The 56,129-nt window shown below is 61.6% G+C and carries 51 protein-coding genes and 3 tRNA genes; 36 read left to right on the top strand and 18 right to left on the bottom strand.

The genetic code is table 11. The annotated features are described in order from the left end of the window. Window positions 1–71 precede the first annotated feature (71 nt). Window positions 72–1,076 (top strand): ornithine carbamoyltransferase, encoded by a 1,005-nt coding sequence (argF, locus tag ACM3N8_RS18070; protein ID WP_042870242.1) that lies wholly within the window; start codon window positions 72–74, stop codon window positions 1,074–1,076. A gap of 122 nt (window positions 1,077–1,198) precedes the next feature. Then, window positions 1,199–2,605, top strand: coding sequence for a YfcC family protein (locus ACM3N8_RS18065; protein WP_416016463.1), 1,407 nt, complete (start codon window positions 1,199–1,201; stop codon window positions 2,603–2,605). A 166-nt stretch (window positions 2,606–2,771) separates the two neighbouring features. On the opposite strand, the gene ACM3N8_RS18060 is transcribed toward ACM3N8_RS18065, so the two are convergent. From ACM3N8_RS18060 to ACM3N8_RS18045, 4 genes are all read right to left on the bottom strand, one after another. Further along, on the bottom strand, window positions 2,772–3,263 hold the full coding sequence (locus tag ACM3N8_RS18060; RefSeq protein ID WP_170946560.1) for an arginine repressor: 492 nt from the start codon (window positions 3,261–3,263) through the stop codon (window positions 2,772–2,774). A gap of 201 nt (window positions 3,264–3,464) precedes the next feature. After that, window positions 3,465–3,929: an aspartate carbamoyltransferase regulatory subunit gene (pyrI, locus tag ACM3N8_RS18055; protein WP_005318436.1), complete on the bottom strand. Its 465-nt coding sequence runs from the start codon at window positions 3,927–3,929 to the stop codon at window positions 3,465–3,467. Window positions 3,930–3,946: 17 nt separating this feature from the next. Continuing rightward, window positions 3,947–4,867, bottom strand: coding sequence for an aspartate carbamoyltransferase (gene pyrB / locus ACM3N8_RS18050; RefSeq protein WP_219593126.1), 921 nt, complete (start codon window positions 4,865–4,867; stop codon window positions 3,947–3,949). Window positions 4,868–5,141: 274 nt separating this feature from the next. Next, window positions 5,142–5,684: a hypothetical protein gene (locus tag ACM3N8_RS18045; protein ID WP_416016462.1), complete on the bottom strand. Its 543-nt coding sequence runs from the start codon at window positions 5,682–5,684 to the stop codon at window positions 5,142–5,144. A 201-nt stretch (window positions 5,685–5,885) separates the two neighbouring features. Between ACM3N8_RS18045 and ACM3N8_RS18040 the strand changes: the two genes are divergently transcribed. The 3 genes from ACM3N8_RS18040 (at window position 5,886) to ACM3N8_RS18030 (ending at window position 9,796) form a co-directional block, all read left to right on the top strand. Next, a tRNA-Trp gene (locus ACM3N8_RS18040) sits at window positions 5,886–5,962 on the top strand. Between the two features lie 318 nt (window positions 5,963–6,280). Next, complete coding sequence (locus ACM3N8_RS18035) at window positions 6,281–7,651, top strand: phosphatidylserine decarboxylase family protein (RefSeq protein WP_416016461.1); 1,371 nt, start codon at window positions 6,281–6,283, stop codon at window positions 7,649–7,651. A 255-nt stretch (window positions 7,652–7,906) separates the two neighbouring features. Next, window positions 7,907–9,796 (top strand): methyl-accepting chemotaxis protein, encoded by a 1,890-nt coding sequence (locus ACM3N8_RS18030; RefSeq protein ID WP_043554164.1) that lies wholly within the window; start codon window positions 7,907–7,909, stop codon window positions 9,794–9,796. A gap of 54 nt (window positions 9,797–9,850) precedes the next feature. Here ACM3N8_RS18030 and ACM3N8_RS18025 read toward each other — a convergent pair whose 3' ends face one another. Continuing rightward, a complete protein-coding gene (locus ACM3N8_RS18025; RefSeq protein ID WP_416016460.1) occupies window positions 9,851–10,363 on the bottom strand; it encodes a lipocalin family protein in 513 nt (170 codons plus the stop codon). Between the two features lie 20 nt (window positions 10,364–10,383). Then, window positions 10,384–11,286 (bottom strand): AraC family transcriptional regulator, encoded by a 903-nt coding sequence (locus ACM3N8_RS18020; protein WP_416016459.1) that lies wholly within the window; start codon window positions 11,284–11,286, stop codon window positions 10,384–10,386. A 145-nt stretch (window positions 11,287–11,431) separates the two neighbouring features. Here ACM3N8_RS18020 and yqhD point away from each other — a divergent pair, with 145 nt between their 5' ends. The 8 genes from yqhD (at window position 11,432) to ACM3N8_RS17980 (ending at window position 22,219) form a co-directional block, all read left to right on the top strand. Further along, the gene (gene yqhD / locus ACM3N8_RS18015; RefSeq protein ID WP_290066085.1) at window positions 11,432–12,595 is read left to right on the top strand and encodes an alcohol dehydrogenase; all 1,164 of its coding nucleotides are present in this window, start codon (window positions 11,432–11,434) and stop codon (window positions 12,593–12,595) included. 507 nt (window positions 12,596–13,102) lie between these two features. Continuing rightward, window positions 13,103–14,626, top strand: a complete 1,524-nt coding sequence (locus tag ACM3N8_RS18010) for a Re/Si-specific NAD(P)(+) transhydrogenase subunit alpha (protein WP_043142703.1) — start codon at window positions 13,103–13,105, stop codon at window positions 14,624–14,626. A gap of 11 nt (window positions 14,627–14,637) precedes the next feature. Then, window positions 14,638–16,122 carry a Re/Si-specific NAD(P)(+) transhydrogenase subunit beta gene (pntB, locus tag ACM3N8_RS18005; protein ID WP_416016458.1) on the top strand — a complete coding sequence of 495 codons (1,485 nt, stop codon included), beginning with the start codon at window positions 14,638–14,640 and terminating at the stop codon, window positions 16,120–16,122. A gap of 96 nt (window positions 16,123–16,218) precedes the next feature. Continuing rightward, the gene (locus tag ACM3N8_RS18000) at window positions 16,219–16,971 is read left to right on the top strand and encodes a substrate-binding periplasmic protein (RefSeq protein ID WP_005318459.1); all 753 of its coding nucleotides are present in this window, start codon (window positions 16,219–16,221) and stop codon (window positions 16,969–16,971) included. Between the two features lie 182 nt (window positions 16,972–17,153). Next, window positions 17,154–17,822 (top strand): helix-turn-helix transcriptional regulator, encoded by a 669-nt coding sequence (locus ACM3N8_RS17995; protein ID WP_290018659.1) that lies wholly within the window; start codon window positions 17,154–17,156, stop codon window positions 17,820–17,822. A gap of 24 nt (window positions 17,823–17,846) precedes the next feature. Continuing rightward, a complete protein-coding gene (locus ACM3N8_RS17990; RefSeq protein ID WP_290018658.1) occupies window positions 17,847–19,154 on the top strand; it encodes a serine dehydratase subunit alpha family protein in 1,308 nt (435 codons plus the stop codon). 248 nt (window positions 19,155–19,402) lie between these two features. Beyond that, complete coding sequence (locus ACM3N8_RS17985; protein ID WP_098981622.1) at window positions 19,403–20,803, top strand: L-cystine transporter; 1,401 nt, start codon at window positions 19,403–19,405, stop codon at window positions 20,801–20,803. 87 nt (window positions 20,804–20,890) lie between these two features. After that, entirely contained in the window at window positions 20,891–22,219 is a 1,329-nt protein-coding gene (locus ACM3N8_RS17980; RefSeq protein WP_416016457.1) for a CoA-disulfide reductase, read from the top strand. A gap of 126 nt (window positions 22,220–22,345) precedes the next feature. On the opposite strand, the gene ACM3N8_RS17975 is transcribed toward ACM3N8_RS17980, so the two are convergent. Then, window positions 22,346–23,101, bottom strand: a complete 756-nt coding sequence (locus ACM3N8_RS17975) for an outer membrane protein assembly factor BamD (protein ID WP_043119513.1) — start codon at window positions 23,099–23,101, stop codon at window positions 22,346–22,348. Window positions 23,102–23,218: 117 nt separating this feature from the next. On the opposite strand from ACM3N8_RS17975, the gene rluD reads away from it, so the two are divergent. From rluD to ACM3N8_RS17955, 4 genes are all read left to right on the top strand, one after another. After that, complete coding sequence (rluD, locus tag ACM3N8_RS17970; RefSeq protein WP_043142683.1) at window positions 23,219–24,199, top strand: 23S rRNA pseudouridine(1911/1915/1917) synthase RluD; 981 nt, start codon at window positions 23,219–23,221, stop codon at window positions 24,197–24,199. A gap of 124 nt (window positions 24,200–24,323) precedes the next feature. Further along, a complete protein-coding gene (pgeF, locus tag ACM3N8_RS17965; protein WP_416016456.1) occupies window positions 24,324–25,061 on the top strand; it encodes a peptidoglycan editing factor PgeF in 738 nt (245 codons plus the stop codon). 207 nt (window positions 25,062–25,268) lie between these two features. Then, window positions 25,269–27,842, top strand: coding sequence for an ATP-dependent chaperone ClpB (gene clpB / locus ACM3N8_RS17960; protein WP_043142678.1), 2,574 nt, complete (start codon window positions 25,269–25,271; stop codon window positions 27,840–27,842). A 60-nt stretch (window positions 27,843–27,902) separates the two neighbouring features. Then, a complete protein-coding gene (locus ACM3N8_RS17955; protein ID WP_416016455.1) occupies window positions 27,903–28,727 on the top strand; it encodes an MBL fold metallo-hydrolase in 825 nt (274 codons plus the stop codon). Between the two features lie 326 nt (window positions 28,728–29,053). Here ACM3N8_RS17955 and asnA read toward each other — a convergent pair whose 3' ends face one another. Continuing rightward, window positions 29,054–30,046 carry an aspartate--ammonia ligase gene (asnA, locus tag ACM3N8_RS17950; protein WP_172955252.1) on the bottom strand — a complete coding sequence of 331 codons (993 nt, stop codon included), beginning with the start codon at window positions 30,044–30,046 and terminating at the stop codon, window positions 29,054–29,056. 153 nt (window positions 30,047–30,199) lie between these two features. Between asnA and asnC the strand changes: the two genes are divergently transcribed. Then, entirely contained in the window at window positions 30,200–30,661 is a 462-nt protein-coding gene (gene asnC / locus ACM3N8_RS17945) for a transcriptional regulator AsnC (RefSeq protein ID WP_042870194.1), read from the top strand. 271 nt (window positions 30,662–30,932) lie between these two features. On the opposite strand, the gene ACM3N8_RS17940 is transcribed toward asnC, so the two are convergent. Continuing rightward, window positions 30,933–31,697, bottom strand: coding sequence for a substrate-binding periplasmic protein (locus ACM3N8_RS17940; protein WP_098981635.1), 765 nt, complete (start codon window positions 31,695–31,697; stop codon window positions 30,933–30,935). A gap of 85 nt (window positions 31,698–31,782) precedes the next feature. Between ACM3N8_RS17940 and ACM3N8_RS17935 the strand changes: the two genes are divergently transcribed. Beyond that, window positions 31,783–32,319, top strand: coding sequence for a DUF2301 domain-containing membrane protein (locus ACM3N8_RS17935; protein ID WP_103472265.1), 537 nt, complete (start codon window positions 31,783–31,785; stop codon window positions 32,317–32,319). A gap of 118 nt (window positions 32,320–32,437) precedes the next feature. Here ACM3N8_RS17935 and ACM3N8_RS17930 read toward each other — a convergent pair whose 3' ends face one another. Next, window positions 32,438–32,842 carry a CBS domain-containing protein gene (locus tag ACM3N8_RS17930; protein WP_416016454.1) on the bottom strand — a complete coding sequence of 135 codons (405 nt, stop codon included), beginning with the start codon at window positions 32,840–32,842 and terminating at the stop codon, window positions 32,438–32,440. Between the two features lie 134 nt (window positions 32,843–32,976). Here ACM3N8_RS17930 and ACM3N8_RS17925 point away from each other — a divergent pair, with 134 nt between their 5' ends. Further along, entirely contained in the window at window positions 32,977–33,681 is a 705-nt protein-coding gene (locus ACM3N8_RS17925; protein ID WP_103472263.1) for an SDR family oxidoreductase, read from the top strand. Between the two features lie 16 nt (window positions 33,682–33,697). Here ACM3N8_RS17925 and ACM3N8_RS17920 read toward each other — a convergent pair whose 3' ends face one another. After that, window positions 33,698–34,210, bottom strand: coding sequence for a 2-amino-4-hydroxy-6-hydroxymethyldihydropteridine diphosphokinase (locus ACM3N8_RS17920; protein ID WP_098985007.1), 513 nt, complete (start codon window positions 34,208–34,210; stop codon window positions 33,698–33,700). Window positions 34,211–34,337: 127 nt separating this feature from the next. Here ACM3N8_RS17920 and ACM3N8_RS17915 point away from each other — a divergent pair, with 127 nt between their 5' ends. The 4 genes from ACM3N8_RS17915 (at window position 34,338) to ACM3N8_RS17900 (ending at window position 37,737) form a co-directional block, all read left to right on the top strand. Further along, window positions 34,338–34,430 carry a YnhF family membrane protein gene (locus ACM3N8_RS17915; RefSeq protein ID WP_017409791.1) on the top strand — a complete coding sequence of 31 codons (93 nt, stop codon included), beginning with the start codon at window positions 34,338–34,340 and terminating at the stop codon, window positions 34,428–34,430. Between the two features lie 105 nt (window positions 34,431–34,535). Beyond that, window positions 34,536–35,936, top strand: a complete 1,401-nt coding sequence (locus tag ACM3N8_RS17910; RefSeq protein ID WP_103472262.1) for a sensor histidine kinase — start codon at window positions 34,536–34,538, stop codon at window positions 35,934–35,936. Window positions 35,937–35,944: 8 nt separating this feature from the next. Further along, on the top strand, window positions 35,945–36,460 hold the full coding sequence (locus ACM3N8_RS17905) for a hypothetical protein (protein WP_043142662.1): 516 nt from the start codon (window positions 35,945–35,947) through the stop codon (window positions 36,458–36,460). Further along, window positions 36,457–37,737, top strand: coding sequence for a sigma 54-interacting transcriptional regulator (locus ACM3N8_RS17900; RefSeq protein WP_043142661.1), 1,281 nt, complete (start codon window positions 36,457–36,459; stop codon window positions 37,735–37,737). Before ACM3N8_RS17905 ends, ACM3N8_RS17900 begins: the two co-directional genes overlap by 4 nt. Window positions 37,738–37,809: 72 nt before the next feature. Here the strand turns inward: ACM3N8_RS17900 and ACM3N8_RS17895 are convergent, their stop codons facing one another. Further along, window positions 37,810–38,292, bottom strand: coding sequence for a DUF1097 domain-containing protein (locus ACM3N8_RS17895; RefSeq protein WP_043554141.1), 483 nt, complete (start codon window positions 38,290–38,292; stop codon window positions 37,810–37,812). A 373-nt stretch (window positions 38,293–38,665) separates the two neighbouring features. Between ACM3N8_RS17895 and msrP the strand changes: the two genes are divergently transcribed. Continuing rightward, window positions 38,666–39,670, top strand: a complete 1,005-nt coding sequence (msrP, locus tag ACM3N8_RS17890; RefSeq protein WP_416016453.1) for a protein-methionine-sulfoxide reductase catalytic subunit MsrP — start codon at window positions 38,666–38,668, stop codon at window positions 39,668–39,670. A 73-nt stretch (window positions 39,671–39,743) separates the two neighbouring features. Then, window positions 39,744–40,376: a protein-methionine-sulfoxide reductase heme-binding subunit MsrQ gene (locus ACM3N8_RS17885; RefSeq protein ID WP_103472260.1), complete on the top strand. Its 633-nt coding sequence runs from the start codon at window positions 39,744–39,746 to the stop codon at window positions 40,374–40,376. A 48-nt stretch (window positions 40,377–40,424) separates the two neighbouring features. Here the strand turns inward: ACM3N8_RS17885 and ACM3N8_RS17880 are convergent, their stop codons facing one another. After that, window positions 40,425–40,673: a PepSY domain-containing protein gene (locus tag ACM3N8_RS17880; protein ID WP_098981652.1), complete on the bottom strand. Its 249-nt coding sequence runs from the start codon at window positions 40,671–40,673 to the stop codon at window positions 40,425–40,427. A gap of 63 nt (window positions 40,674–40,736) precedes the next feature. Here ACM3N8_RS17880 and ACM3N8_RS17875 point away from each other — a divergent pair, with 63 nt between their 5' ends. The 4 genes from ACM3N8_RS17875 (at window position 40,737) to ACM3N8_RS17860 (ending at window position 43,952) form a co-directional block, all read left to right on the top strand. Then, window positions 40,737–41,069, top strand: coding sequence for a PepSY domain-containing protein (locus ACM3N8_RS17875; protein WP_043142650.1), 333 nt, complete (start codon window positions 40,737–40,739; stop codon window positions 41,067–41,069). Window positions 41,070–41,153: 84 nt separating this feature from the next. After that, window positions 41,154–41,810, top strand: a complete 657-nt coding sequence (locus ACM3N8_RS17870; protein ID WP_005318517.1) for a response regulator transcription factor — start codon at window positions 41,154–41,156, stop codon at window positions 41,808–41,810. 37 nt (window positions 41,811–41,847) lie between these two features. Next, complete coding sequence (locus tag ACM3N8_RS17865) at window positions 41,848–43,197, top strand: sensor histidine kinase (RefSeq protein ID WP_043142649.1); 1,350 nt, start codon at window positions 41,848–41,850, stop codon at window positions 43,195–43,197. A gap of 293 nt (window positions 43,198–43,490) precedes the next feature. Next, window positions 43,491–43,952 (top strand): hypothetical protein, encoded by a 462-nt coding sequence (locus tag ACM3N8_RS17860; RefSeq protein ID WP_043142646.1) that lies wholly within the window; start codon window positions 43,491–43,493, stop codon window positions 43,950–43,952. A 225-nt stretch (window positions 43,953–44,177) separates the two neighbouring features. Here ACM3N8_RS17860 and torA read toward each other — a convergent pair whose 3' ends face one another. Beyond that, complete coding sequence (torA, locus tag ACM3N8_RS17855; protein WP_416016452.1) at window positions 44,178–46,658, bottom strand: trimethylamine-N-oxide reductase TorA; 2,481 nt, start codon at window positions 46,656–46,658, stop codon at window positions 44,178–44,180. A 22-nt stretch (window positions 46,659–46,680) separates the two neighbouring features. Beyond that, window positions 46,681–47,811: a NapC/NirT family cytochrome c gene (locus tag ACM3N8_RS17850; RefSeq protein WP_416016451.1), complete on the bottom strand. Its 1,131-nt coding sequence runs from the start codon at window positions 47,809–47,811 to the stop codon at window positions 46,681–46,683. Window positions 47,812–48,177: 366 nt separating this feature from the next. On the opposite strand from ACM3N8_RS17850, the gene ACM3N8_RS17845 reads away from it, so the two are divergent. Continuing rightward, window positions 48,178–50,148, top strand: a complete 1,971-nt coding sequence (locus tag ACM3N8_RS17845; protein ID WP_416016450.1) for a DNA topoisomerase III — start codon at window positions 48,178–48,180, stop codon at window positions 50,146–50,148. 75 nt (window positions 50,149–50,223) lie between these two features. Here ACM3N8_RS17845 and ACM3N8_RS17840 read toward each other — a convergent pair whose 3' ends face one another. Next, window positions 50,224–51,579 carry a TrkH family potassium uptake protein gene (locus tag ACM3N8_RS17840; RefSeq protein WP_416016449.1) on the bottom strand — a complete coding sequence of 452 codons (1,356 nt, stop codon included), beginning with the start codon at window positions 51,577–51,579 and terminating at the stop codon, window positions 50,224–50,226. Next, window positions 51,576–52,229 carry a potassium channel family protein gene (locus ACM3N8_RS17835; RefSeq protein WP_043554131.1) on the bottom strand — a complete coding sequence of 218 codons (654 nt, stop codon included), beginning with the start codon at window positions 52,227–52,229 and terminating at the stop codon, window positions 51,576–51,578. The genes ACM3N8_RS17840 and ACM3N8_RS17835 overlap by 4 nt, the downstream gene beginning before the upstream one ends. Before the next feature lie 127 nt (window positions 52,230–52,356). Here ACM3N8_RS17835 and murB point away from each other — a divergent pair, with 127 nt between their 5' ends. After that, window positions 52,357–53,394: a UDP-N-acetylmuramate dehydrogenase gene (murB, locus tag ACM3N8_RS17830; protein ID WP_416016448.1), complete on the top strand. Its 1,038-nt coding sequence runs from the start codon at window positions 52,357–52,359 to the stop codon at window positions 53,392–53,394. Continuing rightward, window positions 53,391–54,356, top strand: a complete 966-nt coding sequence (birA, locus tag ACM3N8_RS17825; protein WP_103472255.1) for a bifunctional biotin--[acetyl-CoA-carboxylase] ligase/biotin operon repressor BirA — start codon at window positions 53,391–53,393, stop codon at window positions 54,354–54,356. The genes murB and birA overlap by 4 nt, the downstream gene beginning before the upstream one ends. A 77-nt stretch (window positions 54,357–54,433) precedes the next feature. On the opposite strand, the gene coaA is transcribed toward birA, so the two are convergent. Next, a complete protein-coding gene (gene coaA / locus ACM3N8_RS17820) occupies window positions 54,434–55,372 on the bottom strand; it encodes a type I pantothenate kinase (RefSeq protein WP_042036009.1) in 939 nt (312 codons plus the stop codon). 261 nt (window positions 55,373–55,633) lie between these two features. On the opposite strand from coaA, the gene ACM3N8_RS17815 reads away from it, so the two are divergent. The 3 genes from ACM3N8_RS17815 to ACM3N8_RS17805 form a co-directional block, all read left to right on the top strand. Then, window positions 55,634–55,718 (top strand) — tRNA-Tyr (locus ACM3N8_RS17815). A gap of 38 nt (window positions 55,719–55,756) precedes the next feature. After that, a tRNA-Gly gene (locus ACM3N8_RS17810) sits at window positions 55,757–55,831 on the top strand. A 172-nt stretch (window positions 55,832–56,003) separates the two neighbouring features. After that, window positions 56,004–56,129, top strand: a 126-nt coding sequence (locus ACM3N8_RS17805; protein WP_234887766.1) for a GTP-binding protein, incomplete at its 3' end; no start/stop codon positions are given.

Here is a 56,129-nt window from a genome sequence, read left to right as displayed (position 1 = left end):
AGTTTGTACTGTGTATGCGTAGTCAATAACACTGCCCAAATTGGTCTGAACAAATATAGAGAGAACTCATCATGGCTTTTAATCTGCGTAACCGTAACTTCCTGAAACTGCTGGACTTCACCCCGCGCGAAATCCAATACATGATCGACCTGGCCATCGACCTGAAGAAAGCCAAGTACGGTGGCTATGAGCGCAAGCACCTGACCGGCAAAAACATCGCTCTGATCTTCGAGAAGACCTCCACCCGTACCCGTTGTGCGTTTGAAGTGGCGGCCTTCGACCAGGGCGCTCAAGTTTCCTACCTCGGCCCAAGCGGTTCCCAGATCGGTCACAAGGAGTCCATGAAGGACACAGCACGTGTACTGGGCCGCATGTATGACGGCATCGAATACCGTGGCTATGGCCAGGAAATCGTGGAAGAGCTGGGTGCCTATGCCGGTGTCCCTGTCTGGAACGGCCTGACCAACGAATTCCACCCGACCCAGATCCTGGCTGACTTCATGACCATGCTGGAGCACGGCAAGGGCAAACGTCTGGATCAAATCAAGTTCGCCTACCTGGGTGATGCCCGCAACAACATGGGCAACTCCCTGATGGTCGGCGCCGCCAAGATGGGCATGGACATTCGCCTGGTCGCACCGAAAGCCTTCTGGCCGGAAGAAGCGCTGGTTGCCAAGTGCCGCCTGATCGCCGAAGAGACAGGCGCTCGCATCACCCTGACCGAGGATGTGAAAGAGGGCGTGCTGGGTACCGACTTCCTCTACACAGACGTTTGGGTTTCCATGGGCGAAGCGAAAGAAGCCTGGGATCAACGGGTGAAACTGATGACCCCGTACCAGATCAACATGGATGTCATCAACGCCACCAAGAACCCGGATGTGAAGTTCATGCACTGCCTGCCGGCGTTCCACAACGATGAAACTACCATGGGCAAGGAAGTGGCTGACAAATATGGGATGAAAGGTCTGGAAGTGACCGAGGACGTGTTCGAATCCGAGCACAGCATCGTGTTTGACGAGGCCGAAAACCGGATGCACACCATCAAGGCAGTGATGGTTGCTACGCTGGGCGACTAAGGTCGCAGTAGTGGTGCCGGGGGGCGACCCCCGGCTTTTCGACCATGTGACGGCGGCATAATACCTCTAACCCTACGACCCGCAGCTTGCATGGATACCACACCACAGAAGGAAGCTGGACCATGACCAAATTCAAGTTCCCATCAGCCTACACCATACTGTTTGTGCTGATCGCCTTGGTGGCCGCCCTGAGCTGGGTAGTGCCAGCCGGCAAATACGACATGATCATGAACGACGCCCTCGGCAAGGAAGTGCCGGTGGCCGGAACCTACAAGCTGGTAGAGGGGAATCCCCAGGGGATAGTCGACGTGCTGCTGGCACCCATCGACGGTCTCTACAACCATGACACCTATCAGGCTGGCGCCATCGACGTCTCCCTGTTCATCCTGATCATCGGTGGTTTTCTTGGCATTGTGACCAAGACAGGTGCCATCGATGCCGGGATAGAGCGCGTTACCGACCGCCTGCGCGGCCGTGAAGAGTGGATGATCCCGATCCTGATGGCGCTGTTCGCCGCAGGCGGTACCATCTACGGCATGGCTGAAGAGTCGCTGCCTTTCTATACCCTGCTGGTCCCCGTGATGATGGCCGCCCGCTTCGACCCCGTGGTTGCCGCCGCGACAGTGTTGCTCGGTGCAGGTATCGGTACTCTGGGCTCCACCATCAACCCGTTTGCGACCGTGATTGCCGCCAACGCCGCCGGCATCTCCTTCACCGACGGTATCTGGCTGCGCGTCGCCATGCTGGTTGCCGGCTGGCTGCTGTGCGTGGCCTATGTCATGCGCTATGCCAAGATGGTGCGCAACGACCCCAGCAAGTCCCTGGTGGCTGACAAGTGGGAAGAGAACCGTGCCCACTTCCTCGGCAACAAGAGCGACCAGATGCTGGAGTTCACTCTGACTCGCAAGATAGTGCTGGGTATCTTCGTCGCCGCCTTCGCCGTGATGATCTACGGGGTGGCCGTGCTCGGCTGGTGGATGGCGCAGATCTCCGGCGTCTTCCTGGCCGCCGCCATCATAGTCGGCGTCATCTCCCGCATGAGCGAGGAGGAGCTGACCTCCAACTTCATCGACGGTGCCCGTGACCTGCTCGGTGTGGCCCTCATCATAGGTATCGCCCGCGGTATCGTAGTGGTGATGGACAACGGCATGATCACTCACACCATTTTGCACAGCGCAGAAGGAATAGTGACCGGTCTCTCCACAGTGGTGTTCATCAACGTCATGTTCGTGCTGGAAGTGGTGCTCTCCTTCCTGGTGCCATCCTCATCCGGTCTGGCCGTGCTGACCATGCCTATCATGGCGCCGCTGGCCGACTTCGCCAACGTGGGTCGCGAGCTGGTGGTGACCGCTTATCAGTCTGCCTCCGGTCTGGTGAACCTGGTGACCCCGACCTCCGCCGTCGTCATGGGCGGTCTGGCCATCGCCAAGGTGCCTTATGTGCGCTGGCTGAAGTGGGTGGCTCCGCTGCTCGGTATCCTGACAGTGCTGATCGTGGTCTGCCTCAGTCTGGGCGCCGTGCTCTCATGACACCGATGACATGCAATATGAAACGGGAGCCTGTGGCTCCCGTTTTTTATGGCCGAGAAACAGGACAGGGAATCCGGCACTCCTCTTACATGAGCCCGCAATCACAGGTGGGCAAGACAACAAAAAGGCGACCCCAGGGTCGCCTTGCTGCATTCAGGGGAGGAGCTCAGCGGGCCTGCTCCAGGGTGCGCACCACGGCGGCGTGGGCCTGACGGGTACGGCTGATATGGCGCGGGGCGACCAGCACAACATCGTTGCCGGCGACGGCGCCCATGATCTCGGGATTGGCGTTGCGATCCAGCAGACGGGCCACGACGGTGGCGGCGCCCGGTGTGGTGTGGATCAGCACCATCTGCTGGTTGTGTACCACTTCGCGCACCATGTCGTGAATGGAGCGGGTGCTGCCGGCGGGTTCCAGCTGATCGTCCACCAGGGTGTAGACCTTCTTGCCGTTGGCATTCTGGGCCTTGGCCACGCCGAGGCGACGCAACAGACGGGAGATGGTGGACTGGCTGATGTCGGCAAAGCCGCGCTCTGATAGCTCGCGGCGGATCTCTTCCTGGGTGCTGTAGCAGTGCTGGCCGATGATCTGGCGACAGGCATCCAGCTGGGCCAGATCGGGCTCTTGTTCAACGGGGCGACTGAGGGTTTTGACCACGGCGATTTCCTTTGACTGTGACCGGAGGCTATCGCTCGATATCTGCCATCAATGCTTTTTTATAGCTAAAAATTCTGATGGTAAGACCTGAGGCAGGGAATCAACGATGTTTAGCCTTTATAGGATGGCAAATTATAGCTAAACGGAGAATCTGTGATGTGACAGGGGTCAAAAATGGGCCCGTTGGGGCCCACTTGGATATCAGTAACGTTCGCTGACGATGTCCTGGGTGAAGGACTTCTCGCAGTATTTGCACTTCATGCGTACTACGCCCTTCACCTCGCGCACCCGGAAGTAGCTGTCGACCGGCTCGTTGTGGGAGATGCAGTTGGAGTTGGGGCAGTGGAACACACCGGTAATGAACTCAGGCAGTTCCAGCTGATGCTTCTTCACCACGGCGAAGTCTTCGATGATGTTGACGGTTGCCTTGGGGGCGAACAGGGCCAGCTGGTTGGCCTGCTCCGCGGTCAGGCGAGTGTTCTCTATCTTGATGAGATCCTTCTTGCCCAGCGCACCGGATTTGAGGTTGAAACCGACGGTGATCCGCTCCTGAGTCTCGATCAGCTGGAACAGCTTGAGGATCTTGATGCCCTGGCCGGCGGGGACGTGGTCGATGACGGAGCCGTGACGGATGGCTTCGACTTGCAGTTGATTCTTCTCGGACATGATGTTCCCCTTTTCCCTTAGACGGTTTCGTTCAGTACCAGAGCCAGCAGTGCCTGGCGCGCGTAGACCCCGTTTTCCGCCTGCTGGAAGTAGTAGGCGTAGGGCGTCTTGTCGACCGCCACATCGATCTCGTCGACGCGGGGCAGGGGGTGCAGGATCTTCATGGTGGGCTTGGCCCCTTCCAGGGTGGCCAGCTCCAGCACGAACTTGGCGGCCATGTGCTTGTATTCGGTTTCGTCGAAGCGCTCTTTCTGGACCCGGGTCATGTAGAGGATGTCGAGCTCCGGCATCACCTCTTCCATGGTCTCGTGCACGCTGAACCGTATGCCCTTCTCTTCCAGCTCTTCGCAGATGTAGTCCGGCATCGCCAGCGCTTCCGGGGAGATGAAGAAGAAGCGGCAGTTGAACAGGCTCAGGGCCTGGGCCAGGGAGTGAACTGTACGGCCGTATTTCAGGTCACCCACGAAGGCCACGTTGAGGCCATCGAGCTTGCCTTGGGTCTCATGGATGGAGAAGAGGTCGAGCAGGGTCTGGGTCGGATGCTGGTTGGAACCGTCACCACCGTTGATGACAGGCACGCGGGAGAACTCGGAAGCGAGACGGGCGGCACCCTCTTTCGGGTGGCGCATCACCACGGCATCCGAGTAGGAGCCGATGATCTTGATGGAGTCGGCCAGGGTCTCGCCCTTCTTGGCGCTGGTGTTGCCACCGTCGGCGAAGCCGATGATGTTGCCACCCAGGCGCTGAACCGCGGTCTCGAACGAGAGGCGGGTACGGGTGGACGCTTCGAAGAAGCAGCTGGCAACCAGCTTGTCTTTCAACAGGCGGGTGTCGGGCTCGGCCTTCAACCGCTGTGCGGTTGCGACCACCAGTTCCATGTCGGGCCGGGTCAGGTCCGAAATGGAGATGACATGTTTCTTATAGAGTGGATTGGTCATCGTCTGCATTCCCTTTGACATCAATGAAGGTTTTTCGGGCACAAAAAAAAGCCCCTGAAACAGGGGCTTTTTTTAAAAATAACTGGGGATCTGTGGGTCGGGAACCGGAAACAACGGGGCCGCTCTGGTGCGCTCCACCCGTCTGCAAGGCTGTTTTCTGAATCAAAAACTGCATCGTCTCGTCTCGACCTTTTTCAAAACCGGACAGATTATAGAGTCGCATTTTGAATTGTCAAAAATTTATTTCAAAGGCAAGATTTGCACGGGAAAACGTTTAAGTGTCGTGAACGGGTCGGCAAATCCACACGCTGTGTTCCGTTTGCAGGGGCAGGGCATCTTCGGCCATGCAGCGCAGATAGGCGAGTCTGTGGTGCCCTTCCAGCAGGCAATAGGGTTGCGGCAGCGGCTGTCCGTCCGGGTAGCGGCTATCCGGTGCGGGGGCCAGCACTATGATGGGTTCGGACCAGGTGCCCTGGGTCAGCATGTATTCGCCGAGCCAGGATCGACGCACGTAACGATTGTGGCGCAGCATCTCGCCCCAGCGCTCGATCACCTCCATATGGCGGGAGCTGACCTGGGTCACGATCTGCTCCGTGGGCCAGGCTTCGCACTCGAACTGGTGACGGGCCAGGTCGATAAAGCTCCAGTTGGACTCAAAACCGCGCCAATGGCGATAAATCCACTGGGAAAGCACGCTGTGGGGAATGAAGGGCACTCGCGGCGCGACCCGGTCGAGATAGTCGGGCAGGGACTCCGTCTTGCGTTCATCCCTGAAGTTGAGCGGTGCCAGTTGTTGGAGCAAGCGGTAATTGAGCATGAGTAGCCTCCCGGATCCAGACTTAACCCTACCCCCATTTATGTGGCTTTCCTACCCTGACAAGGCTGTAAATACAGCAAGTTACCCCGTCAGGCTGCGAAAATTGCCGCGAGTTGCTCGTCATTTGTGCAATCGAATCGAAAGTGAGAAAAAAGCCTTTACCTTTGAACCCGGCTTTGTATAATTCGCCTCGTTTGTTGCAGGGGCGTAGTTCCAATTGGTAGAACAGCGGTCTCCAAAACCGATGGTTGCGGGTTCGAGTCCTGCCGCCCCTGCCATTTTCAGAAAAGCCAGCTCATTGAGCTGGCTTTTCGCATTTCTGCGTTCCCGGTTTTCCTCCCGTCACACCTGCTCCTATGGTTGCCGTTTTACGGCGGCGTCAGCCCGTTCCCGGCGCCTCTTTCCCTTCAGATCCCGCACCGCCCCTGACCGCTAGTCGTTATTGCGCCAATTTGCCCTGTCGTTTCTGGCAATCGTGCTTCACGGGCTCGTGTGCTACACCACATGGGCGGTGTCATTGCGTGTTGATGGCAAACCGGTAGCCAATGCTCAAGCCGTGGATTGTGGGCGTGAACATCATTTGAGGAGATAGACTCATGAACAAGGCAGTTGAAACCCGACTGAACAAGTCTCGCCCCGGCGGCTGGGTGCCACAGGATAGTGCCCATATCGAGCGCTGGATCCGGCGGATCAGGCACTATGTCGCCAACCAGCCGAGCGCGCTTGTGCCGCCCATCGCCGAGCTGCGGGATCTGGTCAACGCCGACCCTTCGCTGCACGCCCAGGCCGAAGCCATGTTCAAGGAGGCCTGGCGCCACAAGCACCTGACCCCGCTCGGTCAGGTCGAGGTGCGCTCCTTCGAGGAGTTTCTGGGGCTGCTCAACGGCATCATGACCACGGCCCCCGAGGCGTATCAGGACATTCCGACGCACGAGCCCTCCGGCCTCATAGGTTTTCCCATCAATGCGCTGCTCGACTGGCCCATGGCGACCCAGTCCGGTTATCACTTCTTCGCCAACGCCCTGATCAACCAGCAGTTCAAGAAGATCCTCGATTACTGGGCGCTGTTTCTGCAAAGCCCGGCTTCGCGTTACGTGTTGAACGAGCCGGTCAGCCGGCTGGATCATGAGACACTGGTGGTGCCCTGGCTCGGCAAGGTGGCCAAGGCCGAGATGGTCAAGGTGGCGACCGGCGCCCTGGGTGAGGGCCCCAATCCCACGCCAGCCAGCTTCGAGACCATCTTCCAGTGCGATCCGGCGGCCGAGTATCATGGCTTCGGCAGTTGGGATGGGTTCTTCACCCGCACCTTCCGCCCCGGTGTGCGGCCTGTCTCGGCGCCGGCGGATGACAACGTCATCGTCAACGCCTGCGAATCGGCGCCGCTGCAGGTGAGAAAAGAGGTGAGCAGCAGCGATCAGTTCTGGCTCAAGGGTCAGCCCTATTCGCTGGACAACATGCTCGACTTCGATGATCTGGCGCCTCGCTTCGACGGCGGCACAGTGTATCAGGCCTTCCTCAGCGCCCTCAGCTATCACCGTTGGCACAGCCCGGTGAGCGGCACCATTCGCAAGGTGCGCGTGGTCAACGGCACCTACTATCTGGAGAACCAGTTCGAGGGCTTTGTCGACCCGCAGGGGGCGGATCCCAGCGCCCCCAACAACTCGCAGCCCTTCCTCACCTCGGTGGCAACCCGGGCGCTGATCTTCATCGAAGCCGACAATCCCAAAATCGGGCTGATGTGCGTGGTGCCTGTGGGCATGGCCGAGGTATCGAGCTGCGACATCACTGTGCGGGCGGGGGACAGGGTGAAGAAGGGGGATCAGCTCGGCATGTTCCACTTCGGCGGCTCGACCCACTGCTTGCTGTTCCGCCCCGGGGTCAAGCTGGAGTTCGACTTTTACGGCCAGACCCCGAGCCTGGATGCCGGCAACATGCGGCTCAACACCGCCATAGCCCGGGTGCGCTAGCGCATTTTTCTGCGGGTTGAATGCACGCTGGCCACCTACTGGAGGTGGCCTTTTTTACACCTGCTGAGGGGGCATCGGCCGGGGTTTTGCGGGGATTTTCCCATGCCGGATGGCAAGGGGCATTGCCAGGTTTCACTTACTGATTCATTTAAAATCAACGGATTGAAATTCATGGATCGGGATTTTCTGTCGATATAGTCCACACAGGGCGTGCAGCTTTGTTTGACGCCATTGAGACAGCCATAAGGATATCCCATGAATCTCTCCCTTCGCGGCAAGTTGTTGGCCACCAGTCTTGGCGTGGTCCTGATCACGGTCTGCCTGCTGGGCATGACCGCCTTCTATACCCTGAAAAACCAGACCCTGAGCGCCATCGACAGCGAGGCGCGCAACTATGCCAGCGCCTACGCGGAGGGGATAGGCAAATGGATGCAGGACAGGCGCGAGAGCCTGACCGCCCAGGTCGATGTCATCGCCAGCCACCCGACCTCCGAACTGGTGCCCCATCTGCAGCAGACCCTGCGCTCCGGCGGCTTCGGGCTGGCCTACTACGGCTCGGAGGAGGGGGTGATGACCCGCAACGATCCCTCCCTCAACAAGGGCAACTATGACCCGCGCGAGCGGCCCTGGTATCAGGACGCGGTCAAGGCGGGCAAGCTCATCATCACCGAACCCTATGTCAGCGTGACCATGCAGCAACTGGTGGTGACCCTGGCCGAGCCCGTGATGCAGCAGGGCCGGCTGGCCGGGGTGGTCGGTGCCAACCTGGCGCTGGAACAGCTCATCAAGGATGTGCTGGCGATGCGGGTACAGGGGGATGGCTACGCCATGCTGCTGGACAAGGGTGGCCTCATAGTCGCCCACCCGGACAAGGCGCTGGCGCTCAAGAAGAGCCAGGATCTGGCACCTGAGCTGGATGCCGGCCGACTGGTGAGCATGAGCCAGCAGGGCGGCCTGCAGCTGGTGCAGATCGGCGGACGGGATGCCCAGATGCTGGTGCTGCCTATTCCCAACACCGACTGGCTGCTGGCCATGGTGATGCATGAAGATGTGCTGATGGCGCCGCTGCAGAGCCTGCTGTGGGAGCTGTCACTCATCAGTGCCGGCCTGATCCTGGTATTCGGCCTGGTGCTGACCAGCACCTTCAAGTTCCTGTTCCAGGATCTGGGGCGGGTGGCCGGGGCCTTGCACGACATAGCTCACGGCGAGGGGGATCTCACGGTCCACATCAATACTCGCAGCAAGGATGAGGTGGGCCAGCTGGCCGAGAGTTTCAACCAGTTCGTGGCGCGGCTGCACGGCATCGTCAGCCGCCTGCGAGACGTGACCCTGGAGCTGACGGCCCAGTCCCGCACCCAGGCGGCCGGTGCCCAGGCCCGCAGCCAGCGGGTGCGCCAGCAGCAGGACGAGATCGTCATGGTGGCGACCGCGGTGACCGAGATGGCCTCCGCCACCCAGGAGATTGCCGGCAACGCCGAGTTCGCGGCCACCACCTCCGGCGATGCGGTCAAGCTGGCCGTCGCCGGTCAGTCCCAGGTCGGCCAGAGCCAGCGCAGTATCACAGGGCTGGCGGACGAGGTGGCTGATGCCAGCCAGATCATTGTGGAGCTGGATGCCCACGCCCAGAAGATCAGCGGCATTCTGGCCACCATCAGCGGCATCGCCGAGCAGACCAACCTGCTGGCGCTCAACGCCGCCATCGAGGCGGCCAGGGCCGGTGAGCAGGGGCGCGGCTTTGCGGTGGTGGCGGACGAGGTGCGGGTGCTGTCGCGCCGCACTCACGACTCCACCGACGAGATCCAGCAGATGATAGAGACGTTGCAGCAGACCACTCGTCGCGCCGTAGGGGGCATGGAGACCAGCCGTCAGCTGGCGGGCACCAGCGTGGAGGATGCGGAAGCCGCCAATCTTAGCCTGGGGCAGATCAACGAGGCGATCGGCGCCATCAGCGACATGGCGACCCAGATAGCGGCGGCGGCGGAGGAGCAGACCTCGGTCACCAGCGAGATCAGCCGCAACACCGAGAACATACGCCACGTCTCCCAGGAGCTGGCCGAGCAGGCCAATCAGGAGGCGGCCCAGGCCGCCGAGCTCAAGGCGCTGACCGAGCGGCTGGAGCAGGAGATAGGCCGCTTCCGGCTCTGATCATCAGGTAAGAGAAAGGGCAGCCCGCGGGCTGCCCTTTGCTATTTCTGACGCTTATCCTGGCTGTTTGACCCAAATCAGCTGGTCGGTGGCAAAACCCAGCTTCTTGGCCTTGGCGATCAGCGCATTCACCTTGGCTTTTGGCGGATTGGGGGCGCGGGAGAGGATCCAGAGGTAGTCGTGGTTGTAGCTGGTTACCAGGGATAGCTGGTAGTCGGGGTCCAGATCGATGACGTTGTAGCCGCCGTAGAAGGGGCCGAAGAAGCTCACCTTGAGCCGCGCCTCGTCCGGCTTGTCGACGAAATAGGCCTTGCCCTCGGCCTCGCGCCAGCTGCCATCGCTCTGTTTGCCGCGATTGATCACCTTGACGCCGCCATCGTCACGCAGGCTGTAGCTGGCGCTGACCTCTTCCAGTCCCCGCTCGAAGCTGTGGTCCAGGCGGGCTATCTCGTACCAGGTGCCGAGGTAGCGATCTAGCTGGAAACCGGTGACGGGGCGTATACCCTCGGCCACGCCGGTACAGGCCGTCAGCAGTAGGGCGGTGAGCAGGCAAAGCAGTGAACGCATAGGTAATCCCTCTCTCGTATTTATCCTTCGATGATGCGCAGCTGGCCATCCCGGAAGCGGGAGGCCTGAACCGTCGGCGTGCTGCCGAAGAAGCGCTTGTACTCCCGGCTGAACTGGGAGTTGCTCTCGTAACCGACTCTGGCCGCCGCGGCACCGGCCTTGATACCGTCGTGCAGCATCATGATGCGCGCCTTGTGCAGGCGAAACGACTTGATGTACTGCAGCGGCGAGGTGGCCGTGACCGCCTTGAAGTGGTGGTGAAAGGCGGAGACGCTCATGTTCACCTCCCGCGCCAGCTCCTCCATGGTGAGGTTGTCGGCGAAGCGCGACTCTATCATACGCAGCACACGGGCGATCTGGCCCACATGGTTGTGACGGTTGGCCAGCGCCTGCAGCGCCGGGCCGCCGCCCTCGTGCAGGGCGTAGAACAGCATCTCCCGCACCGTCTGCGGTCCCAGCACCCGGGCGTGGTGGGGTTTGTCCATCAGGTCGATCAACCGTTCGGCGGCGCAGAACATGGCCTCCGACAGGGGCACAGAGTGGACGCCGCTCTTCTGCGGGGCAGGGGCGGGCAGGGCGTCGCCCAGCTCCAGCAAGAGTGCCTGCAGGGTGACCAGATCGATCTCGAGGGAGAAGCCGATGAGAGGCTGCTCGGGGGAGGCGAAACACTCGCACTCGCACGGCAGCGGCAGCGTCATCAGCAGGTAGTGGTTGGGATCGTAGCGAAACACCTGATCCGCCAGATAACCCACCTTGTGCCCCTGCAATATCACTATCATGCGTGGCTGGTAGAGCACAGGGGTGCGGCCGTGGTACTCGGTGGTGTAGATGAGGTTCACCTGCTCCACCGGAGAGGGGGTGATGCCGGGGGCTGTGACGTGACGGGTCAGCTTGGCGGCGAGGTCGGCGTAGCGGCTCTGCATTGTCTCTCTTTTGTTGTGGTTCTGGCTGCTTTGTAGAAATAGGCAAGAATCAAGCAGGATGTTGCCTTGATGGTGGAGGCTGTCTGGAGAAAAATGCAATCACATTTCGCGGCCAGACCGCTAGGAACATGAAAAGGCAATGTCGATGAACAATTTTACCCTGCATACCCCGACCAAGATCCTGTTCGGCAAGGGCCAGGTTGCCCAGCTGCGCGAACAGCTCCCCCCCGACGCCCGCATCCTGATCACCTATGGCGGTGGCAGCGTGGTGCGCACCGGTCTGCTGGCGCAGATCCGCAGCGAGCTGGCCGGCATGACACTGTTCGAGTTCGGCGGCATCGAGCCCAACCCCACCTATGAAACCCTGATGGGGGCGGTGGCGCTGGCCCGCGCCGAGCGCATCGACTTCCTGCTGGCCGTCGGCGGCGGTTCCGTGCTGGACGGCACCAAGTTCATCGCCGCCGCCGCCCACTACGACGAGGCCAGAGATCCCTGGCACATACTCGAGACCGTGGGCAACGAGGTGCGCTCCGCCATTGCGCTCGGCGCCGTGCTGACCCTGCCGGCTACCGGCTCAGAGATGAACATGGGCGCCGTGGTGACCCGTCGCAGCAGCGGCGACAAGGTGCACTTCTTCTCGCCCTTCGTGATGCCGCGCTTCGCCGTGCTGGATCCCGTGCTCACCTACACCCTGCCGGCCCGCCAGGTGGCGAATGGCGTGGTGGATGCCTTCATCCACATTCTGGAGCAGTACCTCACCTATCCGGTCAACGCCAAGGTGCAGGATCGCTTCGCCGAAGGCCTGCTGCTGACCCTGGCCGAGGAGGGCCCCAAGGCGCTGCTGGAGCCGGAAAACTACGAGGTGCGCGCCAACATAATGTGGAGCGCCACCCTGGCCCTCAACGGCCTGATCGGGGCCGGTGTGCCCCAGGACTGGGCGACCCACATGCTGGGCCACGAGCTGACCGCCCTGCACGGTCTCGACCACGCCCAGACCCTGGCGGTGGTGCTGCCCGCCCTGCTGCAGGCCAAGCGCCAGCAGAAGCATGCCAAGCTGCTGCAATATGCAGAGCGGGTGTGGGATCTGCGCAGCGGCAGCGAGGAGGATCGCATCGACGGGGCCATCGCCGCCACCCGTGACTTCTTCGAGCGAATGGGGGTCAAGACCCGGCTGCGGGACTATGGTGTCGCCTCGCTGGGGATAGACACCCTGATCGGCAAGCTGGCGGAGCACGGCATGACCGCCATCGGTGAGCATGGCGACATCGACCTGGTACAGAGCCAGCATATTTATGAAGCGGCCTGGTAAGGGCGTCGCGGCAGGGCATCAGGATCGAAACGATTGAACCTAAGGGGCCGGATCCTGCCATTTGACGGGGGATCGGCCCCTTGTCTGTTACAAAACAGTTACTTTTTCCACTTTCACCCCGATATCTGTGATCGGAGTGAATTTCGTAAGAACAAAAAGCGCTAAGATAGAGGGCCGGTAAAACATTTTTTTTGACTGGTTGGATCACTTTTTCCAGCGCTTTTTACTGGTATAAGTCGCTAATTTGGTTTGTTTTTTTAAATCATGCTCCGGGATGGGCTGAATTCTGTACGCGCACCATCGGGACTGCGGTTGTAATAAAACTCCAAAATTTGATACTAATCACCTTCGCGCCTGAAAAGCGGGGGCCTGGCCATGACAGGAGGTTGAGGTAAAGCCTACTGATTTTCATAACAAAGGGCCCGTGACCTGCACTTTGGTCATGTCTTGTTTCGCCAGAAATGCGACACTGGGCAGCGATTGTTTATTAACCATCAGGGAATAGTCATGCAGATTGGAATACCGAGAGAGAGTCTCGCCGGTGAGACCCGGGTCGCAGCGACCCCGGCCACCGTTGAGCAGCTGAAAAAGCTCGGCTTCGAGGTCGCCATCGAGGCCGGTGCCGGCCAGCTGGCCAGCTTCGATGATGCCGCCTTCGAGGCTGCCGGTGCCAGCGTGGTGCCGAGCGTCTGGCAAGCCGACCTTATCTTCAAGGTCAATGCGCCGACCGATGCCGAGATCGCACAAATTAAAGATGGTGCCACCCTGGTGAGCTTCATCTGGCCTGCCCAGAACCCTGAGCTGGTCAAGAAGCTGTCCGAGCGCAACATCAATGTGATGGCGATGGACATGGTGCCGCGGATCTCCCGTGCCCAGTCCCTCGACGCCCTCTCCTCCATGGCCAACATAGGCGGCTATCGCGCCGTGGTCGAAGCCGCGCACCAGTTCGGTCGCTTCTTCACCGGTCAGATCACCGCCGCGGGCAAGGTTCCGCCTGCCAAGGTACTGGTGATAGGTGCCGGCGTGGCCGGCCTGGCTGCCATAGGTACTGCCGGTTCCCTCGGCGCCATAGTGCGGGCGTTCGATACCCGTCTGGAAGTGGCCGAGCAGATCGAATCCATGGGGGGTGAATTCCTCAAGCTGGACTTCGGCAGCGAAGACGGTGCCTCCAGCGATGGTTATGCCAAGGTCATGTCCGATGAGTTCATCGCGGCCGAGATGGCGCTGTTTGCCCAGCAGGCCAAGGAAGTGGACATCATCATCACCACAGCCCTGATCCCGGGTCGCCCCGCTCCCAAGCTGATCACCAAGGAGATGGTCGACAGCATGAAGCCGGGTTCCGTGATCGTGGATCTGGCGGCGGCCACCGGCGGCAACTGTGAATACACTGTGCCGACCGAGCTGTTCGTGACCCCCAATGGCGTCAAGGTGATAGGTTACACCGATCTGCCGGGTCGTCTGCCCGCCCAATCCTCCCAGCTCTACGGTACCAACCTGGTCAACCTGATGAAGCTGATGTGCAAGGAGAAGGACGGTCAGGTTGCCATCAACTTCGAAGACGTGGTGCAGCGCAACATGACGGTGATCCAGGCCGGTGAAGTCACCTTCCCGCCGCCCGCCATCGCCGTCTCCGCCGCCCCGCAGAAGCCTGCCGCTGCCCCGGTCAAGAAGGCCGAGGCGAAGCAGCCGTCCAACAAGAAGTTCGTGTTCGGTGCCCTCGGCATCGCCGCCTTCGGTTGGGTCGCAGCCGTGGCGCCTGCCGCCTTCCTCTCTCACTTCACCGTATTCATCCTGGCCTGCGTGGTCGGTTACTACGTGGTGTGGAACGTTTCTCACGCCCTGCACACGCCGCTGATGTCGGTCACCAATGCCATCTCCGGCATTATCGTGGTCGGTGCCCTGCTGCAAATCGGGCAAGGGTCGACTTTGGTCACCGCATTGGCCTTTATCGCCGTGCTGATTGCCAGTATCAACATCTTCGGTGGCTTCACAGTCACTCAGCGCATGCTGAAGATGTTCCGTAAGGATTAAGGGGGTTTAACGTGTCTCAAGGACTGGTAACAGCATCCTATATCGTTGCCGCCGTGCTCTTCATCCTCAGTCTCGCGGGACTGTCGAAGCAAGAAACGGCCAAGCATGGCAACTTGTTCGGTATCGCGGGTATGGCCATCGCCCTGCTCGCCACCGTCTTCAACCCGGAAACCAGTGGCGTGCACTGGATCATCCTGGCCATGGTCATAGGTGGTTCCATCGGCGTGCGGCTGGCACTCAAGGTCGAGATGACCGAGATGCCCGAGCTGGTCGCCGTGCTGCACAGCTTCGTGGGCATGGCGGCTGTGCTGGTGGGCTTCAACAGCTTCATCGATCTGCACCCGTCTGCTCCCGCCGAGGTGGTGGTTTCCGTCGGTTCCAACCTGGATGCGACTCTGGCTGCGGCCCGGGCGGCGTTCGAACAGGCGGCCAGCGTCGCTCAGGTCGAGCACCTCTCCGGCGCCATGCTGAACATCCACCTGGTCGAGATCTTCCTGGGCGTCTTCATCGGTGCCGTGACCTTCACAGGTTCCGTGGTTGCCTTCGGCAAGCTGCGTGGCCTGATCTCTTCCAAGCCGCTGATGCTGCCGCACCGTCACAAGCTGAACCTGCTGGCCGTGGTGGCCTCTCTGGTACTGATGATCTCCTTCGTCAACGCCGGTGGTTCTACCTTCGCCCTGTTGGTGATGACCCTGATCGCCTTCGCCTTCGGCTGGCATCTGGTGGCCAGCATAGGTGGCGCCGACATGCCGGTCGTGGTCTCCATGCTCAACTCCTACTCGGGTTGGGCGGCGGCAGCGGCGGGCTTCATGCTCTCCAATGACCTGCTGATCGTGGTGGGTGCCCTGGTAGGTTCCTCCGGTGCCATCCTCTCTTACATCATGTGCAAGGCGATGAACCGCTCCTTCATCTCCGTTATCGCCGGTGGCTTCGGCTCCGACGGCGTGGCCTCCACGGCCGACCAGGAGATGGGCGAATACCGCGAAACCAGCGCCGAGGAAGTGGCTGATCTGCTGAAGAACGCCAGCTCCGTCATCATTACCCCGGGCTACGGCATGGCGGTGGCGCAGGCCCAGTATCCGGTGGCTGAAATCACCCAGAAGCTGCGTGATCGCGGCATCAAGGTGCGTTTCGGTATCCACCCGGTTGCCGGTCGTCTGCCAGGCCACATGAACGTGCTGCTGGCGGAAGCCAAGGTCCCGTACGATATCGTGCTGGAAATGGACGAGATCAACGACGACTTCAACGATACCGATGTGGTATTGGTGATCGGTGCCAACGACACCGTCAACCCGGCTGCGATGGAAGATCCGGGCAGCCCGATCGCCGGCATGCCGGTGCTGGAAGTGTGGAAGGCGCAGAACGTCATCGGCTTCAAGCGCTCCATGAACACTGGCTATGCCGGTGTCCAGAACCCGCTGTTCTTCAAGGAGAACACCCAGATGCTGTTTGGCGATGCCAAGGCCAGCGTCGAGGCCATCCTGAAAGCGCTGTAAGCGTCGGTCAGGAGAGACAAAAGGAGGCTTCGGCCTCCTTTTTTATTACTCACTTTTTGGTATATCCTCAGCCAATGCATGGATGGAGATCACGGCATGATGTGGCGTAAAGGATGGATCCTGCTCTGCCTCTGGTGGGGATGGACGGTACAGGCGAACGAACAGCCGAGCCTGACTCTGTTGACCGAGTTGTGGCCGCCCTATGTGATGCGGCTGGACGATGGCAGCCTGGGGGGCGCCGATCTGGAGCTGGCCCGCAAAGTACTCACAAAAATGGGCTATCGCACCACAGTCAAGGTACTGCCCTGGAAACGGGTGCTGCAGGAGGCCAGATTCCAGAACGGAGATGCCATCGTCGATGCCTTCTTCGAAGAGCGGCGGCTGGAGTGGCTGCACTACCCGGATGAGCCGCTCTCCCAGAGTGGCGAAGTGATATTTTTCCCCCTGAACAAACCCGTCGACTTCCAGAGCTTGGCCAGCCTCAAGGGGCTGCATATAGGCACCCAGGCGGATTATGCCTATGGCGAAGCCTTCCTCACCGCGACCGAGTTCACCCGCTTTCCCATGACGGGAGAGAGCAACATGATCAAGCAATTGCACATGATGATGGCGGGCCGGCTCGATGCCGTTGTGATGAACCAGAGGGTGGGGTTGCATCTGCTCAAGGGGCAGGGGTTGCAGGATCTGGTGGGCCATAGCATCAAGACGGTGACCGACAACAACCGCAACTTTCTCGCCTTCACCCACAAACCCGGCCACGAGCGTCTGGCCTATCAGTTTTCCCTCGCCCTCAAAGCCTTCAAGCAGACCCCCGAGTATCAGGCCCTGCTAGCCCGCTACGGGCTCTGAGGCACGGTCACGTCCCGTTTGTTGAGTCGTGTCACCAGGCGGGTCCTTTTGTTGTGCTCTCGTTCACAATCTGTGGCACTTTGCCGCCACTTGGGCATAATGCCTGCGCAAAAAGCGATGTGGCTCAACTTTATTTGAGTCTTATTGCTTTAGCGTTACCCCAAGTTGACTGGATGACTCCTATGATGCAGGCCACCCCATTACGCCAAACCAGTGCGTTGACCGATGAAGAGCGCCACCTGATCGCCAGCTTCGAACCTGCCGTGGAGGCGCTCTCCGCCCTGTTCGGCCCGGGTTGTGAAGTGGTGCTGCACGCTTTTGACAGCCTGCACGCTTCCGTCATCAAGATCGCCAACGGCCATATCACAGGCCGGGAAGAGGGGGCACCTGTCACCGACTTTGCCCTCAACAAATTGCAGAGCGCCGCAGGCAGCCAGTGGAGCAGCTACTTTTCCCGCACCCGGGAGGGGGGTCTGCTCAAGTCTTCCTCCATCACCATCAGCAACCGGGAGGGCAAACCCGTCGGCATGCTGTGTGTGAACTTCAGCCTGGAGACGCCGCTCGGGGCCCTGCTCGATACCTTCTCGCTGCCCGCTGCGCCAGCGCCCCTCAACAACGAGACCTTTGCCAGCTCGGTTGACGATCTGGTTGCCCAGGTGATCCACAAGGTGGATCAGGATGCGAGCCTCGGCAGCAGCGTGCGCAACAAGGCGATTGTGCACCGGCTCTACGACATGGGCATCTTCGAGATCAAGGATACCGCCCAGCTGGTGGCCGAGATGCTCGGCATCTCCCGTCATACCGTCTATCTGCATATCCGCAACCGCAAAGCGGATCTGAACGAACAATAAGAGCCCGATCGTGGGCGCCAGAACATGAGAAACACAGCAATGAAAGCACAATGGACCGACTTTATTACCCTGCTCAAGCGTGAAGTGGTGCCGGCCCTGGGCTGCACCGAGCCCATGTCGGTGGCGCTGGCTGCTGCCAACTGCCGCAAGCTGCTGGGACAGACGCCGACCCGTGTCAGCGTCTGGGTCAGCGGCAACCTGTTCAAGAACGGCATGGGGGTCGGCGTGCCGGGTACCGGCATGATAGGGCTGCCCGTGGCCGCCGCCGTCGGGTTCACGGGGGGCAACCCGGATGCGGGGCTGGAAGTGCTCAATACCCTGACCCCGGCCCAGGTGGAAGAGGCCAAGGCGCTGCTGCCCATCATCAAGGTGGACGTGAAGGATGTGCCGGATGTGCTCTACGCCGAGGTACTGGCCGAGGTGGAGGGTCACAGTGCCCGTGTGGTGATCTGCACAGATCACACCCGCATCGTCTTGATGGAGCTGGATGGTGAAGTGCTGATGGAGCAGGCCAGCGCCCCCGGCGTGCAGATCCAGCCCGCCAAGTCCGGCAAGCCCGCCATGACGCTGCGCGAGATAGTGGCGTTTGCGCTTGAGGTACCGCTGGCGGAGATCGACTTCATTCGCGCCGCGGCCACCATGAACCAGGCGCTGGCGGATGAAGGGCTGCAGGGTTATGGCTTGCAGATCGGCAAGATCCTGACCGAGCAGGTGGAACGCAAGCTGCTCTCCGACGATCTGATGACGCTGGCCATGCGGCTCTCCTCCGCCGCATCGGACGCGCGGATGGACGGCGCCATGCTGCCCGCCATGTCCAACTCCGGCTCCGGCAATCAGGGCATAGCCGCCACCATGCCGGTGGTCGCCGCCGCCCGCTTCCTCAAGGCGAGCGACGAGCAGCTGACCCGGGCGCTGGTGATGAGCCATCTGGTGGCCATCTACATCAAGACCCATCAGAACAAGCTGTCGGCTCTCTGCGCCGCCAGCACGGCTGCCATGGGGTCGGGGGCTGCCATCACCTGGCTGCTGGGCGGCCAGTTCGAGCAAATTAGTCACTGCATCAACAACATGATCGGTGACGTTTCCGGTATCATTTGCGACGGCGCGGGCAGTGCCTGTTCCATGAAGGTCTCTACCTCCACCTCGGCGGCAGTCAAATCATCGCTGATGGCCATCAACAATCTGCACGTGCCCCAAAGCGAAGGCATAGTCTCCGACGACGTGGACGAAACCATCGCCAACCTGGGTCGCCTCTCCAAACTGGGGATGCTGGATACCGATATCGAGATCATCAACATCATGCGGGCCAAGCAACAAGGCAAGGCCCAGTGATGCAAGGGGTGGCGCAGGCCACCCTCTGTTTTTTCGTCTGCTGACGCCACTCCGGCCACTCCGGCCACGGAGCGTCCGATGCGGTCGATGTCAGGGAGGTGCCTGCCCGGCACGTCCCGATTTTGCGTCACCCCGGTTGCACCGGGGGACGTGCCGCCACGATGCGGCGAGTTTCAGGGAGGAGTGTGCGTACAGGGCACTCGTCCGTACACCTCGGGCCCGGCCCGATTATTTTGGGGAATATCGTCATGACTCTTAGCGTTATAGGTAATCTGGCCATCCTGGTCATGTTGCTGCTGTTTCTCTATCGGTTGCAGCAAACCCACGTCAGCTTCACCCGCCGGGTCTTCTCGGGGCTGGGGCTCGGCATCCTGTTCGGCGCCGCCTTGCAACTGCTGTATGGTGCCGGCTCCAGCGTGCTGGTGCAGACCGGTGACTACCTGGATATCGTCGGCAGCGGCTATGTGAAGCTGCTGCAGATGATCATCACCCCGCTCATCATGGTCTCCATCATAGGCGCCATCCTCAAGCTCAACGGCGGCACCGCCCTTGGCAAGATCAGCGCCATGACCATAGGCGTGCTGATCTTCACCACCATGATTGCCGCCGGGGCGGGCATACTGATGTCCAACCTGTTTGGCCTGACGGCGGAAGGGCTCACCGCCGGCGCCGCCGAGACCGCTCGTGGCGCCGCGCTGCAGACCACACTCGGCAGCGTCGAGGGAATGTCCTTTGCCAAGATGGTGCTGGAGTTCATCCCGGCCAACCCCTTCCTCGACATGACGGGGGCGCGCAAGACCTCCACCATAGCCGTGGTGATCTTCTCCATCTTCATCGGCCTCTCAGCCACCGGCATCGCCCGCAAGAAGCCCGAGATCTTCGCAAGCTTCGGCCACTTCATGCAGGTGGCCCACGTCATAGTGATGCGGATGGTGACCCTGGTGCTGCGCCTTACTCCCTATGGCGTGCTGGCGCTGATGACCAAGGTGGTGTCCGGTTCCAACTATGCCGACATCCTCAACCTGCTCAGCTTCGTCATGGCCTCCTACGGCGCCATCGCCATCATGTTTGCGGTGCACCTGCTGCTGGTGAGCCTGGTGGGCATCAACCCGGCCCGTTACCTGAAGAAGATCATGCCGGTGCTGGCCTTTGCCTTCACCTCCCGCACCAGTGCGGGCTCGATCCCGATGAACGTGCAGACCCAGACCAAGGCGCTCGGCATTCCGGAGGGGATCGCCAACTTCGCCGCCTCCTTCGGTTCGACCATAGGCCAGAACGGCTGCGCCGGCATCTATCCGGCCATGCTGGCGGTGATGATAGCCCCGACCGTAGGGGTCAATCCCATGGATCCGGGCTTCATCATGACGCTGATCGCCATCATCACCGTCAGCTCGTTCGGGGTGGCCGGGATCGGTGGCGGTGCCACCTTCGCCGCGCTGATCGTGCTCTCCGCCCTGGACTTTCCGGTGGCGCTGGCGGGCCTGCTCATCTCCATAGAGCCGCTGATCGACATGGGCCGCACCGCGCTGAACGTTTCCGGCTCCATCACGGCCGGTACTGTCACCAGCCGCCTGTTGGGCGAGACCGACATGGCGGTGTTCAACAGCGAGCACGAGGTGTGTCTGGACGGCGAAGAGTCCACCATCTGATCCGCTTGCCAGGGGAGGGGCCAGCCCCTGCCCATCGATAGACCAGAGGGAGGGCATGCCCTCCCTCTGCCATTGAAAGGAGAGAGTATGAGAATCCTGATCATAGGTGGCGAAGCCGCCGGCATGAGTGCGGCGGCCAAGGCCCGTCGTCTGGCCAAGGATGCCGACATTGTGGTGTACGAGGCCTCCGAGGTGATCTCCTTCGGCGCCTGCGGCCTGCCCTACTTCGTCGGCGACGAGTTTCAGGAGCCGGGCTACATGGCCGAGTTCACCCCCGAGCAGTTCGCCGCCAAGGGGATAGAGGTCAAGACAGGCCACCGGGTGCTCGGTATCGATGCGGCCGCCCAGACCCTGCGGGTGGAGCACAAGGGCGACACCTTCACCGATCGCTACGATCGGCTGATGATAGCCACAGGTGCCCGTGAAGTGATGCCCCCCATCCCCGGCCTGCAGCAGCAGGGGGTATTCGGCCTGCGGCGCATGGCCGACGGGCTGGCGCTGAAGGAGGCGGTGCAGGACAAGCGCAACACCCGCGCCCTGGTGATCGGCTCCGGCTTCATCGGGCTGGAGGTAGTCGAGGCCCTGGTGCATCAGGGTAAAGAGGTGCGGCTCATCGAGCTGGCGGATCGGGTCATTCCCGACGCTTTTGATGGCGAGATCACCCGCCACATAGAAACCGAACTGCGCGAGCAGGGGGTCTGTGTCCATCTGGGTGAGCGGGTTGAAGCTCTGCTGGGGGATGGCAGGGTCACGGGCGTGAGAACCAGCCAGGGCGAGTATGAGGCCGATATCGTGGTGGTCTGTACCGGGGTCAAGCCCAACACCGAGTTCCTGGCCGACACCGGCATCAAACGGCTGGCCAATGGCGCCATCGAAGTGGACAGGCAGGGCCGCACCTCGCTGGCCAACGTCTGGTCTGCCGGCGACTGCGCCAGCGTCTGGCACAGCGTGAAGCAGCAGCAGGTCTATGTGCCGCTCGCCACCATAGCCAACAAGCTGGGCCGCATGGTGGGTGAGAACCTGGCTGGGGCCGAACAGGTGTTCCCGGGCACGCTGGGCTCTGCGGCGCTCAAGGTGCTGGGGCTGGAGGCAGGTCGTACCGGTCTTTCTGAGCAAGAGGCCAAGGCGATGGGCATCGACTATCGCACCGTCGTCATCAAGGACAAGTGCCACACCAACTACTGCCCCGGCCAGTCCGACATCCACGTCAAGCTGGTCTATGAGGCGGGCAGCAAGCGGCTGCTGGGGGGCCAGATCCTGGGTCGCAAGGGGGCTGTCCACCGCATAGATGCGCTGGCGGTCGCCATCACCATGGGAGTGACCACGGAGCAGCTCGGCATGCTGGACTTTGCCTACGCTCCGCCCTTCTCCCGCACTTGGGATGTGCTCAACGTGGCGGGCAATGTGGCCAAATAGCTGACTGAAGATGGCGGCGCATACACGGCGCCGTCATGCCAATTGCCCTCTGCAGGTAAATGGCAGACATAAAAAAACCGATGCCTGGGCATCGGTTTTCTGTTGCGACCTGTCTAGCCGTTGAACTCAGCCGCGGCCGAGACGGTTGTCCGGGTAGTTCTTGGCCAGCACTTCGCGGGCATGCTGGGCCAGGGCCGGCATCTTCAGCGTGTCGTAAGACTCGACCATGATCTCCAGCGCCTTCTCGGTTTCGGCCGTGTCGGGATAGGTCTCGACAATCAGCTTGGCCCGGTTGGCAGCGGCGATCAGCGCATCGCGCTTCACGTAGTACTCGGCCACGCTCAGGTCGTAGCGGGCAAGGCGGTTCTTCAGGCCGATCATGCGAGCACGGGCATCGGCGGCATAGACGCTGTTGGGATAGTTCTGCAACAGGGTCTTGAAGTCCTGGAAGGCCTGACGGGCATAAGAGGGGTCTTTATCGTCCCGATTGATGCCCAGGAAGTCCTGGAAGAAGTTGTAATCGCCGGCCATGTTGGTCAGGCCGCGCATGTAGAACACATAATCGATATTTTTATGCGCCGGATTGAGGCGGATAAAACGGTCGATATTGGCGATCGCCTGGGCGGTATCGTCCTGTTTGTAGTAGGCGTAAATGAGGTCAAGCTGTACTTGGTTGGAGTAGGCACCGAAAGGATAGCGCGAGTCCAATGCTTCCAGTAATTCGATAGCATTCAGGTAGTTACCGGCATCCAGCTTGAGGCGTGCTTTCTGGTACAGGGTCTCCGGCGGTTCGTCGGGGACCTTGGGTTTGGTGCTGGAACAGCCCGTGATCAAGGTAGCAACCAAGGCGAGCGACATCAGCAGGTGAGACTTCTTTCCCATCAACAACATCCGGTCCATTTCCACGAAATTGGCAAAGTATCCGTTATGCTTGGCTAAAAGAAAAGCTAGAATACCCGGATTATTTCGAATTGATACCCCCCGCTCAAGAGACCATACATGAGCCAGCATATTGAACTGACAGGCGAATTTCAGGATCACCAATTCGGGCAGCGACTCGACCAGGCCCTGGCCGAATTGTTTCCAGACTACTCCCGAACCCGCATCAAGGAGTGGATTTTACAGGACAGAGTGACCCTGGATGGTCAGGTTGCGAACACCCCGCGCGAGAAGGTACTGGCCGGGCAACAGGTACATGTAGATGTCGAGCTGGAAGATGACACCCGCTGGGATGCCCAGGACATAGCGCTCAACATCGTCTACGAAGATGAACACATTCTGGTGATCGACAAACCGGCCGGTCTGGTGGTTCACCCGGGTGCAGGCACGCCGGATGGCACCATACTCAACGCCCTGCTGCACCGCTATCCGGGCATCGCCGAGGTGCCCCGCGCCGGTATAGTGCACCGTCTGGATAAAGACACCACAGGCCTGATGGTGGTTGCCAAGACAGTGCCCGCCCAGACCCATCTGGTGGAAGCGCTGCAGGCGCGCCAGATCACCCGTGAGTACGAAGCCATCGCCATCGGTCACATGACCGCAGGCGGCACAGTGGATGCGCCTATCGGCCGTCACCCGACCCAGCGCACCCACATGGCTGTGGTGCCGAACGGTCGTCCTTCCGTGACCCACTACCGGGTACACGAGAAATTCCGTGGCCACACCCGTCTGCGTCTGCGTCTGGAAACCGGTCGTACCCACCAGATCCGTGTGCACATGGCTCACATCAAGCATCCGCTGGTGGGGGATCCCGCCTACGGTGGCCGTCTGCGCCTGCTGCGCAATGCGACCCCTGAGCTGACCCAGATGCTGCGCAGCTTCAATCGTCAGGCGCTGCATGCCACCATGCTGCAACTGGCGCACCCGATCACGGGTGAAGTGATGCAGTGGCACTCAGAGACGCCGCAGGACATGGTGGATCTGATGGAAGTGCTGCGCGCCGACACCCTGGCCAATCCGGACGATTTGGTCTGGAACTGATGAAGAGGGTGGTTCTGCGACGATTCCTGCCGTAGCCCTGCCCTTGAATCAGGCCTGAAACGGGGCTCCTTGACTGGCAACAGCTAAGGAGCCCCGTTATATGAATAAATGAAAGGAGCCACAGATGAAATGGATCGAACCCGACTGGCCGGCACCGGCTCGTGTCAGAGCCCTGTCGACCACCCGGGATGGCGGCGAGAGTGAAGGGGTCTTCGCCGGCCTCAATCTGGGCGCCCATGTGGGGGACGCGGCGGCGCGGGTCGAGGGCAACCGTGCCCGCCTGCAGCAGGCTGCGGATATTCCCGGCCCTCTCAACTGGCTCAATCAGGTGCATGGCACCGCAGTGCATCCGGTCAGCAACCAGTATGATGCCGTGCCGGATGCCGATGCGGCTTGCGCCCATGAGGCGGGGCAGGCCTGCATAGTGATGACCGCCGACTGCCTTCCCGTGTTGTTTTGCGATCGGGCGGGCACCGTGGTGGCTGCTGCCCATGCCGGTTGGCGCGGGCTGCAAGGAGGCGTATTGGAAACCAGCATCGCGGCCATGGGTTGCGATCCTCGCGATCTTCTCGTCTGGCTTGGCCCGGCCATAGGCCCCACGGCGTTCGAGGTGGGGGGCGAGGTGCGCGACGCCTTTATGGCGGAGCAGGTCGACGCCGCCGCTGCCTTTGTGCCTTCCCCCAACGAGGGCAAGTGGCTGGCGGATATCTACCGGCTGGCCAGGCTGCGCCTCGCCCGGGCCGGTGTGAGCGCCGTCTACGGCGGCGAGTTCTGCACCTTCGGCGATGGCGAGCGGTTCTACTCTTATCGTCGCGACGGTCAGACCGGCAGAATGGCCTCCATCATCTGGTTGGCCCGCTAAGAGCCGGACAAGCACCCGGTCAGCCATCACCCCGCTCTTCTCACGACCAGATCGGCGTGAGTGGGGCGGGGATCCTGCCTTCTCACAGCTTTGCAGAAAAAATAACCAGGCCAGACCCTTGAAATAACCCGTACGGGCCGCATCTTTCTTGTCAGAAAGTCATGTTGTTTGCCGCACGAGCGGCGTCTGTCTGAAAGGGGGAGTGCGATGCGCCTCGATCGCCTGACCAGCAAATTCCAAGTTGCTATTTCCGATGCCCAGTCCCTTGCACTGGGTCGTGATCACCAATTTATCGAACCCGTCCACCTGATGACCGCCCTGGTCAATCAGGACGGCGGCTCCATTCGTCCACTGCTCACCCTGACCGGGATGGACATCAATGCCCTGCGCTCTCGCCTCGGCGAAGAGCTGGATCGGCTGCCCAAGGTGAGCGGCGTGGAGGGCGATGTGCAGCTCTCCAATGGCCTGGGTCGCCTGCTCAACGTCTGTGACAAGCTGGCTCAGCAGCGCAAGGATCAGTTCATCTCGTCCGAGCTGTTCGTGCTGGCCGCCCTCGACGAGAAGGGCAACCTGGGCGAGCTGCTGCGTGCCCAGGGCTTGAGCAAGGAGAAACTCGAAGCCGCCATCGACAAGGTGCGCGGTGGCAGAAAGATCGAAGATGCCAACGCCGAGGAGAATCGCCAGGCGCTGGAGAAGTACACCATAGACCTCACGGAGCGGGCCGAGATCGGCAAGCTGGATCCCGTGATAGGTCGTGATGAAGAGATCCGCCGTACCATCCAGGTGCTGCAACGCCGTACCAAGAACAACCCTGTGCTGATCGGTGCCCCCGGCGTCGGCAAGACCGCCATCGTCGAAGGGCTGGCCCAGCGCATCATCAACGGCGAAGTGCCGGAGGGGCTCAAGAACAAGCGGGTGCTCTCCTTGGACATGGGCGCCCTGGTGGCCGGAGCCAAGTACCGCGGCGAGTTTGAAGAGCGGCTGAAAGCCGTGCTGAGCGATCTCGCCAAGGAGGAGGGCAACGTCATCCTCTTCATCGACGAGCTGCACACCATGGTCGGCGCCGGCAAGGGCGAAGGGGCCATGGACGCGGGCAACATGCTGAAACCTGCGCTGGCCCGTGGCGATCTGCACTGCGTCGGTGCCACCACCCTGGATGAGTACCGCCAGTACATAGAGAAGGATGCCGCGCTGGAGCGCCGCTTCCAGAAGGTGCTGGTGGAAGAGCCGAGCGTGGAGGACACCATCGCCATACTGCGCGGCCTGAAGGAGCGTTACGAACTGCACCACCATGTGCAGATCACGGATCCGGCGATCGTGGCGGCGGCCCAGCTGTCGCACCGTTACATAGCCGATCGCCAGTTGCCGGACAAGGCCATCGACCTGATCGACGAGGCTGCCGCCAGCATCCGTCTGCAGATCGACTCCAAGCCCGAGTCCCTCGACCGGCTGGAGCGGCGCATCATACAGCTGAAACTCGAGCAGCAGGCGCTGATGAAAGAGGATGACGACGCCAGCCGCAAGCGACTGGATCTCATCAATCAGGAGATTGGCGAAAAGGATCGGGAATACAACGAGCTGGATGAGGTGTGGAAGGCCGAGAAGGCTGCCCTCGCCGGTACCCAGCACATCAAGGCGGCACTGGAGCAGGCCCGTCAGGATCTCGACGTGGCGCGTCGCGCCGGTGATCTCGGTCGCATGTCCGAGCTGCAATACGGCCGCATTCCCGAGCTGGAGAAGCAGCTGGATCTCGCCACCCAGGCCGAGATGCAGGAGACCAGCCTGCTGCGCAACCGCGTCACCGACGTGGAGATAGCCGACGTGCTGGCCCGTGCAACCGGCATTCCGGTGGCGCGCATGCTGGAAGGGGAGCGCGACAAGCTGCTGCGGATGGAAGATCAGCTGCACAGCCGGGTGATAGGCCAGGAGGAAGCGGTTGAAGCCGTCTCCAACGCCATTCGCCGCTCCCGTGCCGGGCTCTCGGATCCGAACCGTCCCATCGGCTCCTTCCTGTTCCTCGGTCCCACCGGGGTGGGCAAGACCGAGCTGTGCAAGGCGCTGGCCGAGTTCCTGTTCGATACCCAGGACGCCATGGTACGGATCGACATGTCCGAGTTCATGGAGAAACACAGCGTGGCCCGTCTGGTGGGTGCACCTCCGGGATACGTGGGCTATGAGGAGGGGGGTTATCTGACCGAGGCGGTACGCCGTCGCCCCTACTCTGTGATCCTGCTCGATGAAGTGGAGAAGGCGCACCCGGATGTGTTCAACATCCTGTTGCAGGTGCTGGACGACGGCCGCCTGACCGATGGTCAGGGTCGTACCGTTGATTTCCGCAACTCGGTCGTCATCATGACCTCCAACCTGGGGTCGGATCTGATCCAGGAGCACCACTCCGAGAAGGATTACGACGAGATGAAGGCCATGTTGATGGAGGTGCTGACCCGCAGCTTCCGGCCCGAGTTCATCAACCGGATCGACGAGACTGTGGTGTTCCACCCGCTCGACGAGGCTCACATCAAGTCCATCGCCCGCATCCAGCTCAAGAGCCTGATGGGCCGCCTGGAGGCTCAGGGTTACGAGGTGGAGGTGAGCGAGGCGCTGCTCGAGAAGCTGGTGCACGCCGGGTTCGACCCCGTCTACGGGGCACGTCCCCTCAAGCGGGCGATCCAGCACAAGGTGGAGAACCCGCTGGCCCAGGCGCTGCTCTCCGGTCGCATCGTTCCCGGCAAGAAGTTGCTGCTGGGGGCCGACAGCAACGGCCTGACCATGACCCAGTAACGGGATTGTCGATGAAAAACGCAGGCCTGGTGCCTGCGTTTTGTTTTGTGGGGAGGTGGCATGCTCAAGTTTTCTGTACTGGTCGATGACGAGGTGCATCAGCCCGGCTGCTTGCCGGAGAGGGGGTTGGCGCTGGTGCTGGAGTGCGATGGCCTCAAGGTGCTGTTTGACAGCGGGAGGGGGAGGGCCTTGCGCCATAACGCCGGGGTCATGGGGATGGATCTCACCTCCCTCACCCACGTGGTGCTGTCCCACGGTCATTACGACCATGTGGGCGGTATCGGCTCGCTGCCCGTCTATCCCGATCCTGTCCCCTTGATAGCCTGTCCGGATGTGTTCTGCGAACGTGGCTATTTTCTGTCGTTCCCCTTCTTGCGTCGCAACCTCTATCGACTCTCGGGCGATCTTGCGCCGGAGGCTCTGGTGGCCAGAGGGCTGCTGCCCCGCTGCTCTGCCGAGCCGGTCTGGCTGTCCGAGCGGTTGGTATTTCTGGGGAGTATCCTGCGGCGCGACAAGGCGGCGCCTTCCCTGCTCGGCTACATAGTGCGTGGCGGGCGAATAGAGAAGGATGTCATATCGGATGATTCGGCGCTGGCCTACAAGAGCCCACGTGGCCTTATCATCTTTATCGGCTGCGGCCACTCCGGGGTCGAGAACATAGTGCAATGGGCCCAGGAGGTGTGCGGCGAGGAGCGGGTGCATGCCGTCATAGGTGGTCTGCACCTGAAGTTTTCCGGCACGCAGCGGGCTGCTGCGCTGGGCATGTATCTGCAACAGGAGGGCGTGGAGAGCCTCTTTGCCTGCCATTGCACCGGCAAACGGAAGGCAGGGCTGCCACGGCAGACCAACATAGGTGCGGGGTTCACACATGTATTCCCGCCATAAAAAAGCGGCAATCCGAAGATTGCCGAGAGGAATGTAGTGACGCGACCTGACGTGGGTTGAGCGGGTCGCAGGGGCAAGCCCCGGTTTCGCAAAGGGCCATCAGGGATGTCCACTCTGCTTACAGCATGCCCGTGATGCGCTCTCTCATCCCGGGCGGCCACACACCTGTCAGGCCTGACCCGCGCGCCGCGGCTCGCAGGCCAGACCCATTGAATTGCTTACAGCATGCCCGGGATGGCGGCCTTCATTTCGGACGGCCATACCCCGCCCTGTGCATGCCTATGTACTCCTTTGCGGCGACATGAGATGACCAAACACTCATGTGCTTACAGCATGCCCGGGATGGCGGTTTTCATCTCCGCCGGCCAGACGCCGACCTGCACCTGACCTATGTGTTCCTTTTGCAGCAACAACATGGCCAGACGGGATTGGCCTATGCCGCCGCCTATGGTTTGCGGCATGCGCGCGGCCAGCAGATCCTGGTGCCAGTCGTATTGCAGGCGATCCTCATCGCCCGTGATGGCGAGCTGGCGGCGCAGGGCCTCGGCATCTACCCGGATACCCATGGAGGAGATCTCGAAACTGTCTTCCAGCACAGGGTTCCACACCAGGATGTCACCGTTCAGGCCGGCCAGACCCAGCTCGCTGTGGCTGCTCCAGTCGTCATAGTCAGGGGCACGCACATCGTGGCGCTCGCCGTGGGAGAGGGCGCCGCCTATGCCGATGAGGAAGACGGCCCCCAGCTCCTTGGCGATGGCGCGTTCGCGCCCCTTGGCATCGAGATCCGGGTAACGGGTCAGCAACTCTTCGCTGTGCAGGAACTGGATCTCGCCTGGCAGGAAGGGGGTCAGCGCGTGTTCGGCACAGACGGCGCGCTCGGTGGCCTTGATGGCGGCCCAGATGCCGCGCACCGTCTCCTGCAGATAGGCCAGATCGCGGCGCTCGCTCGGCATCACCTTCTCCCAGTCCCACTGATCCACGTAGACGGAGTGGATGGGGGTGAGACGATCCTCGTCCGGACGCAGCGCCTTCATGTGGGTGTAGATGCCTTCGCCCGGGCCGAAACCGAAGCGGCCGAGCGTCTGGCGCTTCCACTTGGCCAGGGAGTGCACCACCTCGTAGCTGTGTTCAGGCAGGGTCTTCACCTTGACCTGCACCGCATTCTCGTGGCCAGAGAGGTTGTCTTGAGTGCCATCACCGACCCGGCTCAGAATGGGGGCTTGCACCTCCATCAGGCCCAGTTGCTGGGCGAGTTGGCGGGAGAACATCTCTTTGACGAAGCTGATCTGTTGCTGGCTGCGAATGTAGTGCTGTTTCATGCTGAATACCTGTCTCAAATCCGTTGGATGTGACGATTCTTCAACAGATTGCCAAGTAAATTCAATATTCGATAATAGAAATAGGCTTTGTGTGTTTTTTTCTTCAAAATAAACCCATTATTAATGAGGTATCGTCAACGGGAGTTCAAAAAAGTGCCGGAAAATTATCGGATCGATAATCTCGATCAGGCCATCCTCACCGCCCTGATGGACAATGCGCGGATCCCTTACGCCGAGTTGGCCAAACAACTGGCGGTCAGCCCGGGCACCATCCATGTGCGGGTGGAGAAGATGAAGCAGGCGGGGATCATCGAAGGGACGCGGGTGCAGGTGAATGCCAAGAAGCTGGGTTATGACGTCTGCTGCTTTATCGGCATCAACCTCAAGAGCGCCAAGGATTACCCCTCGGCCCTGGCCAAGCTGCAGGCGCTGGACGAGGTGGTGGAGGCCTACTACACCACGGGCCACTACAGCATCTTCATGAAGGTGATGACCCGCTCCATCGACGAGCTGCAGACTGTGCTGATCCACAAGATCCAGACCATAGACGAGATCCAGTCCACTGAAACCCTGATTTCACTGCAAAACCCGATCTTGCGAGACGTGAAGCCCTGAGGCTTGTTGCGTGGGGGGATGTGCGAGATCCATGTCACATGCGAAACCCTGATCTCGCTGCAGAACCCGATATTGCGAGACGTGAAGCCCTGAGGCTTGTTGCGTGGGGAGGGATGCGGGAGATCCATTTCACATGCGAAACCCTGATTTCATTACAGAACCCAATATTGCGAGACGTGAAGCCCTGAGGCTTGTTGCGTGGGGGGATGCGCGAGATCCATGTCACATGCGAAACCCGATCTTGTGTGATGTGAAGCCCTGACTGTCGGGATCAGGGTTCGATATAGGGGATGCCGTACTTGTCGTAGATGGCCTTGAGCCTGCCGTCGCGCTTCATGTGCAGCAGTTCGGCATCATAGGCCGCCATCAGGGCCGGGGTGCCGGCATCGGCCCTGGCCTTGGTCCAGACGGTGTAGTAGGGGCTGGCCTTGAGTGGCTTGGGCAGGTAGTCGAGCTTGCCCTCCAGCCCCTCCTCCTTGATCTGGGCGAAGGCGGTGACCAGCGGCATGGGCACGGCATCTATGCGTCCGGCGATCAGCTTGCGCAGTTGCAGCTGGTTGATGGGGATCTCCTGGAAGTGATAGGCCGGATCGGCCAGGGCCGCCGTCAGCTCAGGGGTGTAGGAGAAATCTTTGGTGACACCGATGCGCCAGGGTTTGAGATCGTTCAGGGTGTCGTAGCGGATCTTCATCATGTCGGCCTTGCGCACGAAGAAGTGCCAGCTGTGGCGCAGGTGGGCCTGCTGCGGGTAGAGCAGATAGCGCTCTCGCTCCGGCTTGTAGGAGTGGGTCATCACCAGGTCATACGCGCCGGTTTCGGCATTGCGGGTGAGGCGGGCGCCCGAGTCGGTCAGCTCGATCCTGATGGGGACCTTGAGCTTGCCGAAGATGGCGGTGACCACGTCCACATCCAGCCCGCAGGGGCGGGCCTGGTCGTCCAGAAATTTCAGCGGCGGCTCCAGCGTGCCACCTATGATCAGTTCTTTGGCCTGGAGCCAGAGGGGGAGCAGCAGGCAGAGCAGAATGAACCTTCGCAAACCACATCTCCTGCACTGAATAGGGAATCGCCCACGGGCATAATTCAAGTATATTGGCCCGGATATTCAACAGAGACGACCCCGGATGGCAAATCCTGAAATCGAAAGTGAACTGGACGGTATCGACAGCTTGTCGGTCTGCCTCTATCGCCTTGGCCTGAGTCTGGCAGCTTTATTGCTTGTGTGTCGAGGGGCCAGCCTGCTGATTGGGCAGGATTTTTTACCGCCTGCGATCTGGCTGGCTGCCATGGCGGTGGCGAGCGGGGTGTGCGGGCTCTGCCTGCATATCTATGACAAGCGTATTCGCTTCATCCTGCAGGCGACGGCCTGGGGCGGCCTGATGCTGAGTGCCTGCGGGGCGCCGGACGTGCTGGTGCTGGGGGCTGTGCTGGCCACGCTCTCCGGCCTGGCGTTCAAGGAGCAGTTCTGTTTCGCCATTCCTGGCATCAAGGCGGTGCCCCTGCTGCTGCCGCTGTTATGGGGGCTGGAGTGGGCCCGGCTCGGCTGGGCCGCCGCCCTGGTTGCCCTGGCGTGCGGCCTGTTGCTCTGCCTGCTCAGTCTGGCCAAGTGGCGCATGCCCCTGCACTTCGACATAGGTGACAAGGGGCGCTATCAGAGCTAGGTCTGCTGACAGCCCTTCATCTGGTGGTTGAGGGCCTGCATCACCTGATGGCGGCTGATGATGCCGATCACCTTGCCCCCTTGTACTTCGACATAGGTGACAAGGTGCGCTATCAGAGCTAGGTCTGCTGGCAGCCCTTCATCTGGCGGTTGAGGGCCTGCATCACCTGATGGCGGCTGATGATGCCGATCACCTTGCCCCCTTGCAGCACCGGGTAGATCTTGGGTCTGGCCTCGCTCATCTGGCGCGCCAGCTCCAGTATGCTGTCGTCCGGGGCGACCGAGAGCGGCGTGTGGCTCATCAGATCTTCCACCCGGGTGCGGGTGTCGCAGTGATAGCTGCCGGTGAGCAGGCTGGGAATGCAGTCCTGCTCGGAGAGAAAACCGATCAGCCGCTGCTGCTCGTCCAGCACCGGCAGGCCGCTCAGCCCTGAGTGGTGCAATCTGTCCAGCGCCTCGGCCAGGCCGAGTTGCGGGGTGAGGGAGTGGGTCAGGCGGCTCATGTGATCGCGGATCTGCAGCATCTGGGTGGCTCCAAAAGAGGTAAAGTGGTGTCACTATGGCCGCTGGGCGGCGGACGGGGCCAATGGCTTGTGCCGTGGAGATTGATAGGCAGGGCCCTGCCACGGGCCGGCAAGCAATGACAAAAGGAGAGGTTATGCGTGCATTGGTGACGGGGTGTGGCCGCCGGCTCGGCTTCTATCTGTGCGAGCAACTGGTGGCGGCCGGCTGGCAGGTGACGGGCAGTTATCGCAGCGAGCGGCCCGAGCTGGCCAGACTGGCGGCGCTCGGGGTCGAGCTGGTGCAGGCGGATTTCGCTCGTGAAGAGGAGGTCGGCAGGCTGATCGAGGTGCTGGCCGCCCATCAGGATCTGGGGCTGGTGATCCACAACGCCTCGGCCTTCGAGCCCCAGGCCGCGGATCCGGCGGTGCAACTGGCCCAGTTCGAGCAGTTTTATCGGGTGCACATGGCGGCCCCCTTCCAGCTCAACCGGGCGCTGGCGCCCCAGCTGGCGTGCAACGCCAATGCCGGCATCATCCACATCACGGATATCTATATTCACGCCCCGGCCCCCCAGTTTGCCAGCTATGTGGCCACCAAGGCGGGTGCTCACTCCCTTGCCATGAGCTTTGCCCGCGAACTGGCACCCGCCATCCGGGTCAACACCATAGAGCCTGGCCCCATCCTGTTTCTCGACGAACATGGCGACGCGTGGCGCCAGCAGGTGCTGGCGAAAACGCCGCTGGCGCGGGAAGGGGGGTTGGAGCCCATCTGGCAGGCGGTGCAGTTGCTGATGGAGAACGACTACATGACGGGCGCCAGCATCCGGGTCGATGGCGGCCGCAGCCTGGCCGTCATCTGAGCCCTGAGCGGGGCGCTCAGCTTCTGGCGACAGAGGCCTCTGCCGCCTGCTGCAGGGCCAGGGGGGTGAGGCCGACCTGCTGCTCCTCAATCACCTTGCCCGCCATCAGCCGGGTGTGCAGTGGCAAGGTGACCTTGCGATCGCGCACCTCCCCCTGCCCATACAGCTCGGCCAGCAGCTCGTCGAGGTAGGCATCGACCCGGGTGGCGGCGAAGTCATCGGTCGGGTTGCTGGCCAGAATGTCGATGTCCAGCGGCCGGTCGAGCACCTTGCAGTTCGGATCGCTGCGATCCCGGCCGTGCGCCAGCTCCATGGCGATGAAGACGGTTTTCAGCTGCAGGGGCGTCAGCGTGCTTTCTGTGACGAACAGGCAGTTGAGGAAGTCGTGGCGGGAGTGCATCCCCACCGGCTTGGTCTGGATCACCGAGCTCAGTTGCAGGCGACCGAAACGCTCGAGCAGTTCGCCGACCGCCTGGCTGACATGCTGGTGGGGATCCAGATTCGATCCAATGCTGCACAGATAGAACATCTTCATCGGTCCTTGAGTAGGGCTCATCTGAAATGTATACACGGCTCACGGTAATCGGATTAACTATGCATTAACATCAAAATGTCTGTTGTGATCAGGCTCTATGTTGGCAAGAAAGGAGGTTTGCATGAGTGTGGAACTGAAGTGGGCACTGTTAACCGCGTCTGGCGCGTTGGCGATGATCCTGATTATCTGTGTGGCATCCGTCGGTCTGGCGTGAACCCCATCCCTCATTTTGCAGTATGAACCGGCCTCCTGGCCGGTTTTGCTTTTTGGGGGAGTGCGGATATGCTGGCCCACCCATGATGAATCGAGACAGCCCAAGATGACCAAGGTACGTCCACGCTCCCTGTTGCAAGTGGTATTGATGGGCTTCGTCCTGGTATTGATGCCGCTGGGCGGCATGATCTGGCACGACAGCCAGGCTCTCGAACACCTCAGCCAGTTGACCAGCGACGAGCTGGAAAGGGCGGTGCGCGATACCCGGCGGGCTACGCTGCTCACCACTCAAGCCATTGATCTGGAACGTACTCTTCGTCGTTATGCCGTGCTGGGGGATGATCGCATCCTGGCCAGCTATCAGCAGCAGCTGGCGAGCTATCGCGGCCTGCTCGCCGCCCATCAGAGTTCGATCCCGGATGCCGAGGCCTACACGGGTCTCGAGCAGGCACTGACCTGGCTCGATAGCCTGCAGGATCTGGCTCGTGCCAAGGCCGAGTCGACCAGTCCGAAGTTTGATGAATTTAACCATGTTAATCAGCAGCTTGAGATCATCACCCGCAGCCAGGTAGACGAGCATGTCAGCCGGGTGCGGGCCACCATAGCCGACCTGATGACGGAGATCTGGTGGGTCAGCGGTTTCGTGGCCGTACTCAGCCTGCTGCTGGTATTGCTGTTTACCTATCTGATCATCCACCCGGTACGTCAGATTGAGTCGCGGATCTTGAGCCTGGGTGCCGGGGTGGAACCGGACAAGCGCCCGGTGGACGGGCCTGCCGAGCTGGTGTTGCTGGGGGAGCGGATCGGCTGGCTGCACGACAAATTGAAGGAGCTGGAGCAGCAGAAATACCAGTTCCTGCGCCACGTTTCCCATGAGTTGAAGACCCCGCTGGCGGTGCTGCGGGAGGGGGCGGATCTGCTCTCAGAGCAGCTTGTAGGGCCCTTGACCCCGGATCAGCAGGAGATCTGCCAGATGCTGGAGGAGAACAGCCGCCGGTTGCAGACCCTGATTGAGCGCCTGCTCGATTTCAACCGCCTCAGCCAGCAGGAGGTGTTCAGCCTGACCCCGGTGGCGCTGGCGCCCCTGTTGTCAGAATTGTCTGCAGAGTACCGGCTGGCGCTGGAATCCAAACAAATCAGTGTACACTTGCCGACCGATCCGATCATGCTGCAGGCCGAACCGTATCGCTTGCGGCTGATCCTCGATAATCTGTTTTCCAACGCGGTCAGTTATGGCGCCATGGGCGGCCAGATCTGGATCCGCGCCGGGCAGGATGCCGATGGCGGCTGGCTGGAAGTGGCCAACGAAGGGCCCTCCATTCCGGTGGCCGAGCGGGAACGGATCTTCGAGCCGTTCGAGCAGGGCAGCATAGTGCGGCAAGGTTTGTTGAAGGGCTCCGGCATGGGGCTCTCCATCGCTCGCGAGTCGGCGATGAGCCTGGGCGGCGAGTTGGTATTGGTTGAAGATGAACAGGCGGATGTCTGTTTTCGGTTGACGTTGAAGTGAAGCCTAAGATGAAACAATGTGTTGTTCCGGTATTGATGATGGGTCTGCTCACAGGCTGCTCCCTGTTGCCCGCGGGTGAACCGGCGGCGTCGTCGGATCTCGCCCTCGCCAAGCGGATGGAGTTTGCCAACAAGGAGATGCAGGTGCGCCTGCAGTACTCGGACTGGCTGCTGGCCAGCCATGCCCAGCAGCGGGTGCAGGAGCGTCAGCGCCTCAAGGGGGCGAGCGACATCGAGAGCCGGGTCAGCCTGGCCATGGTCAACACCCATCCGTCCGAGTCGGTGGCAAATCGCCGGGCCGGACTGGACAAACTCAAGAGCCTGCTGCCCGAGCTGGGGCTGGATGCCCAGGCCTTCCTGCGCAGCTGGATTGCCCTCGGCGAGGAGCTGCTGGCCCGTGACAGCCGGCGTGACGATCAGAGTCAGGAGGTGCAGCGTCTGCGCCGCCAGATCGAACAGCTCTCCGCCATCGATGAACAGCTCAATCAGCGCAAGCTGAACGGCAATGGCGAGGCGCTAAAATGAGTCGCATCCTGCTGGTCGACGACGATGTCAGCCTGCTCAAACTGATGAGCATGCGCCTGCGCAGCCAGGGCTACGAGGTGGATACCGCCGACAGCGCCGAAGGGGCGCTGGACAGACTGCGCCAGCAGCGTGCCGATCTGGTGCTGAGCGATCTGCGCATGACCGGCATGGACGGACTGGCGCTGTTCGAGCGCATCCAGTCCCAGTGGCTGGGGCTGCCGGTCATTATCATGACAGCCCACGGCACCATACCCGATGCCATTCAGGCCACCCGTTCCGGGGTATTCAGCTTTCTCACCAAGCCCATCGACAAGGATGAGCTGTTTGCCACCATAGAACATGCGCTGAGCCTGACTCGCCCAAAGCAGCGGCAGGATTGGCAATCGCTGATCCTGACCCGCAACCCGCAGATGGAACAGTTGCTGATCCAGGCCAACAGCATAGCCGGCATGGAAGTGCCCGTGCTGATCATGGGTCCTTCCGGTTCCGGTAAAGGGGTGATGACACAGGCGCTGCATCAGGCCAGCAGTCGCCGTGACAAGCCGCTGCACGCCATCAACTGCGCCGCCTTGCCGTGGGCCGCGCTGGATCTGCAGCTGTTTGGCGAGGACGGTCAGTCCGGCCTGTTCGAGCAGGCCAAGGGGGCGACCCTGTTTCTCGACGAGATAGGAGATCTGTCTGAGTCATTGCAGGCCAAGCTGCTGCAGGTGCTGCAGGAGTATGGTCAGGGCATCCCCGAGGTGCGGGTCATCAGCTCCAGCCATCAGGATCTGGTGGCGGCGATGGAGGAGGGGCGCTTTCGGGAGGATCTCTTCTACCGCCTCAACGTGGCCAATATCACCTTGCCGCCCCTCAGTGCCCGCAGCGAAGACATTCCGCTGCTGGCCAGACAGGCGCTGGACGAGTATCGCAGCCGTCACGACGACTGTGCCGCCCTCGGCTTCTCGCCGGAGGCGCTGGCCCTGCTGGCCGCGGCGGGCTGGCCCGGCAACGTACGCCAGCTCTACAGCGTGGTGGAACAGCTGGCCAGCCTCTGCTGCAGCCCGGTGATCGGCGCCGCCATGGTGGAGTCCGCCCTGAGCGGCGGCAGCGGCGGCATCCCCTCGTTCAACGAGGCGCGGGCCGAGTTCGAGAAGGAGTATCTGATCCGCCTGCTGCGTACCACAGAGGGCAACGTGACCCTGGCGGCCAACATGGCGGGCAGAAACCGCACCGATTTCTACAAGCTGTTGAATCGGCACGGCATTGAAGCCGCGAACTTCAAGTCGAAGGGATAAATGACAGAGGGGCGGCCCGTCGATGACGGACCGCCCCTCTTGTTTCAGACCGAATCGGCCAGGTCGGCAGGATCAGGCCGGGTCGGTGACGCCAGCCGTGGCCTGGGCTTTCTGGGTTTTCTGGGAGAGCCAGAGGCCGCTCGCCTTCATCAGGTAACCGAACAGCGCGCCTATCACCAGGGAAGGCAGTATCAGTCGCCACTCTCCCGCCGCCCCGAAGGTGGCGCAGCAACCGGCGAAGGTGCCGGGAATGTAGCCGAGCCACTGCTGCTTGGCCTGTACGCACATCAGGGTCGCGACCACCCCCGTCATCATGTAACCTGCCACACCGGCGCCCCACCAGGCATCCCCGTGGATCAGCAGCAGGGCCCACAGCATGCCGCTCACATTGCACAACATGGTTTGCAGCAGCGCCTTGTAGCCACCGCTGGAGGCGAAGTAGCTGGTACAGCCGAGGAAGCCGACCCAGGAGATGAGGCCGAGGGCGACGGCGACCCAGCCCCAGATGGCGGAGAGGATCCCGGTCGTGATGGCGATGGCGATCAATGGGCTCATGGTGTGACTCTTCAACGTAGTGACATCTGGAAAAAGGGGGAGCCTACCCCTCGCAGGGGGGGCGGCAAGCAGGGGCGGAATTGTGTGTGATCTTCATCACTCATTTCAACTCAGGAATACGCTTGCGCTCGCGAAAAAAATTCATTGGTGGCGTCTTTGGCCCTGCACCATAGTTAGAGGCCCTGTCCTGCTCATGGAGTGAGTCTGATGGTGCCTAATGTGATCGTCCCTCTGCTGGTGTTCGTAGTGCTGTTCCTGGTCGGAACCATGGCCAAGGCCCTGCCCCTGCACCAACTCATGTAAATTTGTGTGAAATAAAACTCGGCCGGGGCGGGTCTTATGATTATCACCCTCATAGCCCCGGGAGTTTTTCATGTTGATCAAGCGCCGCTCTTTCCATCACCCCACCGAGCAGGATGTCACCCCGGAAGCCGTCTATCAGGATCGCCGCCTCATCCTGAAGGGGCTCGGGCTGGGGGCCGCGACCCTGGCGTTTCCCACTCAGGCGAGTGTGCTCGATCTCTTCTCCGCCGACAAGCCGACCCCTGCCGCCGCGACCAGGCCGCTCAACATCCATGCCGCCCCCCGGCCCGAGGGCGTGATCATCACCCCGGAGGAGAAGGCCACCACCCACAACAACTTCTATGAGCTGGGCACCGACAAGGGGGACCCGGCCCGCAATGCCCATTACCTCAAACCCGAGCCCTGGACCCTCAAGGTGGAGGGGGAGGTGGCCAAGCCGTTTACCCTGGACGTGTGGGATCTCATCAACAAGAGCACGCTCGAAGAGCGCATCTACCGGCTGCGCTGCGTGGAGGCCTGGTCCATGGTGCTGCCCTGGAGCGGCATCTCGCTGGCGGACCTCATTCGCCGTGCCGAGCCCACCAGTCGCGCCAAGTTCGTGGCCTTCGAGACCCTGTATGACCCCGAGCAGCTGCCGGGCCAGGCCTCCCGCTCCCTCGGTGGCGGCATCGATTATCCCTACGTGGAGGGGCTGCGCATGGACGAGGCGATGAATCCGCTCTCCTTCCTGGCGATGGGCCTCTACGGCAAGACGCTGCCTGCCCAGAACGGGGCACCGATCCGGCTGGTGGTGCCCTGGAAATACGGCTTCAAGAGCATCAAGAGCATCGTCTCCATCCGGCTGGTGGAGGAGATGCCGCCCACCACCTGGAATCTGCTGGCGTCGAACGAATATGGCTTCTACGCCAACGTCAATCCACAGGTGGATCACCCGCGCTGGAGCCAGGCCAGCGAGCGCTTCATCGGCGAGGGGGGCATCTTCGGCGCCAAGCGTCAGCCGACCCTGATGTTCAACGGCTATGCCGACGAGGTGGCCTCGCTCTATCAGGGTATGGATCTGAGAACATGGTTCTGAGACTGACATCTGCCCATATCGAGGGGCGCCCCCGTGGGGTGGATTCTTCCTATCAAGTCATGGAGCCAGAAAAATGGTACTGAGATTGACGTCGACCCATATCAAGGGCCTGCGGGCTCTGGTGCATCTGGGCTCCCTCGGCTTTCTGCTCTGGCTGGGATACGCCCTGCCAGCCGGATTGCTGGGGGGAGACCCGGTGCAGGGGCTGACCCACTACCTCGGCAAGGGGGCGTTGCACCTGCTGCTGCTCACCCTGCTGGTGTCACCGCTGGCCAAACGCTGGCGCCAGGGCCAGCTCATCAAGCTGCGCCGCCCCCTCGGGCTCTGGTGCGCGGCCTGGGCCGGGTTGCACTTTATGGTCTGGCTGGGGCTGGATCTGCAGTTCGACTGGGGCCTGATTGGCGGCGAGCTGGTGAAGCGCAGCTACATACTGGTGGGGGCGCTGGCGCTTTTGCTGCTGGTGGCGCTGAGCATCACCTCGATCCCGGCCCTGCTGCGGATCATGGGGCCGGCCTGGCAGAAGCTGCACAACTGGATCTATGCGGTGGCCCTGCTGGTGCCTGTGCACTACTGGTGGTCGGTCAAGAGTGGCTGGCAGGAGCCGCTCATCTATTTGCTGCTGGCCTGTGCCCTGCTGTGGCCGCGGCGGGACAAGCTGCTGCGCCCCTGGCGCCAGCGTCAGCCACAAAAACTGAAAGAGGCGTGACTCGTCGCGCGCTCATCCGGCGCGCGCAGCGCACATAGCAAAAGAGGCCTAGTCGGCCTCTTTTTTGGTGATCTCCCCCGTGTAGGCATCGACCAGCAGCTGCACTCGCTGCTCCTGGGCATCCAGGGTTTCTACCTCGAATTTATCCCCTTCCAGCTCCACTTCCCGAATGTCGTGGTACCCTTGGGCCAACAGCAGCTTGACCAGCGCCGGCATGTCGAGACGCGTCTGGGCCGCCCAGCCAAGGGTGGAAAAGAGGCAAAGGATCAGCAGGATACTGCGTGGGATCATATTCATTCCGGATTCATGGCTGGCAGACTATAAACGGCATTATGTTAGGTTTTTGGAGATGAATCATCCATGAATAGAGCCCTGTCTCTGCTTGGGTTGCTGCTGCCCGTGATGGCGCAGGCAACCACGCCGAACGAGGCCTTGCTGCAACAAGCTGTCAGCGAGGGTCGGATCAGGCCCTTTCATGAGGTGATGGAGGTGGCCTCTCGCCTGCCGGTGCGCGTGCTGCGCGTCGATCTGGGGGAAGAGGACGGCATCTGGTTGTATGAGCTCAAGCTCATCGACAGCGAGAACAGCGTCATCAAGGTGGGCTATCGCGCCGACAACCTGGAGATGGTGTGGCTCAAGGGCCATCATCTGGAGCGGCTGTTCGAGCCTCGCCCTCCACCGGAAGAAGAGTGACCCGGTTGGGCGCTCTGGCAGGCATGGCTGCCCGACCCCCTCTCCGCTGACGCAAGTGTAACCCTGCTTTGGATACCCATTTATATGCGCATTCTGATAGTTGAAGATGAGAAGACACTGGCGGGCCAGCTGGCGGAACAGCTGCGTCTGTCCGGTTTCGTGACCGACCTTTGTCATGATGGCAACGAGGCCGGCTTTCTCGGCGAGACCGAGCCCTATGACGCCATCATCCTGGATCTCGGTCTGCCGGGTCGCGATGGCCTGAGCGTGCTGAAAGAGTGGCGCAGCAAGGGGATAGATACCCCTGTGCTGGTGCTGACCGCCCGCGGCCAGCTGCACGAGAAGATTGAAGGGCTCAATGCCGGTGCCGACGACTACCTCACCAAGCCGTTCCAGGTGGCCGAGCTGGTAGCGCGGGTGCAGGCGCTGGTGCGGCGGGCGGCGGGCAATGCCAGCTCGATCCTGGAGATAGGCGGAGTGCGGCTCGACATGGCGGCCTCCCAGGTGTGGTACGAAGGCACCCCCATCAAGCTCACCGCCCACGAGTTCCGGGTGCTGGGTTACCTGATGCAGCACAGGGGCAAGGTGGTGTCGCGCAGCGAGCTGATCGATCACATCTATGCCCAGGATTTTGACCGCGACTCCAATACCGTCGAGGTGTTCATCGGCCGGATCCGCAAGAAGACCCACGCCGATCTGATTGAGACTGTGCGTGGCCTCGGATACCGGATCAACGAATGAGTCAGGCTTTGATGCAATCGCTGCCAGGGTGCGGTGAATGAGGCTGGTACGGACCCTGCGGGGGCGGCTGGTGGTCATAGCCCTGGTCTGGTGCGGCCTCTTCCTGTTCGCCACAGGTTTCAGCCTGCAGACCATGATGCGCAACTACTGGCAGGAGGCGGAGGCCGACGGCCTGCGCCTGCAGCTCTATGATCTGCTCTCCCGGCTCGAGATCCAGCCGGACGGCCTGCCCATAGTCACCGAGCCCATGGCCGATCCCCGTTTTCGTCAACCTTACTCCGGCTACTACTGGCAGCTGGAGCTGGGAGATGCCGTGGTCAGCCGCTCCCGCTCCCTGTGGGATGTGCACCTCGACGTGCACGGCCTGAAGTCGGCGTTTGGCGACCCGGATCTGTTCGTCGGCAAGGGGCCCAACAAGGAGCCCCTGCTGATCATGACCCGTGCCGTGCTGCTGCCGGGCTCTGACAAGGTGTTTACCCTGGTGATGGCCAAGGACAGCAGCGCCCTGACCCAGACCCTGAAGAAGACCCGGATCAGCCTGTTCCTCGGCCTCGGCTTTGCCGCCACCGGCCTGGTGCTGGGCTTCATGTTCCAGATCGTCTATGGTCTGCGCCCGCTGCATCTGCTGCGCCGCGAGCTGGGGCGGGTGCATCAGGGGCATCAGGAGGGGTTTCGGTTGCGTTATCCGCTGGAGATCCAGCCGCTGGTGGAGGACATCAACCGCCTGCTGCACCACTACGGCGAGCTGCTGCAACGGGCCCGCTCCCACACCGGCAACCTGGCCCACGCCCTCAAGACGCCGCTCAGCATAATGCGCAATCAGGTGGCCCAGTTGTCACCCGAGGATCAGGCCGCCATCGGCGAGCAGCTCGACCAGATCCAGCGCCACATCGACTATCACCTCGGCAAGGCCAGGGTGACGGGCGCCGCCAAGATCCTCGGGGTGTCGACTCCGGTGCGGGCGCGGGTGGAGTACATCTGCCGCGCCTTCTCCCGGCTCTATCCGGGCAGGGAGGTGGATCTGCAGGTGCCGGCCAATCTGGCGGTCGGGGTGGAGGAGCAGGACTTCGACGAGATGGTGGGCAACCTGCTGGAGAACGCCTTCAAGTGGTCGGCCGGCCAGCTGCGCATCTCCAGCGCCGAGCTGGGGGGCTGGATCACATTGCGCATCGAGGATGACGGCCCCGGCATGAGCGAGGATCAGATCGCCAAGGCGGTGCTGCGCGGGGTACGGCTCGACGAGAAGGTGCCGGGCTCCGGGCTCGGCCTCAACATAGTCTCCGATCTGGCCGAGGCCTATAGAGGCAATCTCATCATGGGCCGGGCGGAATTGGGTGGCCTGGCGGCGTCTCTGTCACTGCCCAAGGTGGCAAGGGTGGATAGCTAGGGATCACGCCCGTTATGGGGCAATGGAATTGGGGTGGCCCGTTCCCCGTCTCCGCTCAAGGTGGCCTGGGTAGAGAGCCAGGTATTATCAAGCCTTGTCATGAGGCAATGGAATTGGGGTGGCCCGTTCCCCGTCTCCGCTCAAGGTGGCCTGGGTAGAGAGCCTAGTATTATCAAGCCTCGTCATGAGGCAATGGAATTAGGGTGGCCCGCGCCCCGCCACCGCTCAAGGTGGCACGGGGAGCGGGCCAAGCATAAGATAAGGCACTTGTTCAAGCCTGAGGAAGGGTAGCAATGACAGACGATCCATGGGCACTATGTCATCTTGATGACTCGTTCGATTCCTCTGTACTGGGGATCAAGGGGGCTCAGCTCCAGTGGTTCGAGGACAGAGATAGCCTGATCGCATTCCTGCTGGAAGATTTCATCGATCTGCTGGCCGATGTGGGTGAGCTGGACGAAGACGAAATCGCCAGCGCCCGCGAGCGCTTCACCCTGCTGGTGGAGCAGATCAGAGACGATCGCGGTCTGGTGGATGCGCTCAACGATCTCGCCTCCGGCCTGCGCCGCATCGCCTGGCTGGGACCGCTCTCCGAGCTGGCCGAGGTCAGCGACGACTTCGCCGCCGGCCTGCGCCGCTATTTCTGGACCCAGTACGACGGCGACGAAGATGACCCGGATGCCTGGGTGCCGGAAGAGCTCTGGCCCCAGCTGGTGGAGTGTGCGGAAGAGTACATGCAGGAAGGGGACTTCTGAGTCACCTTGCCCGTGCTCCGGCTGCAGAGCGGGTGGCGTGTGCGGAAGAGTACATGCAGGAAGGGGACTTCTGAGTCACCTTGCCCGTGCTCCGGCTGCAGAGCGGGTGGCGTGTGCGGAAGAGTACATGCAGGAAGGGGACTTCCGAGTCACCACTGCCACAGTAAATTGACAGCAATAAAAAACGGCGCCTGATGGCGCCGTTTTTGTTGGTCGAGTGTGAACTCAGCCGTTGGCCGGGACCGCGTGAGCGGTATTGGCCAGTGCCGGGCCTCTGTATTTCTCGATCTGCAGTTGAGCCATGTGGCCGCAGTTGCCTTGCGCCAGGCTGGAGGTGCCCTCGTCGAAGGTCAGGCAGTTGACGTTGCCGTTCTTGCAGATGGCACCCGCCTCACCCGGTTTGGCCGGGTCGAACCAGGCCCCTTCACAGATGCGCACCACACCCGGACGTATGTCTTTCGACACCAGGGCGCCCACCAGGATCTGGCCGCGATCGTTGAAGGCGCGCACCAGGTCCCCATCCTGAATGCCACGGGCCTTGGCATCATCCGGGTGGATCAGGATGGCCTCGCGATCGGCGATGGCGAACTTGTCCCGCAGCAGCGTGTTGTCCAGCTGGGAGTGCAGCCGCTGGGTCGGGTGCGAGGTGTTGAGCGACAGCGGATAACGGCTGGCCGCCTCGCTCTTCAGCCACTCCTTGGGCTCATACCACTTGGGATGGCCGGCGCAGTCGGCATAGCCCATGCCGGCGATGGTATTGGAGAAGATCTCGATCTTGCCGGACGGGGTGCCGAGCGGGTTGAGCAGCGGGTTCTCGCGAAAATCGGCGTGACGGATCCACTGGCGATTCGCCTCCGGAATGGGGAAGCGGATGTAGTTGTTGGACTCCCAGAACATGGTGAACGGCGGCAGTGCCACCCGGGCGCCACGGGCCTGGGCGGCCATGCCGTCATACATCTGCTTGAGCCACAGCATCTCGTCCTTGCCTTCGGTGTAGGCCTCCAGCAGGCCCAGCTTGGCGGCAATGGCGCTGAAGATGTCGAAGTCGTTGCGTGACTCGTGCTGGGGCGGCACGCACTGGTGCATGGGGAAGACGTAGCGCTGGGAGTAATCGCCGCCCATCTCCAGATCGTTGCGCTCGTAGCTGGTGGTGGCCGGCAGCACTATGTCTGCGTGCTTGGCGGTGGCGGTCCAGTAGGGTTCATGGACTATCACAGTCTGCGGCTTGCGCCAGGCCTTGAGCAGGTTGTTGGTGTCCTGATGGTGGTGGAAGGGATTGCCACCCGCCACGTAGACCAGCTTGATGTCCGGATAGCTGAGCTGACGGCCGTTGAAGTCGATGGTCTTGCCAGGATTGGCGAGACAGTCGGCGATGCGGGCCACCGGGATCGGCGCCGGGCTGTTCTTGGGTGCGTTGCCGGCCGAGATACCCGCCAGTATGCCGCCCTTGGCGGTGGGGCTGCCACCGGAGGAGTAGTGGTAGCTGAAGCCGTAACCGCCACCGGGCAGGCCGATCTGGCCCAGCATGGCGGCCAGGGTCACCAACATCCAGTTGGGCTGCTCGCCGTGATGCTGACGCTGCATGCCCCAGCCCGCCATGATCATGGTGCGCTTGGACGCCATGTCGAGGGCCAGCTGACGGATCACGGCGGCATCGACACCGCAGACTGTGCTCGCCCACTCGGCGCTCTTCGGCTGACCATCCTCCTTGCCCAGCAGGTAGGTGAGGAACTTGTCGAAGCCGCTGGTATAACGGTCGAGGAAGGCCTGATCGTGCTTCTGCTCGGTATAGAGGGTGTGGGCCACCCCCAGCATCATGGCCACGTCGGTATAGGCGTTCGGCGCAATCCACTCGGCCCCGGCCAGCTTGGCAGTCTCGTTGTAGACGGGGTCGATGCTGATGATGCGGGTACCCTTCTCCTTCAGCGCCTGGAAGCCAGCCTGACCCTCGTGGTCCGGCATGTTCCAGCTGTTCTTCAGGGTCACCTGGGCGTTGACGCCCCACAGCACCACCAGTTCGGCGTGTTCGATCACGTTCGGCCAGGCGGTCTGCTGCTCATACACCTCGATGGAGCCCATGACGTGAGACATGATCACCTGGGCGGCGCCGGCGGAGTAGTCACCGGCATAACCGGTGAAGCCACCGGCCAGGTTCATCAGGCGGTGCAGCAGGGTACGGCTGTTGTGGAACATGCCGACGCTCTTCCAGCCGTAGGAACCGGCGTGGATCGCCTGCGGGCCGAAGTCGCTCTGCACCCGGCTTATCTCGCCGGCCACCAGTTCGATGGCCTTGTCCCAGCTCACTCGCACCCATTCGTCGGCGCCGCGCAGCTCGGGTCTGGCGCCCGGGCCCTGCTCCAGCCAGCTCTTGCGCACCATGGGGTACTTGATGCGGTTCTTGGCGTGAACTTGGAACGGGGCCATATCGATGAGATCGTTCGGCGCCGGATCATCGGCCACCGGCTGGACGCGCACCATGCGGCCCTCTTCGACTATGGCTTCGAAGGCGCCCCAGTGGGCACCGGTCAGTATGCCTTTCTGGGCCGGCACCAGGGTCGGGAACTGTTCCAGCGCCGTGCTGATGGCCTGGGCCAGGGCGCTCTTCGGGAAGATGCCGGCCAGCAGCGGCAGGGCCGCGCAGGCGCCGAGCCCCTTGAGCAGGTTGCGGCGGGACAGATTGGTTTTCTTATCGGTAAAAAAAGTCATGACGATTTCCTCTGTGCCAGCCTTAGTGCGCCGCGCTCATGTCACTGGCATGTTTCTGGACGTATTGGGTCAACATGCGAGCCTGTTCCGGGGTCAGGGAGGTACGGGATTCCATCCCCTTGATTACGCCGATCCACTGGTTGGCATTGAAGTGATCCAGCGCCGTGAGGCCGTGGCAGCCGGTGCAGTTGTTGGACATCAGAGTGGAGGCGTATTGCCACAGCTTGCCCTGATCGCCGATGAGCTGGCTCTGATCCACCCAGGCGGTCAGGCTGACTTGATGCCAGGTAAGGTTGGTGGCGCTGTCGGTTTCGCTCTGGCCGGTGACCAGGGATTTCTTGGCGTTATCACCGACCAGCACGCTCAGGATCCGCTTGCCGGGGGCGGCGTAGAAGACTTCGCTCACGCCGTCTTGCTGCCAGCCTTCGATCTGCACCTGGGCGCGGCCATTCTCGTTGGCCAGCACTTCCACCCTGGTGGAGGGCATCAGGGTGCCTTCGTCTGTCTTGGCGGCGGCATCGAGGAACAGCGGCGCCGTGGCGATGGCGTAACGGGTGGTGACGTTGGCCGGGGTCTGGGCGGCAGCCTGGGCCAGCTCGCTCGCGCCGGCGGCGGCCAGCTCGCTCATGTCAGGCATGATGTGGGCGACACCGCGGTGGCAGTCGATGCAGGTCTGGCCTTCCTTGATGGCGACCGGGTGCTCGGCCCGGGCATTGGGGCGCTGGGCCAGAATGTCCATGGCGGCGTAGCTGTGGCAGCTGCGGCAGGTGGCAGAATCGTTGGCCTTGAGCTCGTCCCAGACGGACTGGGCCATGCGCAGCTTGTGCGAATCGTATTTCTCCGGGGTGTCCAGGGTGCCGATCGCTTCGTGATAGATATCCTTCACGGCGCGGATCTTGGTCCACAGATAGGCGCTGGGTTCATTGGGGATGTGGCAGTCTGCACACTCGGCCCGGATGCCCTTCACGTTCTGGAAGTGGACGCTGCCCTGATACTCGGCCAGCGGTGTCTGCATGGAGTGGCAGGAGACGCAGAACTCGGTAGAACTGGTTTTATGCATCACTGTCACTGTGACACCCAATGCCGCGACGCCCAGCAGGGCCCCGAGCAGCAGGAGCCAGAACCAGGTCTTTCTCAATAATTTTCCAAGCATGGCGGCGTTTTCCTACGATCAAATATTACCAATATAGTAGTAGCTAGGGAGAGGTAGTGGCTTGACCTCTATCATGATTTTTATTTCGTATTGTTATTTTAAATGCATTTATTATTTTGTATTTTATCATTTAATTGAATTTAATTTAACTTCGGTGCTTTTATCATCCTGTTCGCACTCGTTCGGACCAGGTTTCATCATCTGGCTCGCATGAGCATCCTCAAGGGTAGCTGCATCCTCGACCCCGAGTCGCGGCGCTGACCGACAGCGTGCTCGCGATCACCGGATCCACGGGTGGCCGGGCTTGGGCTTTGCAAAAGGCTCGGTATATACTGTTCGCATATACAGTATTCAGGTGTGTTTGCCATGCGACTCTTTATCGCCGAGAAGCCCAGTCTGGGCCGCGCCATTGCCGATGTGTTGCCCAAGCCCCACAAGAAGGGGGACGGTTTCATCGAGACAGCCCAGGGGGACGTGGTGACCTGGTGCATCGGCCACCTGCTGGAGCAGGCCGAGCCCGATGCCTACGACGCCGCCTTCAAGCAGTGGCGCATGGAGCAGCTGCCCATCATCCCCGCCCAGTGGCAACTGGTGGCCAAGCCCAAGACCAAAACCCAGCTCACCGTCATCAAGCGGCTGATCAAGCAGGCCGACTGCGTGGTGAATGCGGGTGACCCGGACAGGGAAGGGCAGCTGCTGGTGGACGAGGTGATCGATTTTCTCGGCTACCCCAAGACCAGGCCCGTGCAGCGCTGTCTCATCAGCGATCTCAACCCGCCGGCGGTGCGCCGTGCCCTCGACAAGCTCAGGGACAACAAGGAGTTCGTGCCGCTGGCGGTGTCTGCGCTGGCCCGCAGCCGTGCCGACTGGCTCTATGGCATCAACATGACCCGGGCCTACACCCTGCTCGGTCGCAAGGGCGGTTGCAGCGAGCTGCTGTCGGTCGGCCGGGTGCAGACCCCGCTGCTGGGGCTGGTGGTGCGGCGGGATCTGGAGATAGAGGCCTTCGTGCCCAAGCCCTTCTACGAGGTGCTGGCCCATGTGGTGACCGAAGGTAACGAGCGCTTCAGCGCCAAGTGGCTGCCTTCCGAGGCCTGCCTGCCCTGGCAGGATGAGGAGGGGCGGGTGCTCAACCGGGCACTGGCCGAGAAGGTGGTCAGTCGCATCAATGGCCAACCAGCCGTGGTGGAAGAGGTCGAGGAGCAGGCCCGCAAACAGGCGGCGCCGCTGCCCTACAACCTCTCCAGCCTGCAGATCGATGCCGCCAAACGCTTTGGCATGGATGCCAAGCGGGTGCTGGATGTGTGTCAGGGGCTCTACGAGCGCCACAAGCTCATCACCTACCCGAGATCCGACAGTCGCCACCTGCCGAGCGATCACTTCAACCGGGCCGCCCAGGTGCGGGAGGCCATAGCCGCGACCGCGCCGGCGCTGGCCAGGGCGGTGAGCGAGGCGGACGGCAAGATCCGCAGCAAGGCGTGGAACGACAGCAAGGTGGATGCCCACCACGCCATCATCCCCACCGAGAAGCGCGGCAACGAGGCCAGCCTCAGCGGCGATGAGGCCAAAATATACGGTCTGGTGGCGCGCCAATACCTGCTGCAGTTCTACCCGCCGTTCGAGTACAACGACAGCAAGGTGCTGCTGCGCATTGCGGGCGGCCTGTTCCAGGCCAAGGCGCGGCGGATCCTCAAGGCGGGCTGGAAGGCCCTAATGGGGGTGGAAGAAGATGACGACGAAGAGAAGGCCGGTACCCTGCCCTCCCTGAAAGAGGGGGAGCAACTGCTGTGCGAGCGGGGCGAGCTGCTGGAGAAGATGACCCAGGCACCCAAGTCGTTCACCGATGCCACCCTGCTGGCCGCCATGACCGGCATAGCCCGCTACGTGCAGGACCCCGAGATCCGCAAGACACTGCGCGAGACCGATGGCCTTGGCACAGAGGCGACCCGGGCCGGCATCATAGACCTGCTGTTCAAGCGCCGTTTTCTGGTGCGCCAGGGCAAGAGCATCAAGGGCACCCCCACCGGACGGGCGCTGATCCTGGCATTGCCTGCCACCGCCACCACGCCTGACATGACGGCCCTGTGGGAGCAGAGCCTGGGCCAGATTGCCGAACGGCACGCCAGCTACCAGCAATTCATGGGGCCGCTGACGGAGCAGTTGAACGGCTTGATCGAGGGGGCAAGGCAGGATTCTGGCGCCAGCTTCAGCGCCCTGCCCAAGGCGGCGCCGGGTGCCAGCAAGCAGCGCTTCACCCGCCGCAAGAGCAGCGCGGGGACGGCTGGCACGGCTCGCAAGAGTGCGGGCAAACGGCCGGCCAAGGCCAAGGTGGCCTGAGCCGTTGCACCGGGCGTTAATGCCGGGAAAGAGCAAGGGGCCACGATGGGCCCCTTTCTCTTTATGGCAGCGTACTCAGCCCGTATAGACACCCTCTTCCGGGTACTTGATGCGGGTTTCGCTCGGGCGCGCCAGCATGAAGGCCAGGGTCAGCGGGCCGAGACGGCCGCAGATCATCACCAGCACCAGAATGAGCTTGCCCGGTTCGCTCAGGCCGGCGGTGATGCCGGTGGAGAGGCCCACGGTGGCAAACGCCGATATGGTCTCGAACATGATCTTGTCGAAGGATTGCTGCTCGGTGATCATCAGCAGGAACATGGCCAGCATCAGCACCATGGTGCTGACTATGATGATGGCGAGCGATCGGGTCACTATCTGGGGCGACAGGGTCCGGCCGAAGGCGGTGACGTGGGGGCGCTTGGTCAGGAAGGCCTTGGTGGCCAGCAGCACCACCGCAAAGGTGCTCACCTTGATGCCGCCACCGGTAGAGGTGGCACCGGCACCGATAAACATCAGCATCATCATGAACAGCAGGGAGGCGGGTACCATCTGACCTATGTCGATGGAGTTGAAACCCGCGGTCCGCGCACTGGTGGACTGGAAGAAGGCCGCCAGCCACTGGCCCCCGAAGGAGGCCTTGCCGAGGGTGCCCGGGTTGTTGTGCTCCAGCAGCCAGAACATCAGGGTACCCAGCAGCAGCAGGGCCGGCGTCATGATCAGCATCAGCTTGCTGTGCAGCTTCAGCTTGCGCCAGCGGCGGTTGCGTACCAGATCGACGATGACGGTGAAGCCAATCCCCCCCAGGATGATCAGCGCGGCTATGGTCAGGCTGATGACGGGGTCGTCTCTGTAGTCCATGAGATTGTTGGCAAACAGCGAGAAACCGGCGTTGTTGAAGGCCGATACCGCGTGGAAGAAGCTGACATAGAGGCCGCGCCCCCAGCCCATCTCGGGTACCCAGCGTATCGCCATCAGGCCGGTGCCGATCAGCTGGGCGATGAAGGCGAACAGCACTATGCGCTTCACCAGCTGGATGATGTTGACCGAGCCCTCCTGGCCCAGCGCCTCCTTGGCCAGTACCTGCTGGCGCAGGCCGACCCGTTTGCTGAACATGGCGATCAGCAGCAGCGTCATCGTCATCTGGCCCAGGCCGCCAATTTCCATCAGCATCAGCAGGAAGATCTGCCCCTGCAGGGTGAAGGCAGTGCCGGTATCCACCACCCCGAGGCCGGTCACGCTGATGGCCGAGGTGGCGGTGAACAGGGCGTTGACGAAGGTGACCTCACCCTTGTGGCTGGAGGGTTGCACCAGGAACAGGGTGCCGACCAGCAGTATGATCAGGAAACTGCCCAGGATCAGCTTGGCCTCGCTCCAGCGGGACTCATCGTCCCGGTGCAGGGCGAAGGCGTAGCTGCTACGCCAGCGTGTCATAAGGTTTCCAGCCAGTGGTCGATGGCATGCTTGTTGCCAGCCAGGATCAGGATGTCACCCAGTTGCAGCTCCATCTTGCCGGTCAGCACGTTGTGCAGCACCTGGCCACGCTTGATGGCCAGCAGTTGCAGCTCGGTCTGTTGCAGCAGGTGCAACTCGGCCAGGGTGCGGCCGTTTTGCGGCAGACCTATGACGAACTCGGTCAGCACCATGTCGTGACCCAGCTCCAGATAGTCGAACAGCCGGTTGTCCAGCATGCTCTGGGCGACCCGGCGACCCATGTCCCACTCGGGGTTGATCACCTTGTCTGCGCCGACCTTTTGCAGGATCTTGGCGTGGAACTTGTCGCGTGCCTTGACCCAGACCTTCTTCACCCCGGCCTCCTTCAGCACGAGCGTGGTGAGTATGCTGGTCTCGAGGTTGTCACCTATGGCGACGAAGACGATGTCGAAATTGGCCAGCCCCAGTTCGGCCACCGTGGACTCATCGGTCGCATCGGCGACGACGACATGGTTGCACAGGGTGGCGATCTGGCGAGTCTTGCTCTCGTCGATATCAATCGCCAGCACCTCGGCATCCTGCCGTTGCAGCTCTTCGCACAGGGCGCTGCCAAACAGTCCCAGGCCGATGACGGCAAATTGGTTGTTCATGAGTACTTCCTCAAGAGTCGGAGCCGCATACTCTACTCCAGCGGATCGAGTCCGAAAAGAGGGCCGGATTTTTCGTCCGGCGGGAATATAAGGTAGACTGCCCGCTCGCCATTGTCGGGACACGCAGATGAAACTCACCCCTCACGCCTCCTTGTTGACGCTCAACACCCTCGCCCTCGATGCCCATTGCCTCTGGCTGGCGGAGGTGGCACAGGTCGACGACCTGCAGCAACTCGTGACCAAGCCTGAACTGACCGACCTGCCTCGCCTGGTGTTGGGTGGCGGCAGCAATGTGCTGTTTTGCAATGATTTTGCCGGGCTGGTTGTGCTCAACCGCTTGAAGGGCATCCAGCTGCAGGATGAGGGGGAACACTGGCTGCTGCACGTGGCGGCCGGGGAAGAGTGGCATCAGCTGGTGTGCCACGCCCTGCAACAGGGCTGGTACGGCCTGGAGAACCTGGCGCTGATCCCGGGCACGGTTGGTGCCGCGCCTGTGCAGAACATAGGCGCCTACGGTGTCGAGCTGGCCAGCTTCTGTGCCTATGTCGAGGCGTTCAACTGGCAGAGTGGCCAGCTGGAGCGCATCGATGCCGCCGATTGTCACTTCGGCTACCGCGACAGCATCTTCAAGCATGAGTATCAGGATTCCCATTTCATCACTGCCGTCAGCCTGCGCCTGCCCAAGGTCTGGACGCCGGTGCTGGGTTACGGTCCGCTGGCGGCGCTCGGGGACGCGCCCACCGCGCAGGCCATCTTCGATACCGTCTGCGCCACCCGTCGTGCCAAGCTGCCGGATCCCGCCGTGCTCGGCAACGCAGGTAGCTTCTTCAAAAACCCAGTGGTGACGAGGGCGCTGGCCGACACGCTCAAGCAGCAATATCCGCACATGCCCTGCTACCCGGCCGGGGAGGGGCAGGCCAAGCTGGCCGCGGGCTGGCTCATCGATCAGTGCGGCCTCAAGGGCTTTGCCATCGGCCGCGCCGCCGTCCATCAGGAGCAGGCGCTGGTGCTGGTCAACCTGGGGGGCGCCAGCGCCATGGAGCTCATCGCCCTGGCGGCCCATGTGCGCGACAGTGTGGAGCAGAAATTCGGAGTGGTGCTGGAGCACGAGGTGCGCTTCATGGGCCTGACCGGTGAGACTTGGCTCGATGAGGTACTGGCATGACGCTGACTCCCACCAGACAGACGCTGATCACCCTGCTCAGCGATGGCCAGTTCCACTCAGGCGAACAGCTCGGCGAGCAGCTCGGCATCAGCCGTGCGGCCGTGAGCAAGCACATGGCCGCGCTCAAGGAGCTGGGGCTGGACTTGTTCAGCCTGACCGGCAAGGGCTATCGGCTGGCGGTGCCCATGGCGCTGTACGATCAGGTGCAGTTGCAGGCGATGGCCCCCATGGCGCCGGTGCACTGCTTCCCGGTGATCGACTCCACCAACCAGTACCTGCTGGAGCGGGTTAACCAGCTGCAGTCCGGCGAGAGCTGTCTGGCCGAGTGCCAGACAGCGGGGCGCGGTCGCCGTGGCAAGCCCTGGGTCTCTCCCTTCGGCTGCCAGCTGATCCTCAGCATGTACTGGCGGCTCGAGCAGGGCATGGCGGCGGCCATGGGCCTGAGTCTGGCGGTCGGTGTGGCCGTGGTGCAGGCGCTGGAGTCGCTCGGTTATCCGGGGGTCGAGCTGAAGTGGCCGAATGACCTCTATTATCAGGGCCGCAAGCTGGCGGGCATTCTGGTGGAGATGAGCGGCAGCGCCGGTGCCAGCTGCAACCTGGTGATCGGGGTCGGCCTCAATCTGGCGATGCCGGCCCGGGAGGGGGAACGGATCGATCAGGCCTGGTCCGAGCTGCGCCACATACAGCCGGAACTGGTGGATCGCAATCTGCTGGCCGCCCGCATGCTCGAGCACCTGCAACAGGCCATGGTCACCTTCGAGCAGAGCGGCCTGGCCAGCTTTGTCGACGACTGGAACCGGCTCGATCACTTCGCCGGCCGGCCGGTGCGGCTCCTGATGGGGGAGCAGGAGATCCGCGGGGTGGCTCGCGGCATAGACGATCGCGGCGCCCTGCGCCTGGAGACAGGTGAAGGGACAAGATTCTATCTGGGGGGTGAAATCTCCCTGCGCCGGGGCGACTGAGCCCTTGTCACAGCGACAGCAATGAAAGAGGGGGCCTGCGGGCCCCCTCTTCGTTCAGGTACTGTGTGCCTCGGCCATCACTTGCGCAGCTTGATCTGCTCGATGGCGTGCTCGTGGCCCTTGGTCAGGATCAGGTTGGCCCGTTCCCGGGTCGGCAGGATGTTTTCCTGCAGATTCAGATAGTTGATATCTTGCCATATGGTGTTGGCAATCTTGCTGGCTTCACTCTCCGCCAGTTTGGCGTAGTGATGGAAGTAGGAGTCGGGATCCGAGAAGGCGCCGCTGCGAAACTTGAGGAAGCGCTCGACATACCAGGTACGCAGCAACTCGGCCTCGGCATCCACATAAATGGAGAAGTCGACAAAATCCGACACGAAGACGCGATGGGGTTCCTGCGGGTAATCCATGCCGCTTTGCAGCACATTGAGCCCTTCCAGGATCAATATGTCAGGCTGCTCTACCACCTTCTTCTCATCAGGAATGATGTCGTAGATGAGGTGGGAGTAGACGGGGGCCTCGACCTTCTCGTGGCCGGCCCGGATGTTGGCGACAAACTCCACCAGATGACGGATGTCGTAGGATTCCGGGAAGCCCTTGCGACGCATCAGGCCGCGCTCTTCCAGCACCTTGTTGGGATAGAGGAAGCCATCCGTGGTGACCAGCTCCACTCTTGGGTGTTCGGGCCAGCGCTCCAGCAGCGCCTGCATGATGCGGGCCGTGGTGCTCTTTCCCCCCGCCACGCTGCCGGCGATGCTGATGATGTAGGTGCCCTTGCCGCGCGACTGGCCGAGGAACTGCTCCAGCACCCGGCTGCGGCGCTGCTTGGCCTTGACGTAGAGATTGAGCAGGCGGGAGAGGGGCAGATAGATCTCTTCCACCTCCTGCAATGACACCTTCTCGTTGATCCCGCGCAGGGTCTGCAGATCGTGTTCGGTCAGGGTCAGGGGGACAGCATCGCGCAATAACGCCCATTGTTCGCGGGTGAATTGCAGATAGGGGTTATGCTCTGTCGTCATGGTGTCATCACTGTTTCTTGGGCAGGGCGACCATACACCAAGGGGTGGGGAGCGACAAGAGACGCGGCGGATTCGAGGAGAGAGTGAGTCCTTTTTTGCATGCTTCCCGGCAATAATGCACATTTTGCAAGGCGCAATGGTTGCATCCCCAAAATCCTTACAATAAAATGCGCGACGCTTGGATGTCTGTCGCCTATTTGCCCGGCAAAAGCGACAAAACAACGGGTGCAAGCAGAATTACCGTTGTGGCATTTATGCACTGGAGGGGTTCCCGAGCGGCCAAAGGGATCAGACTGTAAATCTGACGGCTCTGCCTTCGAAGGTTCGAATCCTTCTCCCTCCACCATATTTCTCTGCGGTTTGAGTTCTTTGGGTTAGAGAAATGCGGGCATCGTATAATGGCTATTACCTCAGCCTTCCAAGCTGATGATGCGGGTTCGATTCCCGCTGCCCGCTCCAAGATGCTGATACGGCTCAGGCGATACCAAGAGTCACACCTTCGGGTGAGTTCGGCAATCGAACCTGGCTGTCAGCACCAACCTCTCTTCCCCACCAGATTCAAATCCATCATATAAACTGTTCTGTGGTTAGCTTGCCACCGCGTACTCAGCGTTAGTTTAGAGGGACGATCATGTCTAAAGAAAAATTTGAGCGTAATAAACCGCACGTTAACGTGGGTACCATCGGCCACGTTGACCACGGTAAAACCACCCTGACCGCCGCCATCACCAACGTGCTGGCCAAGCACTTCGGTGGT

The sequence above is a fragment of the Aeromonas sp. A04 genome (assembly GCF_047780465.1).
GTDB lineage: Bacteria > Pseudomonadota > Gammaproteobacteria > Enterobacterales > Aeromonadaceae > Aeromonas > Aeromonas bestiarum.
Note: the sequence above shows the minus strand (reverse complement) of the source record. Positions and strands in the feature narration are given on the sequence as shown.

Excerpts from the sequence above, each read along its gene's own strand:
- argF (WP_042870242.1), top strand. The coding sequence starts at position 72 with ATGGCTTTTAATCTGCGTAACCGTAACTTCCTGAAACTGCTGGACTTC.
- ACM3N8_RS18065 (WP_416016463.1), top strand. The coding sequence starts at position 1,199 with ATGACCAAATTCAAGTTCCCATCAGCCTACACCATACTGTTTGTGCTG.
- pyrI (WP_005318436.1), bottom strand. The coding sequence starts at position 3,929 with ATGTCCGAGAAGAATCAACTGCAAGTCGAAGCCATCCGTCACGGCTCC.
- pyrB (WP_219593126.1), bottom strand. The coding sequence starts at position 4,867 with ATGACCAATCCACTCTATAAGAAACATGTCATCTCCATTTCGGACCTG.
- ACM3N8_RS18045 (WP_416016462.1), bottom strand. The coding sequence starts at position 5,684 with ATGCTCAATTACCGCTTGCTCCAACAACTGGCACCGCTCAACTTCAGG.
- ACM3N8_RS18035 (WP_416016461.1), top strand. The coding sequence starts at position 6,281 with ATGAACAAGGCAGTTGAAACCCGACTGAACAAGTCTCGCCCCGGCGGC.
- ACM3N8_RS18030 (WP_043554164.1), top strand. The coding sequence starts at position 7,907 with ATGAATCTCTCCCTTCGCGGCAAGTTGTTGGCCACCAGTCTTGGCGTG.
- ACM3N8_RS18025 (WP_416016460.1), bottom strand. The coding sequence starts at position 10,363 with ATGCGTTCACTGCTTTGCCTGCTCACCGCCCTACTGCTGACGGCCTGT.
- ACM3N8_RS18020 (WP_416016459.1), bottom strand. The coding sequence starts at position 11,286 with ATGCAGAGCCGCTACGCCGACCTCGCCGCCAAGCTGACCCGTCACGTC.
- yqhD (WP_290066085.1), top strand. The coding sequence starts at position 11,432 with ATGAACAATTTTACCCTGCATACCCCGACCAAGATCCTGTTCGGCAAG.
- ACM3N8_RS18010 (WP_043142703.1), top strand. The coding sequence starts at position 13,103 with ATGCAGATTGGAATACCGAGAGAGAGTCTCGCCGGTGAGACCCGGGTC.
- ACM3N8_RS18000 (WP_005318459.1), top strand. The coding sequence starts at position 16,219 with ATGATGTGGCGTAAAGGATGGATCCTGCTCTGCCTCTGGTGGGGATGG.
- ACM3N8_RS17995 (WP_290018659.1), top strand. The coding sequence starts at position 17,154 with ATGATGCAGGCCACCCCATTACGCCAAACCAGTGCGTTGACCGATGAA.
- ACM3N8_RS17990 (WP_290018658.1), top strand. The coding sequence starts at position 17,847 with ATGAGAAACACAGCAATGAAAGCACAATGGACCGACTTTATTACCCTG.
- ACM3N8_RS17985 (WP_098981622.1), top strand. The coding sequence starts at position 19,403 with ATGACTCTTAGCGTTATAGGTAATCTGGCCATCCTGGTCATGTTGCTG.
- ACM3N8_RS17980 (WP_416016457.1), top strand. The coding sequence starts at position 20,891 with ATGAGAATCCTGATCATAGGTGGCGAAGCCGCCGGCATGAGTGCGGCG.
- ACM3N8_RS17975 (WP_043119513.1), bottom strand. The coding sequence starts at position 23,101 with ATGGGAAAGAAGTCTCACCTGCTGATGTCGCTCGCCTTGGTTGCTACC.
- rluD (WP_043142683.1), top strand. The coding sequence starts at position 23,219 with ATGAGCCAGCATATTGAACTGACAGGCGAATTTCAGGATCACCAATTC.
- pgeF (WP_416016456.1), top strand. The coding sequence starts at position 24,324 with ATGAAATGGATCGAACCCGACTGGCCGGCACCGGCTCGTGTCAGAGCC.
- clpB (WP_043142678.1), top strand. The coding sequence starts at position 25,269 with ATGCGCCTCGATCGCCTGACCAGCAAATTCCAAGTTGCTATTTCCGAT.
- ACM3N8_RS17955 (WP_416016455.1), top strand. The coding sequence starts at position 27,903 with ATGCTCAAGTTTTCTGTACTGGTCGATGACGAGGTGCATCAGCCCGGC.
- asnA (WP_172955252.1), bottom strand. The coding sequence starts at position 30,046 with ATGAAACAGCACTACATTCGCAGCCAGCAACAGATCAGCTTCGTCAAA.
- ACM3N8_RS17935 (WP_103472265.1), top strand. The coding sequence starts at position 31,783 with ATGGCAAATCCTGAAATCGAAAGTGAACTGGACGGTATCGACAGCTTG.
- ACM3N8_RS17930 (WP_416016454.1), bottom strand. The coding sequence starts at position 32,842 with ATGCTGCAGATCCGCGATCACATGAGCCGCCTGACCCACTCCCTCACC.
- ACM3N8_RS17925 (WP_103472263.1), top strand. The coding sequence starts at position 32,977 with ATGCGTGCATTGGTGACGGGGTGTGGCCGCCGGCTCGGCTTCTATCTG.
- ACM3N8_RS17920 (WP_098985007.1), bottom strand. The coding sequence starts at position 34,210 with ATGTTCTATCTGTGCAGCATTGGATCGAATCTGGATCCCCACCAGCAT.
- ACM3N8_RS17915 (WP_017409791.1), top strand. The coding sequence starts at position 34,338 with ATGAGTGTGGAACTGAAGTGGGCACTGTTAACCGCGTCTGGCGCGTTG.
- ACM3N8_RS17910 (WP_103472262.1), top strand. The coding sequence starts at position 34,536 with ATGACCAAGGTACGTCCACGCTCCCTGTTGCAAGTGGTATTGATGGGC.
- ACM3N8_RS17905 (WP_043142662.1), top strand. The coding sequence starts at position 35,945 with ATGAAACAATGTGTTGTTCCGGTATTGATGATGGGTCTGCTCACAGGC.
- ACM3N8_RS17900 (WP_043142661.1), top strand. The coding sequence starts at position 36,457 with ATGAGTCGCATCCTGCTGGTCGACGACGATGTCAGCCTGCTCAAACTG.
- ACM3N8_RS17895 (WP_043554141.1), bottom strand. The coding sequence starts at position 38,292 with ATGAGCCCATTGATCGCCATCGCCATCACGACCGGGATCCTCTCCGCC.
- msrP (WP_416016453.1), top strand. The coding sequence starts at position 38,666 with ATGTTGATCAAGCGCCGCTCTTTCCATCACCCCACCGAGCAGGATGTC.
- ACM3N8_RS17885 (WP_103472260.1), top strand. The coding sequence starts at position 39,744 with ATGGTACTGAGATTGACGTCGACCCATATCAAGGGCCTGCGGGCTCTG.
- ACM3N8_RS17880 (WP_098981652.1), bottom strand. The coding sequence starts at position 40,673 with ATGAATATGATCCCACGCAGTATCCTGCTGATCCTTTGCCTCTTTTCC.
- ACM3N8_RS17875 (WP_043142650.1), top strand. The coding sequence starts at position 40,737 with ATGAATAGAGCCCTGTCTCTGCTTGGGTTGCTGCTGCCCGTGATGGCG.
- ACM3N8_RS17870 (WP_005318517.1), top strand. The coding sequence starts at position 41,154 with ATGCGCATTCTGATAGTTGAAGATGAGAAGACACTGGCGGGCCAGCTG.
- ACM3N8_RS17865 (WP_043142649.1), top strand. The coding sequence starts at position 41,848 with ATGAGGCTGGTACGGACCCTGCGGGGGCGGCTGGTGGTCATAGCCCTG.
- ACM3N8_RS17860 (WP_043142646.1), top strand. The coding sequence starts at position 43,491 with ATGACAGACGATCCATGGGCACTATGTCATCTTGATGACTCGTTCGAT.
- torA (WP_416016452.1), bottom strand. The coding sequence starts at position 46,658 with ATGACTTTTTTTACCGATAAGAAAACCAATCTGTCCCGCCGCAACCTG.
- ACM3N8_RS17850 (WP_416016451.1), bottom strand. The coding sequence starts at position 47,811 with ATGCTTGGAAAATTATTGAGAAAGACCTGGTTCTGGCTCCTGCTGCTC.
- ACM3N8_RS17845 (WP_416016450.1), top strand. The coding sequence starts at position 48,178 with ATGCGACTCTTTATCGCCGAGAAGCCCAGTCTGGGCCGCGCCATTGCC.
- ACM3N8_RS17840 (WP_416016449.1), bottom strand. The coding sequence starts at position 51,579 with ATGACACGCTGGCGTAGCAGCTACGCCTTCGCCCTGCACCGGGACGAT.
- ACM3N8_RS17835 (WP_043554131.1), bottom strand. The coding sequence starts at position 52,229 with ATGAACAACCAATTTGCCGTCATCGGCCTGGGACTGTTTGGCAGCGCC.
- murB (WP_416016448.1), top strand. The coding sequence starts at position 52,357 with ATGAAACTCACCCCTCACGCCTCCTTGTTGACGCTCAACACCCTCGCC.
- birA (WP_103472255.1), top strand. The coding sequence starts at position 53,391 with ATGACGCTGACTCCCACCAGACAGACGCTGATCACCCTGCTCAGCGAT.
- coaA (WP_042036009.1), bottom strand. The coding sequence starts at position 55,372 with ATGACGACAGAGCATAACCCCTATCTGCAATTCACCCGCGAACAATGG.